This window comes from Streptomyces sp. OR43 (genome assembly GCF_008042275.1).
GTDB lineage: Bacteria > Actinomycetota > Actinomycetes > Streptomycetales > Streptomycetaceae > Streptomyces.
The window spans coordinates 47,294-102,277 of the sequence record NZ_RDBK01000001.1 but is presented as its reverse complement, the minus strand read 5'-3'; the positions used below and the strand labels follow the sequence as shown (position 1 = coordinate 102,277).

Sequence of the window (54,984 nt, the reverse complement as noted above, 5' to 3'; positions counted from 1 at the left end):
ACCCGCTCGCCTCGCTGTTCCAGCCGATCCGGCTCACCGGCGGCCCGGCGCATATCCGCCGCAGAGACTACGTGTACGCCGCGCAGTGGGACGGGCCGTCCCCGTTCGCCCCCGTCTACCAGCGGCTGCGGGACGATCCCGCGTGGACCACCCACGCGCTGGCCGGTGGCCACAACCTCATGCGAGACGCCCCGCAGGACCTGCTGAAGATCCTGCTCGACATTGCTGAAGCAGTTGATCACCAGCCCGTCCCCGCGCCACCTATACGGAGGCCCTGATGGGTGTCGGCTGACTCCAGGCGGCGATCAGTGGGCTTCGCCGAGTCGGCCACCGATCGGGAGACGGGCCGTGTAGCGCAACGCGCGAGGTCCCCGGGCTGTTAATCAAGTTGTCTGACGTCTCAATCACGTCGCTCGGGGGCCTCGTTGGTCATCCACCTGCCGCACCGGCCTGGCTCGGCGCTCGCATGGGGTCGGGGACGAGGACATCGCTGTTGGGTACGCACGTGCTCAGGCGCCAACGGCCTGCGGGCTGGTTTTCGTGTTCGTGGTCGAGACGGTTGGGGTGTCCTTCATGCTCGCCACGGAACGGGCCCCTCCAGGAGAGTCCGGGGGGCCCGTGTACCTGGGTGTCCAGGCCGGCTACTTGAGAGACAACCCCTTCGGGTCGGTCAGGCCGTTGGGCTCGGCACGGAAGGCGGCGGTCCAGGCGGTGGGGCCGCAGCGCTTGCCGTTGGGGTTCTGTTCCTCCAGGGTCGCCTCGGCCGAGTCGGTGACGATCTCCTTGCCGTCGGCGGTGGTGGTGACGGTGAGCCGGACGGGGACCGGCCCGGGCCCGTCCGCGTCGGGGAGCGGGACCGACAAAGAGCTGAACGGCCGGTCCAGGTCTCCGGACCGGCGCTGCTCACAGACCTTGCCCACGCAAAGACGCAGGGTGGCCGCGTCCGCCGCGCCGAAGTCAGCGGCGCGCCAGAGCAAGGAGACCTCGGACTTCGCGTCGAGGAGGGTGCAGGGCTCGTCCTCGCTCAGCGAACAGCCGGTCAGAAGCGACACCGTGAGCAGGGCGGAGAAGGTGATTCTCTTCATCTCGGTACCTCGCCACCAGTCCGGGGAGCGCGCTGTTGGCCGGCCCGATGTCGGTGAAGATCATCTCGCACGGATCGAACAGGCCGCCGCTGTGGTCGCCGCCACCCCCACCTCCCCCCGAGACGATGCCCTTGGCGTAGGCGCGGCCGGAGCTGTCCACAGTGTAGACGGGGCCGCCGGAGTCACCCCCGATCAAGCATGCTCCGGAGGTCTTTCGGGCGACGACCATGTTCCGGGCGGTGGTTCGCTGGTGTACTTGACCGTGGCCTCGCTCCCCAAGCAGACCGTCGATAGTGCCGAGCCCCTTGCTGCCGGCTTCCGGCATGAAGTGAGCAATGTAACCGAGGGTGATCGCCGACGAGGAGTGCCCGAGCCACCGCGCCAGGGCCACGACGGACTCCGGTCCGCACGCGATCCACTCGCCGCCCCGTTACACGTCGACGTCCGGCGACCTCGTCAGGTACGCGTGGTTGTCCTTGATCAGGTGGTCCAGCGCGTCTCTGGCGGCGGCGAGGCCGTCGATGTCCTCGGACAGCCGGGCTCGCTCGCGGTCCATGATCTCCAGCGCCTGGCGCGCCCGGTCCTCGCTCGGCTCGGTCATGCAGGGCACCATCTCGACGATGGTGCCACTGGACATGCCCGCCGCGAGGAACGCCCGCACCAGGTGCACTCGCCGGACGTGCTCGTCCTCGTAGTGACGCTGTCCGCTGGGCGAGCGGGAGCTGACGAGCAGACCCTGCTCCTCGTAGTAGCGCAGTGAGCGGCGGCTGGCTCCCGTGCGGGCGGACAACTCACCGATCCGCATGCTGAACTCCTCCCATGCTCCTGCCTCTCTTGCCCCTGACATCGATGTGAGCATTTAGGTTAACTCCATGCTGAAGCTCATCTTCATGATCAACCGCGTCGAGGGAATGTCGTACGAGCGTTTTGTCGAGCACCATCGGGACCGGCACGCGCCGCTGTTCAGCTCCATCCCGGAGGCGGATCGCTACGTGCGCAAATACGCCGTGTCGCACCCGGTCCCCGCCAAGAACTACCCGCCCCGGGCCTACGACGGCCTGACGGAGATCTGGTTCGAGGGCTGGGACGACCACGACGCCTTCTTCGCCTCCGACAACTACCGGACTCTGGTCAACCCCGACGAAGCACGCTTCATCGATATGTCCTCGGTGGCCGTGATGGTCACCGAGGAAAGGGAGGTCATCTGACGCCCGATTCGGCGGGCGCATACGAACTCACCTCTTGCACGGGCCGTGGCCTATCGCCATGAGGGCAACGAGCACCGCCACCTGTACACGGTGCTGTTCGGTGGCGCGCAGCCCTTCGAGACGGCCGGGGAAGGTCGAACCGCAGGACGCTCCCCGGCGGCCCAGGTCGGTTGGCGGCTGTCGTGATGGGTCCCCACCCACCAACCACCACCGACGCACCCCGGCGCCGAAGTGCGGGGTGGAGAAGCAGAAGCCGAGCGACATCCGGCGTAAGGGAGCGGGGTGAGCCGGGCGGCCGGCCTGGGGACCTCAGGCCGAGCCGGCCCGGCCACACGTGGGCCGGACTGCGGGAGCTCCCGGCGCGCTACGGCTGCCCCCGAAGCACTGCTCTCGTCAGGAGCTGTTCGCGGACGCCTCGTTCGAGAGGGTGACCGCGCCTGGACCGGTGGAAGGCCGCGGCGCCGCCGGGGCTTCCGCCGCCGGCTCGGACCTGGTCAGCCACAGGCCGGCGCACACGGCGGCGGCCAACGTGACGGTGCCGGCAGCGAGGAAGGCGTCGTTGAGACCGGACTCGAAGGAAGCGCCGCCGGATTGCCGGGTGCGGACGACAGCTCCGAGTACCGCTACGCCGAGTACCGCGCCGATCTGGCGGGTGGTGCTGCTGATCCCTGACGCGAGGCCGCCTTCGTGCGGGCTGACCGCTTGGATAGCGGCTCCCGTCAGCGGCGACAGGGTCAGGGCGAAGCCGATGCCGACGACTCCCAGCCGCCACCACACGTTCCCGTAGCCGGTGTCGGCGTGGACCGCGCCGAGTGCCACCAGTCCCAGGCCGGCGAGGGCCAGGCCGGCGGTCACCACGATCCGGAAGCCGTACCGGGCGGCGAGCCGGCCCGCGTACGGACTGAGGATCACCATGCCGAGGGACATCGGCAAGGTCTGGAGCCCCGCGCGCAGGATCGAGGTGCCCTGGACGTACACGAAGAACTGGGAGAAGAAGAACGACGAACCCATGAGCGCGAACCCCACCACGACCATGACGGTGTTGGACACGGTGAACAGGCGCTGCCGGAACAGCCGCAGCGGCAGCATCGGAGCGGAACGGCGCGCTTCGACGGCGACGAACGCGGCGAGGAGAAGCACCCCGGCGGTGAAGCTGCCCAGGATCACGGGCGCCGCCCAGCCGCGGGCACCGCCCTCGATCAGCCCGTACGTCAGGGCCCCCACCCCCAGAACGGACAGTGCCGTCCCCGGCACGTCGATCGCGGGGGCGCTCGGGTTGCGGGTCTCTGCGAGGCTTCGCAGACCGACCAGCACAAGCACCACGCCGACGGGCAGATTGACCAGGAAGATGGCGGGCCACCCGAACACATCCGTCAGCACACCACCGGCCACGGGACCCACGGCCAGACCGAGTCCACTGAACCCGGCCCACAACCCGATCGCCCTGACCCGCTCCTGCGGCCCGGGACAGGCGGCGACGAGCAGAGCCAGCGAGGCAGGGCTCAGCGCCGCGGCCCCGACGCCCTGCAGCACCCGGCCGGCCACCAGCCAGCCGACCGAGGGCGCGAGGCTGCACACCACCGACGCGACGGTGAACACCACCACGCCCGTCAGATACACCCGCTTGCGGCCGAACCGGTCGGCGAACACGCCGCCGGACATCAGCAGCATGGCGACCAGCAGCACATACGCGTCAACGATCCACTGCAGACCGGTCAGTTGTGTGTGCAGCCGGTCCTGCATATCGGGCAGCGCCGCCCCGACGATCGTGTTGTCGAGCAGAACCATGAACTGGCCCAGGCAGGTCACCGTGAGCAGCACGGCCCGGCTCGGACCACTGCCTACGGAAGTGGGCGATGCAGCCAAGAGGATTCCTCTCCATCGTCGATAGCGCCCCTCCACGGCCGACACAGCCGACCCGGACGCACTAACGCAGCCGTCGGCTGCGTTAGGAGACTGTACGGAGAGCCGCCCTTAAACGCAAGCAATAGCTGCGTTAAGGTGAGGCCATGAACGAAGGACAGCCAGCGCGGCGCCCCGGCGGGCGCAGCGCCCGCGTCGGCGCGGAGGTACACCGAGCCGTCACCGAACTGATCACTGAGCGCGGCTACGGCAACTTCACCGTCGGCGAGGTCGCAGCCCGCGCGGGCGTGGCCGACAGCAGCATCTACCGCCGGTGGGGCAGTCTGGAAACCCTGCTCACCGATGTGGCGCTCACCCGCCTCAACACCCGGTCACCCATGCCTGACACGGGGACCCTGGCCGGCGACCTGCGCACCTACGCAGCGCAAGTGGCCCGCGAGATCACCGGGCCCGACGGCCTGTTGCTGGTGCGCCTGGCCGTCGCCCTTTCCAGCAACGGCCAGGAGGGGCTGGAGGCGCGCGACAGCTTCCGTATCGAACGCACCAGGCAACTGCAGTCCATGCTCGCCCGCGCCACCGAACGCGGGGAGCACGCACCCGACGCGCTCGACGTGCTGGACCACCTCATGGCCCCGATGTATATCCGCGTCCTGTTCGGCATGGGCCCGCTCGCCCCGGAGTACGTCGACGGGCTGGTCGACCGATTGCTGTGACCTCACCCCGCCCCCGGGAGCAGCCCTCGCCGCGATGTCGGGGTTCCGTATGGCGTGGTGCCGGAACTGCTGACCACCGGCGGCGCGCCGGCCACTACCGCCGGTACGGGGTCCTGCACGAGCCCGCCGATCTGACCGTCCGGGCAGGCCGGTCGCGGCCGGCCCCGATGCCCTCACTCGAGATCCCAGAGACCTCGAAACCACGCTATCGGTGCAGCGGCTGTCTACCCGGGTCCGTCGCCGCCGCAGGAGATCAGGCGCAACCCGGCAGGGTCGAGATCGCGGTAGACCTCGATGGTGCGGAACCGGTCCTTGGAGTAGACGGCAGCTCCGTCGGCGGTCCCCGTCCGCACAGCTCACGAGCCCGCCTGCACGCTGTCAGACGAGCAGCTGCACAGCACCCGTTCGCATGCGGGGAGTTGACGAACATCAGGAAGCCGACCGGGGCCGATCAGTTCGGGCGGTGGGTGTGGGTTCCGGGTCTGCCGTCAGAAGAAGCCGCGCTGCTCCCGTTCAGTCCGTGTCGGTCGGGCAGTGCGTCTCCAGAGCCTTCATGGCGTGCGACGCGTTGAAAGGCAGGATCGTGACCGCAACGTGGGGCAGCTGCAGTGTGGCCAGGTCCAGCGTCTCCACAAGGACGAACACCTGGTGGCGGTGCGTACGCGGCCGGTCCGCGCCCGTCGGCAGCCGTTCCAGGGCGGCGGCCTCGCGCCGGTATTCGCGGTTGATGCGGATCAGTACCCAGACCCCGAGCGGGAAGACCACGACGACCAGCCAGGCGCCTTCGGTGAATTTGGTGACGGCGAAGATCAGCACGACAGCGGCGGAGACGATCGCCGCGAGTGCGTTGACCGTGATCTTCACTCGGCGCAGAGGCTCGAGTCTGCGCAGATGGTAGGCGGTGAGGCCGGCCCCGGCCATGGTGAAGGCGGTGAACACGCCGATGGCGTAGAGGGCTACGAGCTTGTCCACGTTGGCACCCGTAACGAGCAGCAGGGCGAGCGAGAGTGCGGAGAGGGTGAGGATGCCGTTGGAGAAGGCCAGTCGGTGCCCGCGCCGGGTGAGCACGCGCGGCAGGAATCGGTCCTCTGCGACGAAGCTTGCCAGGAACGGAAACCCGGTGAAGGGGGTGTTGGCACCGGTATAGAGGATGAGTGCGGTCGCGAGCTGGACGAAGACGAGCCCGATCGTCCCCATCGTCCCGCTTCCGAAGGCGAGCCGTGCCTCCTGCGCGATGACGGTGGGGGGTCCCGTCGGTGTACGGGACGGCGTGGGTGAAATGCGCGAGGGTGGAGACGCCCAGGACCAGGAGGGCGAGCACGCAGCTCATGGTGATGAGGGTGTGCCGGGCGTTTCGGCCACCACCGGCACGAGGACCCGGAGCATCTCCTCGGAACCGTAGGCCGACGAGCTGATGCAGTCGGACGCGAGAACACCGAGGGCCGTCCGGTCGCCGAGCTTCTCCTCACTGACACGTTCGGTGGTGAGTGGCTCGCCGAGGAGCCGCCGCTTGACGCGGTACATCGGCCGATCAAGGGTCATGCATCCATCAGAACGGGCTGCTGCTCCGGGGCTGGGCAGACACGACGGGGCACCCACTCACCCGTACACGCCAGGCTCCGTGGAACCGGCCGAGCGGTCAACCCGATAGCGAGAACTCGCCCTGGCCGCCCATCATTTTGACCTCCACCGTATTCGGGATGTCTTTGACCCAGTACGTGCACGTGAACGACTTGCCGTCCTCGGCCACGAGGTAGACAGGGCAGCTCACCCGGTCGGTCTTGGGGCCGATGCGGGCCTGAACTGCCTGCTCCACCGCCACGGGGTCCAGCACCACGGGTTCCGTGGGAAGGTCGGTGTCGGTGTTCATCACCTTGGTCGTCACGATCACCGCGCAGACGGCAACCACCACCGAGGAAGCCGCCATGACGCGCCGCGCAAAGCTCCGTTGATCAGTCATCGGACAGTCCTATCGGGGCTCGATCCGAGCTGACAAGGGCCCTCCGGTATCTATCGGGGAGAAGCTGCCGGTCCTCGCCGACGCCGCCGCCCGCAGTGCGTCGAGCGGCCAGGAACCTGTGGGAGCCGTGCGGGGTGGAGTGGCGCCAGGCCACGGCGCCGCCCGTCTCGGAGGGGTTTCGAGGAGGCGGCAATGCCTTGCCGCCGGGTGAGTGGTGTTGACGGCGGCACTGTGAGTGGGCGGGCACAGGCGGGGAGACATGGGGCCACGCCGCACACTCACCCAAGGAGCCCTGGATGAAGCGCACCGCCTTGGCCACCGCCTGTGCCGCCGCCCTGTTCGCCGCCGCCCTGACCGGGTGCTCCGACAGTACGAGCGACACAGCGGAGGAGGCACACGGCTCCACCCCCAGCGCCTCACCCTCGAAACCGGCCACCGTCGACACGAAGTCCGTGGACAAGCTCGGCGCCATCCTCACCGACGAGAAGGGCCGCACCCTCTATCTCTTCCTCGCCGACAAAAAGAAGAAGTCGAACTGCGCGGGGGACTGCGCCAGGGCCTGGCCTCCGCTGCTCAGTAAGGGGGACGCCAAGGCCGGCAAGGGCGTGGCACAGAAACTGCTCGACGTCACCAAGCGCTCGGGCGGCGACCAGCAGGTCACGTACAACGGCCACCCCTTGTACTACTACGCCGGCGACAAGAAGCCTGGCCAGACGAATGGCCAGGCCCTCGATCAGTTCGGCGCCGCGTGGTACGTCCTGGACGCCAAGGGCAAGCAGGTCGTGAGCTGAGCCGGTCGAGCGGCATGCGTGCGCGGCAAGGCGAAGCCGACCGCGACGCCTTCGCGACCAGTGCCGCGCTCGCCGTGCTGTCTGTCGAGGTAGCTGCCCAGCTCACCACCGCACCCCTCGGCCTCGCCCTGTGGAGGTACGGCCGCGTGCCCGGTGCCCGCTCCGCGCACCGGCCGGCACGCCGGGGTCACCGCGCTCTCGGGTCGGTATATCGCCAGGCTGTACGCACCGCCGCACGGAGATCCACGGACCGGTCGGTGGAGGGCGCTGCCCGGATCCGTGCCCGGGCGGCGGTGTCCCTCACGCCACGGCGGTCCCTTCCCGGACGGCGGGTGCGACGGGGGCCCCGCCCTCGCGGCCGGAGGACAGTGCGGCCTCGACCACCGCGACCGCCGCGTGGATGTCGGCCGCCGTCACCAACGGGGTGCGGCCGTAACGGATGTCGTCGCAGAACTCGGTGAACAGCAGGCGCAGTGCCGTCGTCGCCGCGGGTCCGGCGACCTGGTGGGCGGAGCTGTCGCCGCCCGCCGTGCGCACGGTGACCGCCGGGGCGTCCTCGTCGGCGAGTACGTGGCCGTGTGAGCCGAGCACGCGCAGGCTGGAGGAGACCGGGGCCGGGCCGACGCCGGCGGGTGTGCGGGCGACGGTCACCGTCGCCACGACGCCGTTGCCCAGGCGGAGCGAGAGGACCGCCGCGTCCTCGACGCCGTACGCGCCGTGCGGGCCGTCGAAGAGCGGCGCGTGGGGTGCGGCGCTGCTGAAGGCGACGACCTCCTCCACCTCCAGACCGGTGAGGTAGCGGATCGCCAGGGCCGGGTACCAGCCGAAGTTCATCAGTTCGCCGCCGCCGGACAGGGCGGGGTCGCAGACGAGTTCGGGGCGTTCGACGGTGGCGCCGTCGAGGCCGCCTGCGGCGAGCCATTCGGCGTCGACGGCCAGGGGGAGGCCGATCGCGCCGGAGTCGACCATGCGCCGGGCTCGGGCGATCTGCGGGGAGTGGAGGCGGTGCACGGCGGTGAGCAGCCCGCGGGAGCGGTCGGCGGCCTCCCACAGCCGCTGTGCGTCCCGGGTGGTGGTCGCGGCCGGCTTGTCGACGATGACGTGACGGCCCGCTTCGAGTGCGGTCACGGCGAGGTCGGCGTGGCGCGTGGGCTCGCTGCACACGAGGGCGATGTCGCAGGAGTCGAGGCCCTGTTCGAGGTCGAGCAGCGGGATGCCGGTCGCGGCGGCCAGGGCGGCGCTGTCGTCGCGGAAGGGGCTGTCGGCGGTGTCGGCGCAGCCGATGACCTCGATGCCGGGCAGGGAGCGGAGCAGGGGCACGTAGTCACGGGCGTGCCGGACCCCGGATGCGATGAGGATCCTCATGTCAGCAGACCTCCTTGACGTCGACGGGGCGGGACTCGTCCGCGCTGAGCTGCGCGGCCAGGGCGGCGGCGAGGGCGGCGCGCACCTGGTGCGGTGCGGTCAGCGGGGCCGCGACGCCGTCCAGCACATCGCGCAGGTGCCGGGTCTGCGCCGTCATCGCGCCCTCGATCGAGGCCGGGGCGACGGGCGAGGCGGACCGCGTCCGGGGCTCGTCCTCACTGCTGTGGTGCAGGGTGCCGGTGGTGCCGGCGAGCATGAGGCGGCGCACGAAGGTGCCGCGCTCGACGAGGGCGTAGCACAGCTCGACGGTGGCGAGGGCGCCGCGGGCGAAGCGGACGAGGATCTGGAAGCTGTCGGGGGTGGGCATCCCGGGCGCCCAGGTGCGGCAGGGCCGGGCGAAGACCCGGACCGGTTCGTCGTCCATGAGCCAGGTCAGCAGGTCGAGGGCGTGCACGCCGTTGTGGGCCACGTGGCCGCCGGAGCGGGAGGCGTCCAGCTGCCAGCCCCGCCAGCCGCCCGGCCAGACGTGCCCGGTGTACCAGGTGAGGTGGGCCAGCCGGGGCGTGCCGATCGCGCCCGAGGCGACGGACCGGGCGATCTCCAGGTGGACGGGCTGGAACCGGGCCGTCTGGGCGACGAGCAGCGGCCGGCCCGCGGTCTTCGCCGCGGCGAGGATCCGGTCGGTGTCGGGGACGCTCAGCGCGGCGGGCTTCTCCAGGAGGACCGCCCGGCCGGCCCGGAGGGCGGCCACGGTGAGATCGGCGTGGGACTCCGGGGAGGTGCACACGGCGGTGACGTCGACGGTGTCGGACCAGGCGGTCGCCGGGTCGGTGGACCAGGTGGCCCCTTCGGCGAGGGCGGCCAGGGCGGCGGCCCGTTCCGGATGGCGGTCGACGACGTGGGCGAGGCGCAGTCCCGGGACGCCCGCGATCGCGGTGACGTGATCGCGGGCGATGGCCCCCGCTCCGATAACGGCCACGCGGTGGCCGCCGGCCTGCTGTCCGGGGTCGCGTGCCTTCTGCGCGCCGGGTACCGGTACGGGGTTCATCCGCGACTCCTCACTCAGGGACACCTAGACATCAGACATCTTATGTCCGATGTCTAGGGCGGAGTCTTCGGGGTCCCCTTCACGCGGCAGGCGGCGCCCCCCAGGGGGCCTCCCGCTCCAACTGGGCGGCGAGCGCGAGCAGCACGCCCTCACCACCGAGTGGAGCGGCGAACTGGACGCCCAGCGGCATGCCCTCCCCGTCGTGGCCGAAGGGAACGGACATGGCCGGCATCCCGGTCACGTTGTAGACGCTGGTGAAGGCGGAGTAGACGGACGCGTGCCGGTAGATCGACTCCGGGGCGGTGGTGTCGAGGGTGCCGAGCGGCGGGGTGGGCTGCGCCAGGGTCGGGCTGAGCAGGACGTCGAACCGGTCGAACGCCGCGCCGACCTCCCAGCCGATCTCCTGAACGCGGCGCAGCGCCCGGCTGACGTCGGCGGCGGGCAGGGCGCGGTAGGTGTCGTACACGACCCGGGTGAAGGGCTCGATGTCGTCGTCGGCCAGGGGCCGGCCGAGTTCGGCGAGCCGGGCGTCGACCTGGGCGACCAGGTCGGCCCCCATCAGGGCCCCGGACGTGCGGCCCACGTCGGCGGGACGGTAGCGGGCGGTGGTCTCGACGACGTCGTGGCCGAGCCGTTCGCACAGCAGGGCGGCGGCACGCACCGCCCCCGCACAGTCCGGGTGGACGTCGGGGCCGTCCGGCAGGGCGGTGTACAGGCCGATCCGCAGCCGCCCGGGGCCCCGGCGGGCCAGTTCGGCGAACGGCGCGGCCGGGGCCGGTGCCGCGTAAGCGTCCCCGGGCATGGGGCCGGAGATGACGTCGAGGAGCAGGGCGCTGTCCCGGACGGTCGTGGTGACGGCGTGGTGGCCGGAGACCAGGCCCGACAGAGTGGTGGGACGGGGCGCCGGCGAGACGCGGCCCCGGCTCGGCTTGAGGCCGAACAGGCCGCAGGCCGCGGCCGGGATGCGGATCGAGCCGCCGCCGTCGCTGGCGTGGGCGACCGGCACCAGTCCGGCCGCCACGGCGGCCGCCGAGCCGCCGCTGGAGCCGCCCGTCGAGCGGGTGGTGTTCCAGGGGTTGCGGGTGGGGCCGAAGAGGACCGGTTCCGTCGAGGCGTTGAAGCCCAGTTCGGCGGTGTTGGTGGTGCCGAGGACGACGGCTCCGGCGCGCCGGTAGCGGGCCACCAGTTCGCTGTCGCGCCGGGCGGTGACGTCGGCGAAGAGACGGCTGCCGCCCGTCGCCGGCAGCCCCTCCACCTCGGTGCCGAGGTCCTTGACCAGCACGGGGACACCGTGCAGCGGGCCTTCCGGCAGACCGGCCGCCACCTCGGCCAGCGCGGCGTCGAAGCGGCGGTGGACCACCGCGTTGAGGCGGGGGTTGTGCTCCTCGACGCGGGCGATGGCCTGCTCGGTGACCGTACGGGCGTCGGTGTCGCCGTCCCTGACGGCGGCGGCCGTCGCGACGGCGTCCGGGCCCCTCACGCCACGTACCCGGCGGGCTTGCCCCAGGTCTCGCGGCGGGTGGTGCCCCGGTCGACGAGCACACAGCGGGTGCCGGTGAAGTTGGTCGGCATGCACTTGTTGCAGTGGATGCACAGCGACGGGGTGGTGGCGTCCTCGCGGATCCGGTTCACGAGGTCGGGCTCGCGCAGCAGGGACCTGGCCATGGCCACGTACTCGAATCCCTCACGCATCGCGAGGTCCATGGCCGGCTTGTCCGTGATACCGCCGAGCAGGATCATCGGGAGCTTCACGGCGGCGCGGATCTGACGCGCGTCCTCCAGGAGGTAGGCGTCCCGGTAGGGATAGCTGTGCAGCAGGCGCTTGCCGACCAGTTTCACCCCGAGCTTGATCGGCTGCGGCATGATCGCGGCGAAGTCCTTGAGCGGGGCATCGCCCTTGAACAGGTACATCGGGTTGAGGAGGGAACTGCCCGCCGTCATCTCCAGGGCATCGACGGTGCCGTCCTGTTCGAGCCACTGCGTCACGGGAATGGCCTCGTCGAGCCAGAAACCCCCGGGGACCCCGTCGTCCATGTTCATCTTGGCGATGACGGCGATCCTGCCGCCGACCGCGTCGTGGACGGCCCGCATGATCTCCCGGGCGAACCGGGCCCGGTTCTCCAGGCTGCCGCCGTACCGGTCGGTGCGGTGGTTGACCTTGGGGCTGAGGAAGGAACTGGCCAGGTAGTTGTGGCCCAGGTGGACCTCGACGGCGTCGAACCCCGCCTCGATGGCGCGTCGCGCGGCCTCGGCGTGCGCCTCGGTGATGCGCCGGAGGTCGTCGATGGACGCCTCCTGCGCCCAGCTGAGCGTGGTGGCGTGGAAGTGCCTGGACGGGGAGAGGGCGGGGGCGCCGTTGCCCTTGGGGTTGGCGACGGGCCCGCCGTGGCCGATCTGCGCGGAGATCGCGGCACCCTCGGCGTGCACGGCGTCGGTGAGGACGCGCAGTCCCGGCATCGCCTCGTCGGTCCAGTGGATCTGGTGCCGGTCGGTGCGCCCCTCCTTCGCGACGGCGCAGTAGGCGACGGTCGTCATGCCGACGCCGCCCCGCGCGTAGGCGACGTGGAAGTCCACGAGGTCCTGGGTCACCAGGGACTTGTGGCTGAGTCCCTCGTAGGTCGCCGCCTTGATGACGCGGTTACGGAGCTTGAGCGGGCCCAGCTGGGCGGGGGACAGGACTTCGGGTGTCTCGGTGGGGGTCACGCGTGGTTCCTCTCGGTTATACGTGGTGACAGGCGACCTGGTGGCCGGGACGGATGTCCCTGAGCGGTGGCTCGGCCTCGGAGCACAGGTCGGTGGCCAGCGGACAGCGGGTGCGGAAGCGGCAGCCCGACGGCGGGTCCAGGGGCGACGGGAGTTCGGCGGCCGGACCGTCGGGCGCGGCCTGCTCCTCGACGGCGCCCTGACCGCGCTGGGCCTCGGGGAGCGAGGCGAGGAGAAGCCGTGTGTACGGGTGGACGGCCTCGTCCTGCATGCCGTCGGACGGCAGTACCTCGCAGGTCTTTCCGAGGTACATCACCATCACGCGGTCGCTGATGTTCTTCACCACGGACACGTCGTGGGCGATGAAGACCATGCTCAGTCCGCGCCGCTGCGTCGCCGTCTCCAGCAGGTTGAGGATCTGGGCCTGTACGGAGACGTCGAGGCTGGAGACGGGTTCGTCGCAGATCAGCACCTCGGGGTCCAGGAGCAGGGCGCGGGCGATACAGACCCGCTGGCACTGGCCGCCGGAGAGTTCGTGCGGCCTGCGGTCGCGCACGGTCGCCGGGTCGAGGCCGACGTCGCGCAGGGCCGCGTCGATCCGGGTGTCCTTGTCGCGGGGGTCGTCGCCGCTCTTCCAGATCGACCGGCCCTCCCACACCAGGTCCTTGACCTTGCGGCGGGGGTTCAGGGCGGAGACCGGGTCCTGCATGATGATCTGCATCCGGGCGCGGGCCCGGCGCAGCTCCGCGGGGGCGAGGCCGGTGAGGGTCACCTCGSCGAGGCGTACGGTCCCCGAGTCCGGGGGCGGCAGCTGGATCAGGGAGCGGCCGACGGTGGACTTCCCGCAGCCGGACTCGCCGAGGATGCCCAGGGTTTCGCCCGCCGCGACCTCCAGACCTACACCGGAGACGGCGTGCACCTTGCGGCCCCGGCCGGCCGGGTACTCGACGACGAGGTTCTCCGCGGTGAGCGCGGGCGGGGGTGGGGGCGGGCCCGCGGTGGTGGGTGTGGTCGTCATACGGGGGCCTTCACCGGGCGCGAACTGCGGCCTGCCACACCGGCGCAGGATCCGGTCAACCAGCCGATGATCCGGCACTGGGCCGMGGCCGGCGCGGGCCGGAATCTCAGGGTGCGCCAGCGCTGGGTGGCGACCGTCTCCCCGTGCTCATCGGTGTAGGTCTTCAGAGTGGTGACGAACCGTCCGGTGCCGAGCCCGGTCCGCTTCTCCGCCGAGACCGACTCGACGGTCTCGCGGACGGCGATGTGGTCCCCCGGCGTCAGCTCCCGCAGGAACGTGAACTCGGAGTCGGTGGCCACCACGGAGGTGTAGCCGCCCTCGTCGAGGAGAGCGACGAGCTCGTCGAAGCCGTCCGGATCCCCGGGGCGCGGGGCGGCCGTGGCCGCGTATCCGCGCATCGTCCAGGCCTGGACCATCGACGCGGGTGCGACGACCCCCTCGCGGCCGGTGGCGCGGGCCGCTTCGGCGTCGGTGTACACCGGATTGGTGTCCCCCATCGCCTCGGCCCAGTGCCGGATCATCGGCTGGTTGACCGGATCCTGCGCCGGTGTGGCAGGCCGCAGTTCGCGCCCGGTGAAGGCCCGCAGCCGCTCCTCGTACTCCTGCTGACCGTCGTCCCCGGTCATGCGCCACGCCCCTTGCGCGGCAGCCCGAGTCCCTGGGTCGCGACCATGTCGCGCAGGATCTCGTTGACGCCGCCGCCGAAGGTGTTCACGATGCCCTGCCGGGAGAGCTGCTCGACCTGCCCGGCGAGGGCGGCGCCCGGCGACTCGGGCCGGATGCGGCCGGCGGCGCCGAGGATCTGGGTCAGCCCGCGCTGGACGGCGATATGGGTCTCGGTCCCGTAGGCCTTGGCGGCTCCCGCGTCGGCTCCGGTGAGGGCGTCGCGGGCGACGGCGGACGTCATCTTCCAGTTCATCAGCCGCATCGCCTCCAGCCGGGCATACGTGCGCGCGAACTCCTGCCGCACCCACGGGATGTCGGCCGTGCCGTTCTCCCGGGCCCATGCGAGGACCCGTTCCCACAGCTGGATCATGCGGCCGCCGAGCGCGGCGAGGCCGATGCGTTCGTGGTTCAGCTGGGCGGTGATCAGCCGCCATCCGCCGTCCACGTCGCCGACCACGTCGGTGGCGGGGACGCGCACCCCGCCGTAGTACGTCGCGGTGACGACCATGCCGCCGACGGTCCGGATGGGGCTCCAGGAGAAGCCGGCGTCGGAGGTGGGCACGATCAGGATGGAGATGCCCTTGTGCTTGGGGGCGTCCGGGTCGGTGCGGGCGGCGAGCCACACGTAGTCGGCGGTGTTGGCGCCACTGGTGAAGATCTTGCTGCCGTCGACGACGTACGTGTCGCCGTCCCGGACCGCGCGAGTGGTCAGCGAGGCGAGATCGGTGCCCGCCGCGGGCTCGGTGTAGCCGATCGCGAAGACGATGTCGCCGGAGAGGATGCCGGGCAGGAACCGCTTGCGGTGCTCCTCGGAGCCGTACGCCATCAGGGTCGGGCCGACGGTGTTGACCGTGACGAACGGGAAGGGCAGACCGGCCCGTTGGACCTCGTCGAAGAAGACGTACTGGTCCTCCACCGACCGGCCCTGTCCGCCGTACTCGGTGGGCCAGCCGATGCCGAGCCAGCCGTCGGAACCGAGCCGCTTGACGACCTCCCGGAAGCGGTCGCCGCCCACGCCCTCCTCGCCGACGCGACGGCGTTCGTCCTCGGGCATCAGGCCCGCGAAGTACGCCCGCAGTTCCCGCCGCAGCTCCTGGTGCGCGGCGCTCTCGCGCAGTTGCATGTGTGGTTCTCCTCGCTCGGTGCCGCTGAAGCCTGTCGCCGCGTCAGGGAAGGAATCGGGCACGCCCGTTGGCCAGGAACTCCGCCCGCAGCGCGGCCTTGTCCTCGTCGGTCATCGGCGCGTACGCGGGCCGGCCCCGGCCCGCCCAGCGGTACACCGGGTCATCGGTGCGCCAGCCGTCGAGCTGCATCTCCTTCTTGCGCAGCTTGTTGGAGCCGGTGGTCGGCAGTGCGTGGGAGACACGGACGAAGCGGGGGGCTCCCTTGGTGCCGAGGTCCTCCTGGCGCTCCAGGAAGCCGGGCAGGTCCAGGTCCTCGAAGCGGGCGTCCTCGGCGATCTCGACGGCGGCCATCACCTGGTCGCCGGAGCGCGGGTCGGGCACGCCGAACACTCCGGCGGCCATGACACCGGGGTGCCTGCGCAGGATGCGTTCGGTGAGCAGGGCCGAGATGTTCTCACCGTCGACGCGGATCCAGTCTCCGGAGCGGCCCGCGAAGTAGAAGTAGCCGGCCTCGTCCACGTATCCGAGGTCGCCGGTCCAGTACCAGCCGTGCCGGACGCGTTCGGCGTTCGCGGCCTCGTTGTTGTAGTAGCCCTCGAACCGGGCGGCGCCCTCGGTGTCGACGATCTCCCCGATGGCCTCCTCCGGGTTGCGCACCCGGCCGTAGGCGTCCAGTACGGCGGGCGGGCAGGTGGTCCGGTCCGTGGGGTGCACGATCCGCACGCCGTCCCGGGCCGGCATGCCGAGCGCACCCGTGGGCGCGTCGGGGACCCGCTTGAGCATGCCGGCGCCCTCGCTGGAGCCGTAGCCCTCGACGAGCCGGCAGCCGAAGCGCTCCAGGAAGCGGGCCGCGTCCTCCGGGGAGGCCTCGGTCCCGAAGGCGTGGGTGAGCCGGTTGTCGGCGTCGGCCGGGGTCTCCGGGCGGGCCAGGATGTAGCCGATCGCCTTGCCGACGTAGGTGAAGAAGGTGGCCCCGAAGTGGGTCACGTCGGGGAGGAACCCGGAGGCGGAGAACTTGCGGGTGAGAGCGATCGTGGCGCCCGCACTGAGTGCGGGAGCCCACAGCGCCATCAGCGCGTTGCCGTGGAAGAGCGGCATCGGGCAGTAGCAGGTGTCCTCGCGGGTGATGTCGTACTTGGCGCTGTTGGAGGCGCCGAGCGCGGCGAGCCGGCCCTGTGAGCAGAGCGCCGCCTTGGACGTGCCGGTCGTGCCGGAGGTCAGGAGCAGCAGCATCCGTGTGGCGGCGGTGACCTCGGGGTCCGGGGCGGGCAGGCGGGGGTGCGCGGCGAGGCGCTCGCCGTACTCCGGGGCGTCGACGACGAGGAAGCGGTCCGGGTCGACGCCGATGTCCAGTCCGTCGAGCAGGGCGGCGCCCGCCCGGTCCGTGATGATCACCTGGCAGTCGGTGTGCCGCACCTCCCGTGCCAGTTCGGCGCCGCGGCGGGTGGGGTTGATGCCGACGACGGCCGCGCCCGCGAGGGCCGCGGCGCCCAGCCAGAAGACGTACTCGGGTTCGTTGTCCAGGAGCACGCCGATGTGGAACGGTCCGTCGGTCCGCAGTTTCCGGGCCCAGGCGGCACGGGCGGCGCTCTCCTCGACGACCTCGCCCCAGGTCCAGGACCGTTCACGGGTCAGCAGGCCCGGGTGGTCGTCCCCGGCCCTGGCGAGCAGCAGGTCGGCAATCGTCTCGTGTGGCAACGTCGGTCCCTCTCACCCGGTGGCCGGGTCTGCCGGTGTCGGTACGGGGGCGGGTCGCGCGGCGCGGACCCGCGGTGGGGGCGGCGCGTCCCGTGGTGGCCGCGGCGCGTCTCGTGGTGATCGTGGCGCCCGGCGTGGCGACGCTAGCCGCGGGCGGGACGGCCCGGTCCGGGCCGTCCCGCTGACCGGGAGGGACCTTCCCGTCCGGTCAGTCGAAGTTGGCCTGGCCCCCGTCGAGGGGCACGGTCGCGCCCGTCAGATAGCGGGCGTCCGGGCCGCACAGCATCACCACGGCGCGCCCGATGTCCTGTTCGCAGTCGCCCACGTACCCGAGCGGGATGGACGCGCAGAACTCCGCGGCCTCCTCCGGGTGGGCGGCCTGCCAGCCCGCGTAGGCGGGCGAGACGGCGTGCGGGGCGATCGCGTTGACCCGGATGCCGTCGCGGCCCCATTCGTTGGCGGCGGTCCTGGTCAGCGAGCGCAGCGCGGACTTGGCCGCCGCGTAGGCCCCGTACGTGCTCAGGTCCCAGCGGACCATGGCGGACGTGACGAGGTTGATGACCGAGCCGCCGCCGTCGCGCTTCAGATACGGATGCGCGGCCTTCATGAAGGCGAACGCCGCGAACGGGGCGCTGTTGAAGCCCCGTTGGAACTCCTCGTCGCTGAGCGAGAGGAGGGGTCCGTAGCAGCCGGAGTAGGCGTTGTTGACCAGGATGTCGAGGGAGCCGAAGCGCTCGGCGATGTCCTCCACCACGGACGGGATACGTTCTGTTTCGAGTACGTCGAGGACGAACGGCTCGGCCCTCGCGCCCCGTTCGCGCAGCAGTTCACAGGTCGTGTCCAGCTTCGCCGCGGTCCGCCCGAGGACGGCCACCGAGACTCCTTCGGAGGCGAGGGCCAGGGCGATGCCCTGGCCGACGCCCTGTCCGGCGCCGGTGACGACCGCTACTTTCCCTTCGAGATTTCCCATGACGCGATCCTCCTCAACTCGGCCTGGGCAGCTGCTTGTTGATGAACAGACCTTCGGCGGTGACGCACGTGCGGCCGCCGGCCCGGATCTCACCGACCGTACGGATCCGCGAGCCCTCCACCGAGACCTGGCGCCCGACGACCGTCAGCGGCTCGAACAGCGGGGTGGGCCGCAGATAGCGCAGGGTCAGTTCCGCGGTCATCCCGGACGGGCCGCCCCAGTGGTTGGCCACCCCCAGCGTGTGGTCGAGGAGCAGCGCCGAGATCCCGCCGTGCACATGGCCGGGCGGGCCCTGGTAGGGCAGGTCGAGTGTGACGACGCCTTCGACGGAGCCGTCCTCCTTGCCGTGCAGGTGCAGCGGTGGTGCGAGGGCGTTCTCGGGGCCGGTGACGGGGTCGTGCCGGGTGACGCCCTCGCCTCGCCACATCTCGGCGAGGCGGTCCTCCATGGAGGGCGCCGTCGCGGTGAGCCCGTCGGCCACGGCGTCGAGGCGGGCGGCGATCTCGTTCATGTCGGCGCCGGTGCCGTCGCCCGCGCGCAGCAGGGCGGCGACCACCCGGCGGGCCGCGGCCACCGCCATGTCGACGCCGTCCTTGTGCGGTTCGGCGACCAGACGGGGACCGGTGACCGGTGCGGTGTCCTCGTCGCGGGGGTTGCTCATGCCGTCACGGTCGAGGGACTCGCTCACGCCGTCACCGTCAAGGGACTTGCTCATGCCGTCACCGTCGCCGTGGCGTGGGTGAGCACGGGCGCGGCGTCGCGCTCGGGGCAGCCGGCGTGCAGCACGAGACCCTGCCTGCCGTCACCGTCCGGCTCCTCACGCCATACGGAGGTGGCGAGGGACTCGCCGGGGACAAGGGGGCCGGCGAAGCGCACGGTCAGGGCGGTGAGGCGGGTGACGTCGCCGTCGAGGAGGCCGTCGACGAGCGCCTTGCAGACGAGGCCGTAGGAGGCGAGCCCGTGCAGGATCGGCCGGTCGAAGCCGGCCGCCCGCGCGAAGTCCGGGTCGGCGTGGAGCGGGTTGAGGTCACCGTTGAGCCGGTACCACAGGGCCTGCTGGGGCCTGGTGGTGGCGGTGAGCACGGTGTCGGCGGGGCGGTCCGGCGCCGCCCACTCCTCCGCCGGGCCCGGCTCTCCGCCGAAGCCGCCCTCGCCGCGCGCCCAGATGCGGGTGGTGGACGTCCACAGCGGGTCGCCGTCGGGGCCCGTGGCGGCCGACTCCAGGACGATGAGGGCGGCCTTGCCCTTGTCCCACAGCTCGGCGACGCGCGAGGTGAGCGTGGCGGTGCCCGAGACCGGCAGCGGCCGGTGGACCGTGAGGCCCTGGCCGGCGTGGAGCACGGCCCTCAGGTCGATGTCGATGCCGGGCAGGTGGAAGCCCGGCGGGTCCGCCTCGCCGGCCGAGATGCCGGAGCCGGCCACCATCGCGAAGGTGGGCAGCACGCCGAGACCGTTCTCGTAGGTGAGGTGCAGTTCGGGCCCGGTGGCCGCGTCGGCWCCGGCGCCGAGGCTCAGGTGGTACAGGAGCACATCACGGGTGGTCCAGTGGATCTCGCGGACGGACGGGTCCGCGGTGAGCGCCTTGTCGCGGTCGATGGACATGGTCAGCCCTTCTCGGTGGGTTCGGGGTCACGGGGCAGGCCGAGCATGCGCTCGCCGATGATGTTCAGCTGGATCTCCGTCGTACCGCCGGCGATGGACAGGCAGCGGGCGTTGAGGAACTGCCAGGTGGCGTCGAGGCGTTCGCCCTCGCCGGTGAGCGCCGCGGTGCCCTGCCAGTCCATGCAGGTCTCCCAGACCCGCTGCTGGTGTTCGACGCCGAGCAGCTTGGCGACGGACGCCTCGGCGCCGGGCTGCTGCCCGGAGACGGTGCGCAGGGTGGTGCGCAGGGCGAGGACGCCACCGGTCTGGGCGTCGCAGAGGTGGCCGCCGAGCGTGCTGAGCTGTTCGTCGTCGAGGCCGTCCGATGCGGCGGCGATCTCCAGCAGGGCCTCGGCGCCGGWGCCGACCGAGTCGTGGGAGAGGGCGACGCGTTCGTTGGCGAGCGTGGTCCGGGCGAGCTTCCAGCCGGCGCCCGGGGCGCCGACGAGCAGCTCGTCGGGGATGAACACCCCGTCGAGGAAGACCTCGTTGAACTCTGCGTCGCCGGTGATCTGCCGCAGCGGCCGGATGTCGATCCCGGGGGCCGTCATGTCGAGGAGGAAGTAGGAGATGCCCTTGTGCTTGGGTACGTCGGCGTCGGTACGGGCGAGCAGGACGCCCCAGTCGGCGAGGTGGGCCATGGACGACCACACCTTCTGCCCGGTGACCCGCCAGCCGCCGTCCACCTTCTCGGCGCGGGTGGTGAGTCCGGCGAGGTCGGATCCCGCGCCCGGTTCGCTGAACAGCTGGCACCAGACGATGTCGCCGCGCAGGCTCGGCGCGAGAAAGCGTTCCTGCTGAACCGCGTCGCCGTGGGCGATGATCGTGGGTACCACCCAGCCGCCGATGATCATGTCGACGGGGGCGAGGGCGGCTGCCCGGAGCTCCTCGGCGATGACGAGCTGGTCCACCGGTCCCGCACCCTTGCCCCAGGGGGCCGGCAGGTGGGGCGCGGTGTAGCCGTGGTCGGCGAGGTGGTCGAGGCGGTCCTTGCCGTCCAGGGCCGCGGCGTGCCGCAGTTCGGCGCGGATGTCCTCGCGTACGGCTTCGGCCTCGGCCGGCAGCTCCACGCTCAGGGTGCGGCGGGTGCCGTCCAGGGTGAGGCGGGCGACGCGGCGCCGCCAGGCGGCGGCCGGTCCCAGCGCGATCCGGAGGGTCTGGGCGCGGCGCAGCGCGAGGTGCGCGTCGTGCTCCCAGGTGAAGCCGATGCCGCCGAGCACCTGGATGCAGTCCTTGGCGACGGAGAATCCCGCGTCGACTGCGACCACCGCGGCGACCGCGGCGGCCAGCGAGGCCTCCGCGCGCTCCACGGCATCGTGCGCGCGGGCGGCGTCCCAGGCCGAGGCGCGGGCCTGTTCGGCCTGCGCGAGCATGCGGGCGCAGCGGTGCTTGACGCCCTGGAACTGGCCGATGCGCCGGCCGAACTGCTCCCGTACGCCTGCGTACTGCGCGGCGGTGCTCACGCAGCGGTCGGCGAGGCCGGCGGATTCCGCGGCGAAGAGCGTGGCGGCGAGGTCCCGCGGCACGCGGGGGTCGAGGTCCAGCAGGTCGACGGCGGGGACCGGCACCGACCGTACGGTCACCCGGGACGAGCGGCGGGTGAGGTCGTGACTGCGGACGTCGGTGGTTTCCGCGGCGGCGCGGGGCAGCACCAGCCAGGTGGTGCGGCCCTCGTCGGACGCGGGCAGCACGAACACGTCGGCGAGCTGCCCGCCGATGACGAGCTCCGAGGTCCCGGTGACGGTGACGGTGCCGTCGGCGGCGCGGGTCAGGGCGAGGGTGCCGGGCGCGAGTCCTACCGCGCCGAGGGTGGCGCCGGCGGCGAGCGCGGCGAGGTGCGTCCGGTGTCCGGCGGCGTTCAGGACGGCCGAGGCGAGCGTCGTCGGCAGGAAGGGACCGGGTGCTGTCGCCCGGCCCAGCTCCTCGGTGACGACGGCGAGTTCGACGAGCCCGTATCCGGCGCCGCCGTCCTCCTCCGGCAGATGCAGCCCGAGCAGGCCCTGGTCGGCCAGGCCGCTCCAGTGGGCGGGCAGGGTCTCCTTGTCGGCGTCGGCCGCCGCTCGGAGGGTGTCCTCGGTGATGTGCCGGCCGGCGAAGGCGCGTACGGCGTCGCGCAGGTCGAGGTGCTCCTGGGTGAGTCCGATGGTCATGGCGCGCCCCTCAGATGCGTTCGATGACGGTGGCGGTCGCGTGCGCTCCACCGGCGCACATGGTGATCAGCGCGGTGGACTTCCCGGTCCGCTCCAGTTCGTACAGGGCCTGGGTGATGAGCCGGGCCCCGGTGGAGCCGACGGCGTGACCGAGCGCGATGGCGCCGCCGTTGACGTTGACCTTGTCCATGTCCGCCTTGTGGACCTGGGCCCAGGACAGGACGACGGAGGCGAAGGCCTCGTTGATCTCGACGAGGTCGATGTCGGCGAGGCTCATTCCGGCGGCGCTCAGGACGCGCTCGGTCGCGGCCACGGGTCCGTCGAGGTGGTAGTACGGGTCGGAGCCGACCATGGCCGAGGCCACGATCCGGGCGCGGGGGCGCAGCCCTTCGCGGGCGGCGCGCTCCCTGCTCATGAGCAGGACGGCGGCGGCGCCGTCGCTGATCTGGGAGGAGTTGCCGGCGGTGTGGATGCCGTCGGGGAGTACGGGCCGCAGGGCGGCCAGCGCCTCGGGGGTGGTGTCGCGCAGGCCTTGGTCGCGGCTGACGCGTGCGGTCTCGCCGGTGGGTCCCTCGGCTCCCATGACGGGTGCCTGGATGTCGAGGATCTGCCCGTCGAAGCGGCCCTCGGCCCAGGCACGGGCCGCCTTCTGCTGGGAGGCGAGACCGAGGGCGTCCGCGTCGGCCCGGGTGATGCCACGGTTACGGGCGATGCGCTCGGCGGCGGTGAACTGGTCGGGCATGTCCAGCGTCCAGCTCTCCGGGGCCGGGGAGCCGTTGTCCGGGGTGAGCGCGGCGCCGAGGAAGACCCGGCTCATGGACTCGACACCGCAGCCGATGCCGGCCTCGATGGCGCCGGAGGCGATCAGGCCCGCGACCAGGTGCACCGCCTGCTGGGACGATCCGCAGGCGCAGTCGATCGAGGTGCAGGCGGTGGTGTACGGCAGTCCGGCGTGCAGCCAGGCGTTGCGGGTGACGTTGTTGGACTGCTCACCGGCCTGGGTGACACAGCCGCCGATGACCTGTTCCACGGTCTCGGGGGCGACACCGGCCCGCTCCAGCAGCCCCTTCTGGGCGAGCCCGAGGAGCTCCGCCGGGTGGAGTCCGGACAGGACTCCGCGGCGCCGGCCGACCGGTGTCCGGGCGGCTTCGACGATGACGGCCTCGGTCATGGCTCTCCAAAAGGGGTGAGGGGCCCGGGGGTCCGGGACGCTGGAGACCAAAACTAGAATTCGTTCTCGAAACAGGCAAGGGTCAGTCCCGCTCAGTGGCCTCACGCATCCCGGACGTCAGATGTGGGACCCGCCGTCGGCCCTGAGCTCGGCCCCGGTGAGATAGGCGGCGTCCCGCGAAGCGGCGAAGGCGATCACCCCGGCGATCTGCTCGGGCCGCGCGGCGCCGAACGGTGCGCGGATCCGCGCGTAGTACGAGGTGTCGAGGTCCGGCGGCAGCACGTGCGGCCCGACCAGGGGCGTGGCGACGGTGCCGGGCGACACGGGCACGACCCGGATGCCGCGGTGGGCGACCTCGGCGGCCAGGGACAACGAGAAGCCGAGGACCGCGCCCTTGGAGGCGGCGTACGCGGTCATGTACGGGTTCCCGTGCGCCGCCGCCGACGACGCCACGTTGACGACGACCCCGGAGCCGTCCGGCAGATGACGCAGCGCCTCCCGGCAGAACAGCGCCGTACCCACCGTGTTGACCGCGAAGAGCCGCTCCATGTCGGCCACCGTCAGGCGGTCGATCGGAGTCGTCCGGTGGATCCCCGCCACGTTGACCAGGACGTCGATGCCGCCGAGGTCTTCGGCCGCGGCCCGTACGCTCTCGACGACCGCGTCCTCGTCGGCGACGTCGGCGACCCTGGTCACGATCCTCCCCGGCCCGTTCGCCGCGGCTGCGGTGTCCGCCAGTCCTTCACGCGACAGGTCGACGGCGAACACGGCCGCGCCTTCGGACACCAGGCGCAGCGTGGTCGCCCGCCCGATGCCCGATCCCGCCCCGGTGAGCAGGACCTTCGCGCCGTCGAATCGGTTCATCACGGGCTCCTTGGCTGTGTCGTGCGGTGAAGGGACCGGCGGACCGTACTGGCGGCCCGCAGCACCGCGGAGCCCCCGTCCCACCGACCGGGACCGGACCGCCGGCCGCCTCAGAAGCACCGGTTCCGGTCAGTGGGACTCCTCCGGCCGGGCACCGGCGAGCGGGCCTACCGTCCGGGAACCTGGAAACCATGCGTCCTTAAGGGGATGAGAGAACGTGAGCGCAGTCGAGTCAGGACCCGACGACGTCAGGGCCATCGAAGCCGCAGCGGCTCCCACGCGCTTCGCGCGCGGCTGGCACTGCCTTGGCCTCTCGGAGAAGTACCGGGACGGAAAGCCGCACTCGGTCCGGGCGTTCGGCCAGAAGCTCGTGGTGTTCCAGACGGGCGACGGCACCCTCAGCGTGCTGGACGCCTACTGCCGGCACATGGGCGGTGACCTCTCACAGGGCACCGTCAAGGGCGACGAGGTCGCCTGCCCGTTCCACGACTGGCGCTGGGGCGGTGACGGCCGCTGCAAGCAGATCCCGTACTCCAAGCGGGTTCCGCTGCGGGCCCGCACGGCGTCCTGGCCCACGCTGGACCAGGACGGCATGCTCTTCGTCTGGAACGACCCCGAGGGCAATCCCCCGCCCGCCGACGTGGTCATCCCCCGGATCGAGGGCGCGACCAGCGACGACTGGACCGACTGGCTCTGGTACGAGACCACCATCGACGCCAACTGCCGCGAAGTCGTGGACAACGTGGTGGACATGGCCCACTTCTTCTACGTCCACTACTCCTTCCCGACGTTCTTCAAGAACGTCTTCGAGGGTCACACCGCGACCCAGCACATGCGCGCGACCGGCCGCCCGGACGCCCGCCCCCAGGAGCAGGGCGACAAGCCGAAGACCACCGGCAGCGACTCGCTGGCCGCGTACCACGGGCCGTCCTTCATGATCGACGACCTGACGTACCACTACGAGACCGGTGACCAGCAATCTGTGCTGATCAACTGTCACTACCCGGTCGATGCGAACCGGTTCGTGCTCCAGTACGGCATCATCGTCAAGCGCTCGCCCTCGATGGAGGGCAACGCGGCCGACGAACTCGCATCAGGTATGGCCCAGTTCATCAAGCTCGGATTCGAGCAGGACATCCAGATCTGGCAGAACAAGGCCCGCATCGACAACCCGCTGCTGTGCGAGGAGGACGGGCCCGTCTACCAACTGCGCCGCTGGTACGAGCAGTTCTACGTGGACGTGGCCGACGTCAGGCCGGAGATGACCGACCGGTTCGAGTTCGAGCTGGACACGACGCGGCCCGTCGAGGCGTGGCAGAAGGAGGTCGAGGCCAACCTCGCCCGCAAAGCCGCCGCCGCCGAGGGCCGGCCGGTCTGATGCGGGTCGACAACCGCCTCGCCGACGGCGTGCCGATGCGGCCCCTGGCGTGCGACCGGTGCGCGGCGCAGGTGCTCGTACGCAAGAGCAGCTGGCAGCAGACGAGTGTGCAGTGGAACAGCGGCGCGACGGCCCTCTGCGCGGAGCGCGAGGGGGCCGGACCGGCCTTCGAGGGATGCGGGTCACTGCGTGACACGATCCGCGAGGCCGCGCTGCGGGGCACGATCGAGCTCGTGGACGACGCGAGGCACGGGCAGGCACTCGGCGGCTGAACCGAAAGCGGACCGGAGAAGGCCGGGTACGGCGTACCCGGCCTTCTCCGTGCCCGTGCTCCGTGCTCAGGCGCCGCCACCGGCGGCTGCCACACCCGCCCGCCGCCCGAAGAACGTGCCGTCGCCGAGCGAGGTGCCGCTGACGTATCCCTCGCCGTGGATGCCGGAGGCGGCCCGTCCCGCGGCGTACAGTCCGGGGACCGGATCGCCGGACACGTCGAGCACCTCCCCGTCCACGGTGGTGTGCAGCCCGCCCAGGGTGAACCCCGCGGCGCCCGTCCCGGCGCCCGCGGCCGGCCGCCCGCCCCGGTGGAAACCGGCCCGCGGATCGACCGCCGCGAACGGGCCCTTCAAGGGCCTCAGCCAGCGCGGGTCCTTGTGGAAGTAGGGGTCCCGGCCCTGCGCCGCATGCGTGTTGTACGTGCCGACCGTGGACTCCAGGGCGCCCTGTGGCATCCCGAGTTCGGCCTCCAGCTCCGCCAGGGTCTCCGTGACGAACCGGGGCACCGCACCCCAGCGCTCCGCCTCCGGAATCGACTCGTAACCCTCCTCGTCGATGATCACCCAGTAGGGGGCGGGCTGCGTCAGCACGGCGGCCACGCTGAACAGGCCGGGGTACACGTCCTCGTTGATGAAGCGCTGCCCGTGGGCGTTGACCAGCATGCCCCGGGTGACCATCGCCGGCAGCGCGGTCAGCGCCAGTTCGACCACACCCATCCGCCGGGTGGCGGCACCGAGGGCGGCGGCCATCCGGATGCCGCTGCCGTCGTCGAGACCGTCGCTGACCTTGTCGTGGCCGATGAGGTGCGGGGCGTGGTCGGCGAGCATCTCCTCGTTGTCGGCGAAACCGCCGGTGGTCAGCACGACGCCCTTGCGGGCCCGGAAGGCGAGGTCCCGGCCGTGCCGGCGTGCGGTGACCCCGACGACCCGGCCGCCGGCGTCCACGATCAGTGCCGTGGCCAGGGTGTCGGCCTGTACGGCGGCCCCCGCGTCCTCGGCCGCGGCGACCAGTTTCTCCATCACCAGCCAGCCGCCGAAGGCGTCGGTCGCGCAGCGGTGGCCGCGCGGCGCCGGGCGGGCGATCTCGTTGTACGGCCAGGCGTTCTCGCCCAGCCACATCAGCCCGTCCTTGGTGGTCGGCATCCAGGTCGGCGCGTCCCACAGGGTCGGTTCGAAGGTCAGCCCCCGGTCCACGAACCACTGGAAGTGCGCGGCACTGCCCTCGCAGTACAGGCGCAGCTTCTCCTGGTCGGCGTGCGGCCCGAGCGCGGCGTCCAGGTAGGCGAACATGTCCTCCGCGGTGTCCTCGAAACCGCACGCCTGCTGCACCGGGGTCCCGCCACCCAGGTACAGCTCGCCGCCGGACAGCGCGGAGGACCCGCCGGGGCCCCCGGCCCGTTCCAGTACGAGGACGTCGGCACCCGCCGCCGCGGCCTCGTACGCCGCGGCGGCTCCGGCGCATCCGAAGCCGACGACCAGTACGTCGGTCTCCGCGTCGTAGGAGCCGACGGTTGCGGCGGGCACCGGTGTCACCGGCCGGGTGGCTCTCATGCGGTCGTCCCGGGCGGGGTGAACGCCGCCAGGGGCTCGGAGCCGGACCAGTCGTGGCCCCAGTAGCTGTCGGCGGTGATCTCCTCGGCGGTGTAGTGCGCCTCGTCGACGCGCATCCCGTCGTATCCGTACTCGAGGTCCCAGCCGCCCGGCGCGCGCACGTAGAACGACACCATCTTGTCGTTGGTGTGCCGGCCCAGCGTCGAGGACAGCGAGAAGCCCTGCTTGCCCACGTTGTCGAGGGCGCGGCCGACCGCGTCCAGGCTGTCGACCTCGACCATCAGGTGCACGAGGCCGGGCGCCTCGCCGTGCGGGGCGGGGCAGACGGCGAGGCTGTGGTGGCGTTCGTTGACCCCCATGAAGCGCACCCGGCGCGGTGACCCGCCGCCGAGCCGCATCGAACCGCGGGGCAGGAAGCCGAGCACCTCGGTGTAGAAGGCGATCGTCTCGTCGGGGCTGGTGGTGGGCAGGACGATGTGTCCCATGCCCTGACCGCCGGTGACGAACCGCTGGCCGAGCTTGGTCACCACGGGGCTGTGGTCGAGGATCGGCGCGAAGAACACCTCGACGGGCACACCGGCCGGGTCCTCGAAGCTGATGCCCTGCTCGACGCCCCGGTCGTCGGCCTCCTCACGGCTGAGCGGCTTCACTCCCGTACCGGACGCCTCGACGGCGCGGCCGACGGCGGCGAGCGCGAACTGGTCCCGTACCTCCCAGCCGACCGACAGCACCCGGTCGGTGTCGCCGGGCAGGACGACGAGCCGGGAGCGGCGCTCGTCCATGCGCAGGTACAGGCCATCGGGGTCCGGCCCGGATCCTTCGGCGAAGCCGAGGGCGTCCACGGCGAGTTCGCGCCAGCGCCCGATGTCGGTGGACTGGACCCGGAGATAGCCGAGTCCGCGGATCTGTGTCATGGGTGTTCCTCTCTGAACCGGTCTGCGGTCGGTCGAAGACGTCAGATCATCGAGCGCATCGGGCCCTGCGGCGGCTCGACGCCGATCTCGGTGAGCGCCGAGGCGTGGAAGACGGATCCCGGCACATGGATGGCGTGCGTGAGACCCACGTGCGCGTCGCGCCAGAAGCGCTGGATCGGGTTGTCCAGCCGCATGGCGTTGCCGCCGGAGCGGGCGACGATCTCGTCGACGGCGCGGACGGCCCGCCAGGCGGCGGCCGCCTGGGTGCGCCGGCCGACGGCCCGGCGCTCGAAGCTGATCTCCTGCCCGGCCTCGACCGCGTCGTGGAGCCGGCAGATGTTGTCCAGCAGCGCCGAACGGGCCGCCGCGATCTCGGCCGCCGCCTCGCTGATGGCGTACAGGACGTACGGGTCGTCCTTCACGGCCTGGCCGGTGATCTGCACTCTGCCCCGCTGGTAGTCGAGGTGGTGGGCGAGAGCGCCCTCGCAGATGCCGATCACGGCGGCGGTGATGCCGAGCGGGAAGGCGGCCGAGAACGGCAGCCGGTAGGCGGGGTTGGTCAGCCCCGACTCGGCGGCCAGCGAGCCGTCCACGACCTTGTTGTACTCGATGACGCGGTAGTCGGGGACGAAGGCGTCCTTGACGATGACGTCCTTGCTGCCGGTGCCCCGCAGCCCGACGACGTCCCAGGAGTCCTCGACGATCTCGTAGTCGACGCGGGGCAGGATGACGTGCACGGACCGCGGGGGGTTGATCCGGTTGCCGTCGGCGTCGGCGAGGAAGCCGCCGAGGAAGATCCAGCGGCAGTGGTCGGTGCCGGAGGAGAACTGCCAGCGGCCGTTGAAGACGTAGCCGCCGTCGACGGGCCGCAGCAGGCCCATCGGCGCGTACGGGGAGGCGATCCAGGTGTCGGGGTCCTCGCCCCAGATCTCCTCCTGGACCCGGGGGTCGGCCATCGCCATCTCCCACGGGTGGACACCCACGACACCGGTGACCCAGCCCGTCGCCCCGTCCAGCGCGGCGATCCTCATGACCGTCTCGGCGAACTCGCGCGGATGCAGTTCGAGGCCGCCGTACGTCTTCGGCTGGAGCATGCGCATGGCCCCGACGTCGCGCAGGATCTTCGCGGCCTGGTCGTCGAGCCGGCCGAGCGCCTCGTTGGCGGGTCCGAGCGCGCGGATCTCGTCGGCGCGTGCCTCGACAGCTTCGAGTACGGGATTGGACATGGCTGTTCTCACTTCCCCGAGGAGTGCTGTGCGGTCGCGGAGCGGTTCTTCGCCGCGAGGGCGACCGCGATCTCGATGAGCTGGTCCTCCTGGCCCCCGACGAGCTTGCGGCGGCCCGCCTCCATGAGGATCTCGGCGCCGGAGACCTGGTAAGTGGCTGCCTGGCGGGCGGCGTGCTTCAGGAAGCTGGAGTAGACCCCCGCGTAGCCCATCGTCAGCGACAGCCGGTCGAGCAGGCATTCGCCGTCCATGACGGGCCGGACGACGTCCTCGGCCGCGTCGATGATCTTGAGTACGTCGATGCCGGTACGGATGCCCAGCTTCTCGGCGACGGCCGCGAACCCCTCGACGGGGGTGTTGCCTGCGCCCGCGCCGAAGCGGCGGGTGGATCCGTCGATCTGCTTGGCCCCGGCGCGGACGGCGAGAACCGAGTTGGCGACGCCGAGGCCGAGGTTCTCGTGGCCGTGGAAACCGACCTGGGCGTCGTCGCCGAGCTCGGCGACCAGGGCGGCGATCCGGTCGCTGGTCTGCTCCATGATGAGGGCGCCGGCGGAGTCGACGACGTACACGCACTGACAGCCCGCGTCCGCCATGATGCGGGCCTGCCGGGCCAGCACCTCCGGCGGCTGACTGTGCGACATCATGAGGAACCCGACGGTCTCCAGGCCCAGTTCGCGCGCGAGACCGAAGTGCTGGACGGAGATGTCGGCCTCGGTGCAGTGGGTGGCGATCCGGCAGATCGCGGCGCCGTTGTCCGCGGCCTCGCGGATGTCGTCCTGGAGGCCGAGGCCGGGCAGCATCAGGAAGGCGATCTTCGCCCGGCGGGCGGTCTTCACCGCGGCCTTGATGAGCTCCTGCTCCGGGGTGTGGCTGAAGCCGTAGTTGAAGGAGGACCCGCCGAGGCCGTCGCCGTGCGTGACCTCGATGACGGGCACGCCCGCGTCGTCGAGCGCGCCGACGATGGAGGTGACGTGGCCGACGGTGAACTGGTGCTGCTTGGCGTGCGATCCGTCCCTGAGGGACGAGTCGGTGACCCGGATGTCCAGGTCGGAGCTGTAGGGCATGGCTCGTGTACTCCTCGGTGAGCGGCGGTCAGGAGCCGGCGCGGCGGGCGGTGATCCGCTGGGCGAAGCCCTCGCCGACCCTGGTGGCGGCGGCGGTCATGATGTCGAGGTTTCCGGAGTACGGCGGCAGGAAGTCGCCCGCGCCCTCCACCTCGATGAAGACCGCGACGCGGGCGAGCCCGCCGCTGACCGCGGTCGGACCGTCGAACTGCGGCTCGGCCCGCAGCCGGTAGCCGGGGACGTACCCGGCCACCTTGGCGACGGTCTCCCGGATCGACGCGGTGACGGCGTCCCGGTCGGCGTCGGCGGCGATCGCGCAGAAGACGGTGTCCTGCATCAGCATCGGCGGGTCGGCCGGGTTGAGGATGATGATGGCCTTGCCCTTGGCGGCGCCGCCGATCGTCTCGATGCCCCGGCTGGTGGTGAGGGTGAACTCGTCGATGTTGGCGCGGGTTCCGGGCCCGGCGGACGGCGAGGCGACGCTCGCGACGATCTCCGCGTAGGCCACCTCGGTGACCCGGGAGACGGCGTGCACGATCGGGATGGTGGCCTGGCCGCCGCAGGTGATGAGGGAGACGTTCGGTGCGTCGAGGTGGTCGCCGAGGTTGACAGCCGGTACGACCGCCGGGCCGATCGCGGCGGGCGTCAGGTCGATGGCCTGGATGCCGAGTCCGGCGTACTTGGGGGCGTTGGCCCGGTGGACGTACGCGGACGTGGCCTCGAAGACCAGGTCCGGCCGGTCCTCTCCGGCCAGCAGCGCGTCGACGCCGTCGGCGCTCGCGTGCAGGCCGTGGTCGGCGGCGCGCTTGAGGCCGGGGCTCTGCTCGTCGATGCCGATCATCCAGCGCGGCTCGATGTCGGGCGAGCGCAGGAGTTTGTACATCAGGTCGGTGCCGATATTGCCGGATCCGACGATCGCGGCGGTCGCCTTGGTCACGGTTCGAACCTCATCCGGGTCGAGTGGGAACGGAGAACAGGTGCGGAAGGAGCGGCTCAGCCGTCGTAGGTGGCCTTCAGCCGGTCGCTGAGCGGGCGCGCCTGGCAGGCGAGGATCAGACCGTCGGCGAGGTCGGCGGCGTCCAGGACCTCGTTGCTTTCCATGGCCACCTCGCCCTCGGTGAGCACGCACGCGCAGGCGCTGCAACTGCCCTCCCGGCAGGAGTAGGGCGCGTCGAGTCCGGCGGCGAGCAGGACGTCGAGCAGAGGGGTGTTCCGGGGCCAGTCGACGGTGTGGCTCACCCCGTCCAGCTCCACCTCGGCCGTGCTGACGGGCCCGGCGGTGACCGGCTCCGGTACGGGGTCGCGTTCCGCGAACGGGTCGCCGGTCAGTGAGGTGAAGCGCTCCACGGTGATCCGGTCGGCCGGCAGGCCCAGGTCGGCGAGCGCACCGGACGCCAGGTCCATGAAAGGGCCGGGCCCGCACACGAAGGCGGGGCGCCCGGCGTACGGGCGGGCCAGCGCGCGCAGGCCGGATCCGGTGGGCCGGCCCTGGACGGACTCGAGCCAGTGCAGAACGGTGAGCCGGTCGCCGTACTCCCTTGCCAGGTCGGCCAGTTCGTCGCGGAAGATGACGGACTGCTCGTCGCGGTTGGCGTAGAGGAGGGTGACCGCGCCGGTTCCCGCGTGCAGCGCGGAGGCGAGGATCGACATCACGGGGGTGATGCCGCTGCCCGCGGCCAGGAGCAGGAAGTCGCCGTCGAGCGAGTCCGGGGTGAAGGTGCCCGCGGGCCGCAGCACCTCCAGGGTGTCGCCTTCGGTGACGTGGTCGCAGATCCAGTGCGAGGCGTACCCGCCCGCCGTGCGCTTGACGGTCACCTTCAGATGCTCGTCGCGCACCGGGGAACTGCACAGCGAATAGCAGCGGGCCGCTCCGCCCGGCCGCTCCGAGGGCACCCGGACGGTGAGGAACTGGCCGGGCCGGTACGTGAACCGGGCCCGCTCCCCGTCCGCCGGCTCCAGGACCAGCGAGTGCGCGTCGGCCGTCTCCCGGATCACCTTGACCACGCGCACGGTCAGCGGCGCCGGGCTCATGGGGCGCCTCCGGCGGCCCCGGCCCCCGTGCGGGTGACGGCGGCCGCGTGCCGGGCCGCGAGGTAGCCGAACACGATGGCGGGGCCGATGGTGGCGCCGGGTCCGGCGTACTCGTTGCCCATGACGGCCGCGGAGGTGTTGCCCGTGGCGTACAGGCCGGCGACGGCCGAGCCGTCCTCGCGCAGCACCCGGCTGTTCTCGTCGCAGACGAGGCCGCCCTTGGTACCGAGGTCGCCGACCTCGATGCGGATCGCGTAGTAGGGGGCCTTGACGATCTCGTCGAGGTTGGGATTCTTCATCGTCGGGTCGCCGTAGTAGCGGTCGTAGGCGCTGTCGCCGCGGCCGAAGTCGGTGTCCTTTCCGGTACGGGCGAAGCCGTTGAACCGTTCGACGGTCTCGGTGAGGGCGTCAGCCGGGACGTCGATGCTCCGGGCGAGGCCGGCGATGGTGTCCGAGCGGTGCACGGTGCCGTTCTCGTAGAAAGCCTTGGGGAAGGGCATGCCGGGGAGGATCTGCGCGAACGGGTACCGGGCGCGGGCCTTGGCGTCCATGACGAACCAGGCGGTGGTGTGCCCGCCTTGGAGCTGGTCGTGGACGAAGTTGACGTACGGGGACGACTCGTTGGTGAACCGTCTTCCGTCGGAGGAGACGATGACCGACGGCGGGATGCAGCGCTCGGAGACCAGCGGAATCGTCGCTCCGGAGGGGTGGTGCACGGAAGGCATCCACCAGGCGTCGTCCATGAAGTCGAGCGCGGCGCCGAGTGCCTGGCCGGCGAGGATGCCGTCGCCGACGTTCTCGACGGCTCCGGCGCTGTGGTTGTCACGGCCGCCCTCGGGCAGGTACTTCTCGCGCATCTCCCGGTTGTGGTCGAACCCGCCGGTGGCGAGGAGCACGCCGCGCCGGGCGCCGACGCGTACGGCCTTGCCGTCACGGGTGACGACGACGCCGGTGACCCTGCCGTGCGCGTCGGTGACGAGTTCGGTCATCGGGCTGCGCAGCCACACCGGTACGCCGGCTTCCTTGAGCGCCATCCGCATCCGCGCCACGAGCGCCCGGCCACCGGTCGCCATGTGGCGCCGGCGGACCATGTTGGACGAGACGCGCCAGGCGGCGATCACGGAGGCCCAGCGTCCGCGCCAGGTCCGCTTGACCATGGCGAGGTCGCGGTAGTCCTTGGCGGTGATCCAGAGTCCGAGCGGGCCCTTGAGGCTGTTGGGCCGCTGGTGCTTCTCGTCCTCGCCGAGATTACGGGTGTCGAAGGGCAGCGCCTCGACGGACCGGCCGCGCGGGCGGCCCCCGTCGTACTCGGGGTGGTAGTCGGCGTAGCCCTTGACCCAGAAGAACCGCATCCAGCGGCTCTTCTCCAGCAGCTCCATCGCGGCGGGCCCCTGGTCGACGAAGGCGTCGAGGCGGGCGGCGGGGACCCGGTCCTCGGTGAGCAGGTCGAGGTAGCGGCGCACGGACGCGCGGCTGTCGTCGTGTCCCCTGGCCTTCAGAGTGGGGTTGTTGGGGATCCAGATGCCGCCTCCTGAGATGCCGGTCGTTCCTCCGTACATCGCCCCCTTCTCGACGACGACGGTGCTCAGTCCGCTGTCGGCGGCGGTCAGGGCGGCGGCCATGCCGCCTCCGCCGCTGCCGACGACGACGAAATCGAACTCCTCGTCCCAGGCGCCCCGGGCCGCGGCGCTCATGCCGCGTCCTCGCGGGTAAGGAAGGCGAGGACCGCGCTCTCCCAGGCGGCCTTCTGTTCGATCATCACCCAGTGCCCGCAGTCCGGGAACACGTGCAGTTCCGCGTCGGGGATGGTGCGCATCGGCACGATCGACATATCGACGGGGCTGACCCGGTCGTCGCGTCCCCAGGTGAGCAGGGTCTTCGCGCGGAGCCGGTGGAGCATGGCCCAGTAGGGCGCCTCGTCGGACGCGGCGGCCGCGGCGGACCGTGCCGCGAACGCCTCGCTGCCGTACATCAGGCGGGCACTGGCGAGCGTGTCCGGGTCGGTGGCCTGCGCCCACCGCTCCTCGATGAGCTCCTCGGTCACCAGGGAACGGTCGTACACCATCGAGTTCAGCCAGCGGACCAGGCCCTCGCGGGACGGCGCGTCGGTGAACTCGGAGAGCAGCTTGATGCCTTCGCCGGGCCCGGGGCTGAACAGGTTCCGGCCGATTCCGCCGATCGTCACGAGGCGGCGCACCCGGTCGGGGTGGGCGAGCGCGAACTGCGTGCCGATGATGCCGCCCATCGAGTTGCCGATGATGTCGGCCTGCCGGAGCCCGAGTCCGTCGAGGAACCGGGTCACGGACGAGGCGGCCGTCGCCATGGGGTGGCCGTCGGCCGGGTCGCTGACCCCGAAGCCGGGGAACTCCAGGACCAGGCAGCGGAAGTGCTCGGCGAACACCCCGAGGTTGTGCCGGTAGTTGCGCCAGCCGGTGACCCCCGGGCCGGATCCGTGCAACAACAGCAGGGGCGGGCCGTCCCCGGCCTCGTGGTAGCGCAACACGCCTTGATCGGTGGCGAGTTCACGCAGTGTGGAGTCATGGCTCAGCGCCGTCATCATCCCTGCCTCGGTTGACCTCTGTGTCCGGTGGACCCGGTGTGCCGGCCGGGAGGGTGGTCCCTCCGGGCGGCCATGGGTGCCGTGTGATCGGTTCCTGGACGGTAGCCACGGCCCGCCGGGCCACGCGGCGGGCGTCTCGGTGAGCGGGATGCGTGCGGCCGCCGGGGTGAGGGCGGCGTGCGGCGGCCCTGGGCCCGGGGCCGTTCCACTCATCGGGAACCGCCCCCCGGCGCTTCGGCCGCTGTCCTACTTTCGGCCCCCTGCCCGGTCCCGGGCACACCGCCGCACCGTCCCCGTCGAGGTGAACCCGATGACCGCAGAGCCCCTGTCCGCGCCCGAGGCATGCGAGGAGACCGAGCCGACCCCAGCCCGGATGCGGCGCATCATGGGCACCTTCGCCTCCGGGGTCACGGTGGTGACGGGGACCGGCCGGGACGGGGTTCCCGCCGGCTTCGCGTGCCAGTCCTTCGCGTCGGTGTCGCTGGAGCCCGCCCTGGTCCTGTTCTGCGCGGACCACCGGGGGCGGGCCTGGCCGAGGATCCGGGAGGCCGGCCGGTTCACGGTGAACATCCTCACCGAGGAGCAGACCGATCTGTGCGGCCGGTTCGGTTCGAGCAAGGGACGCAAGTTCGAAGGGCTGGACTGGGAGCTCTCCCGCTGGGGCACGCCGTCCCTGCCCGGCGTCCTGACCCGGGTGCACGCCGAGGTGTACGACGTGCACGGCGCGGGTGACCACGATGTGGTGGTGGGCCGGGTCCTGGCCCTGGAGACCGTGTCCGAGCGGCAGCCGATGCTCTTCTTCCGCGGCGGCTTCGGCGTCGGAAGCCCTGCGGCGCCGCCGGTCCCGTGGGGCTGGGGCGACCACTGGGGTTGAGAGGTGCCGGGCCCCGGTCGCACACCTCGTATACGACCGGGGCCGTTCGCCTGCGTCGTACCCCTCGTGTACGACCGGGGCCCGTCGCCTGCGCGCCGTCCACTACGACCGGGGGGCTTCGCCTGCGCGCCGTCCACTACGACCGGGGCCATTCACCTGCGCGCCGCCTACTGCCAGTCTCCGTACTGTCCCGCCGCAAGCAGCCGGTCCATGGCCTGCGGGGACCACGTCTCCTCCGGCACGGCCGCGGTCCGGCGCGCCGCCCTGACCGGCGCCTCCGGCTCGGGGAACAGCTCGTGCGACACCTGCCGCGCCGCGTCCACGACCAGGGGTGCCACCTTCTCCAGCGGGGACCAGGCATCCCCCACCAGCGAGATCGCGGCGACCGGCCCTTCGGGCCCGCGGACGGCGGCGGCGACACAGGCGATGTCCGGGAAGCACTCGCCGCGTTCGAAGGCGAGGCCGTGACGGCGCCGGATGCGGTTGAGTTCCTGGTGCAGGGTGCCGATGTCGGCGATGGTGCGGTGCGTCAGACGGCCGATGGACTCGGCGGCCCTGGCCTCGACGTCCTCCGGTTCGAGCCAGGCGAGCATGGCCTTGCCGAGTGCGGTCGAGTGGGCGGGCGCCCGGCCGCCCACGCGCGAGGGCACGGCAGCGGCGAAGCGGCCGCCCACCTTGTCGAGGTAGTGCACCTCCGCCCCGTCCAGGACGGCCAGGTGGACCACCAGGCCTGTCTTGATCTGCAGGTCGTGCAGCCGGGCGGCCGCGGCCTCCCGGATCCTGCCGTGCGCGCCGTCCCCGCCGCCGAGGCCGAGGGCGCGGCGTCCGAGTCCGTAGCCGAGAGCCGTGTGCTCGAGCCAGCGCAGCCGTACCAGCTGGTCGAGGATCCGGTGTGCCGTCGACCTGGGCAGCTGCGTGGAGCGAGCCACTTCCTCCAGCGAGAGCCGGGCCGCCCTGCCCTCGAAGACGTCCATGATCAGCGTCATGCGCTCGACCATCGACGGTGGCAGCTCGCGACGAACCGGTGTCTGCACATGGGGAGCGTCTTGGACAGCCGTCATGGGTGCCTCCAGCCACAGACTGAAATGAATTCTTGTTTTCCGGAATGTAACAGCGCCCCCCGAGCCCAGTGAAGAGATGCGCACCGTCTCTTTTGCCCGACCTCACCCCGGCGGCCGACGAGCCGCCCCGGAGACGGGCACCCCGCAGAATTTTGCCCAGGGCGCAAAATTGCATAGCATGCACCTTCATGAGTGCCGACGACGACGCCTGCCTCGGGCTGCGCGAACGCAAGAAGCGCGCGACACGGGACGCCCTGGCCGACATGGCCCTGCGCATGGCTGCGGCCCGCGGGATCGAGCAGGTGACCGTGGAAGCGGTCACCGATGCGGTCGGCGTCTCTGTACGCACGTTCTTCAACTACTTCCCGTGCCTGGAGGACGCGATCACCCGCCCGGGTCACGAAGGTGCCGAGCGGACCCGTCAGGCCGTACTGAACGCGCCGGAGCACCTCACCGCGCTCGAAGCCCTCGGCGAGGCGCTCGCCCAGGAGCTCGCCCAGGTCGAGGAGGACCACGAACGCTGGGAACTTCAGATGGCGGTGCTCAGGACGAGCCCCTCCCTGCTCCCGGGATTCCTGGCCGCCCAGGGCGCCGACGAGCGCGCCCTGGTCACCGTCCTGGCCGAGCGTCTGGGCCAGGACCCCGAGACCGATCTGCAGCCCCGCCTGCTCGCACATGTGGCCATCGCCGCCGTGCGCGCCACGGTCGAGGTGTGGGTGGCCTCCGGCCGCACGCGCACGTTCCAGAGCCTGTACCGCGAGGCGTTCGCCTCGCTGGCGACCGGTCTGAAGACCTGAAGACACCACGTCCCGAAGGGGCGAAGGCCGTCACCCGTCACCGCAGATCCACGCCCCGCAGATGCACGCTCCACCCAACCAGTCACCACAGAACCATTCACCACAGAACCAGTCACCAGAAAATGAGGAACGTCAGCCGATGACCGCTGCCGTCACACCCGAAGCCGGTACAGCCGGTGCGCCCGATGGGGCCGCGCCCGGCATGACGCGCCGCCAGATACTTCAGGCCATGTCCGGCCTGATGGCGGGCATGTTCGTGGCCATCCTGGCCTCCACCGTGGTCTCCAACGCCCTGCCCAGGATCATCTCCGACCTGAACGGCAGCCAGTCCGCCTACACCTGGGTCGTCACGGCCGAGCTCCTCGCCATGACGGCGACCGTCCCGATCTGGGGCAAGCTGTCCGACCTCTACGACAAGAAGCTGCTCATCCAGCTCTCCCTGTCGATGTTCGTCGTCGGCTCACTCGTCGCCGGCTTCTCGCACAGCGTCGGGCTGCTCATCGTGAGCCGCGTCGTGCAGGGCATCGGCGCGGGCGGTCTCACCGCACTCGCCCAGGTCGTGATGGCCGCGATCATCCCGCCGCGTGAACTCGGCCGCTACTCCGGCATCTTCGGCGCCGTGTTCGCCGTCGGCACCGTCGCGGGACCGCTCATCGGGGGTGTGCTCGTGGACACCTCCTGGCTGGGCTGGCGCTGGTGCTTCTTCATCGGGGTGCCGTTCGCGCTGCTGGCCATCGTGCTGCTCCAGCTGACCCTGAAACTTCCCACGGTCCGCCGGGAAGTGAAGATCGACTATCTCGGTGCCGTGCTCATCATGAGCGGTGTCAGCGCCCTCCTGCTGTGGGTGACCCTCGCGGGCAACCAGTTCGACTGGGCGTCGTGGCAGACCGCCGCACTCGTCACCGGCGGAGTGGTCCTGCTGGCCACCGCGGTCCTGGTCGAGTCCAGGGTCCAGGAGCCGATCATCCCGCTGACCATCTTCCGCAACCGCACCGTGGCACTGACGACGGTGGCGAGCCTCCTCGTCGGCGTCGCCATGTTCGGCGGCACGGTGTTCCTCTCGCAGTACTTCCAGATCTCGCTCGGCAAGACGCCGACCGTCGCGGGCCTGATGAGTCTGCCGATGATCCTCGGTCTGATGGTCTCCACGACCGTCGCCGGGCAGATCATCTCCTCCCGGGGCAAGTGGAAGGGCTTCCTGATCGCGGGCGGCATCATCATGACGGCGGGCATGGGCCTGCTGTCCACGATCGGTGCGGACTCCTCGTTCGGGGTGCTCAGCCTCTACATGGTCGTGCTCGGCGTCGGCGTCGGCATGCTGATGCAGAACCTGGTGCTGGCCGCCCAGAACGACGTACCCGCCTCGGAACTCGGTGCGGCCACCTCGGTGCTCTCGTTCTTCCGCAGCCTCGGCGGCGCGATCGGTACGAGCGCGCTGGGCGCGGTACTCGGCCACCGGGTGACCCAGGAGATGGAGAAGGGCTTCGGCGGGGCCGCGGACAACGGCGGTGCCGGACACGGCGTGCCCGACCTCAGCACGCTCCCCGAACCGGCCCGCCAGGTGGTCGAGCACGCGTACGGCGTCGCGACCGCCGACGTGTTCCTGATCGGCGCCCCCTTCGCGCTCCTCGCGCTGGTCGCCGTGCTGTTCATCAAGGAGAAGCCGCTCAAGACGCAGAGCGGCATGGAACGGCTCGCGGAGGAGAGCGCCGCGGCGCCGACGCACTGATCACCGGTCACCGGGTCGCCGAGCCCCGCACCGCACGCGCCAGTCGCGTGTCGGTGCGGGGCTCCGTCGCGACAGGGCCGGATTCCGCCGGCCTCCCGCACCCCCGGAGCGGAACCTCGCACCATATACGGGCGGACCGGGATGGATCGAGCATATTTCCACCTGTCATGGTGTCGCCATGAATCCCCCCTTCGACACACCCTTTGGCGCGCCCGCGACCGCCGCGGAACACTTCCCGCTCCAGTTCGCCCGCACCCGGCGCTTCTCGCTCGGCGTGCCCCGGCAGTTCACCGTCTCCCCCGACGGCGAACGCGTGCTGTTCCTCCGCGGCACCTCGGGCACCGACCCCGTGAGCAGGCTCTGGCTGTACGAGGACGGTGCGGAGCGGCTCCTGGCCGATCCGCTCGGGCCCGGCTTCGCGGACGACGCCCCGGGCGAGGCGCCGCCCGAGGAACGGGACCGGCGGGAAAGGGCCCGTGAGACCTCCTCGGGCGTGGTGTCCTACGCCACCGACGCCTCCGCACGGCTGGTGGCCTTCGCTCTCCAGGGAGTCCTCTGGGTGCTGCGTACCGAGGGCGGCGCCCCGCTCCGCATCCCGACGGCGGGACCGGTCGTCGATCCGCGCCCCTCCCCCGACGGCTCCCTGATCGCGTACGTGTCCCGGGGAGCGCTGCGGACCGTACGGGCGGACGGGACCAGCGACCGCCCGCTGGCCGGACCGGACGGCGAGCACGTGACGTACGGGCTGTCCGACTACGTCGCGCAGGAGTCGATCGGGCGTTCGCGCGGCTACTGGTGGTCGCCTCGCGGTGACGCGCTCCTGGTCGCCCGGGTGGACACGGCGCAGGTCCGCAAGCGCTACCTCGCCGATCCGTCGGACCCGGAGCGGCCTCCCCGTGTGGTGGCCTATCCGGCCGCGGGCACCGCGAACGCCGAGGTCTCGCTGCACCTGATCCGCGTGTCCGGCGAGCGCACCGAGGTCCGCCTGCCCCGGGAGGCCGGCGAGGGACACCCCGAGGCCGTGTGGACGGACCGGGCGTTCGAGTACGTCGTGGCGGCGGACTGGGACGACCACGGCCCGCTCGTCACCGTACAGACACGGGACCAGCGGTCGGTCCACGTCCTGGAGGTGGACGAGACCTCCGGCGCGGCGCGCACCTCGCACCGGACCCACGACCCCGCCTGGGTGGCCCTGCGCCCGGGCACACCGTTGCGTCTGGCGTCCGGAGCGCTCGTCGTTCCCGCGCTGCCGGGCGGCGACACCCAGGGCCTGGACATCGGCGGTGTCACGACACCGCCGGGCCTTGAGGTCCGCGAGATGCTCGGCACGGCGAACGGGCGGGTGTTCTTCACGGCGGGCGAGGAACCGACCGAGATCCATGTCTGGTCGTACGCCTGCGACGATCCGGACGAAGGTCTCGTACGGGTCAGCGGCGCACCCGGCGTGCACACGGCGGCCGTCGGAGGCCCGACGGTGGTCCTGGACAGCAGGACGCCGGACGGCCATACGGTGACGGTGCTGCGCGCCGGCGTGCCGACGGGCGCCGTCGAGGTCCTGGCCGAGGAACCCCTCGTCTCCCCGCGGCCGCTGGCCCTGCGCCTGGGCGGGCGGGAACTGCGCAGCAGGCTCTACCTGCCCTCCTGGCACCGGCCGGGCGACGGTCCGCTGCCGGTGCTGCTCAGTCCCTACGCGGGACACGGCATGCAGGCCGTCCTGGAGGTACGGGCCTGGTGGGTCGCAGTCGCCCAGTGGTTCGCGGAGCAGGGGTTCGCCGTGCTGGTCACCGACGGACGGGGCACCCCCGGGCGTGGCGAGGCATGGGAGAAGTCGGTGCACGGCGACCGCCTCACGGCCGTCCTGGAGGACCAGATCGACGCCCTGCACGCGGCGGCTGCCCGGTACCCGGACCTCGACCTGAACCGGGTGGCGATGCGCGGCTGGTCGTTCAGCGGATACCTGGCGGCGGCGGCCGTGCTGCGGCACCCGGAGGTCTTCCACGCGGCCGTGGCGGGTGCGGCACCTGCCGACCGGCGGCTCTACGACACCCATTGGGAGGAACGCTTCCTGGGCCACCCGGACGTGCTGCCGGAGAACTACACCCGTAATTCGCTCCTGGACGAGGCGGCGGCACTGACGCGGCCGCTCATGCTCGTGCACGGTCTTGCCGATGACAATGTGGCCGTGGCGCACACGCTGCGGCTCTCCGCAGCACTGCTCGCGGCGGGCAGGCCGCACACGGTTCTGCCGCTGCCGGGCGCCGGCCATCTGGTCGGCCGGGGGCAGACCGCGAGCAACCTGTTGCTGCTGGAGCGGGACTTCCTGAGGAAGTCCCTGGACCTTTGAACACGGATCACCGGCTGCCCGTACCCCTGGACGAAGCGTCGGATCCATGAACACCGCAGAGAGGGAGCGCCCGTATGAGCGCATCGCAGGACCACGAGGCCCGTATCGGGCGCCGGACCGTCGTCACAGCGGCCGGCGCCGTCTCGGTGGCCGCCGTGCTGACCGCGTGCGGCAGCTCGAAGGAGTCATCCGGTTCCGATGCCGTCAAGCAGACCAACGGCAGCGGGGCCGCGAGCGGGGGCGCCGTTCTCGCGAAGACCACCGACATCCCGGAGGGCGGCGGCACGATCTTCAAGGACGAGGGGGTCGTGGTCACCCAGCCCGCGGCCGGTGAGTTCAAGGCGTTCTCCTCGAAGTGCACCCACGCGGGATGCACCGTGTCGACCGTGTCCGACGGCACCATCAACTGCCCGTGCCACGGCAGCAAGTTCGACGTGGCGACGGGCGACGTGAAGGCGGGCCCCGCCACCACACCGCTGCCCGCCACCGAGATCACGGTCGAGGGCGACTCGATCAGCCTGGCGTCCGCCTAGGGTCGAGAGGCCCTGGGGTCTCCTCCTCTCCTTTCCCTGGTACGGCCGCTCAGCCAGCAGCCGAGGAGGTCGTCGGTCGTGGTCACGGTGGCGACCAGGGCGAGGGTGTTGCGGATCATCGCGGGGGTGTAGTCGGCGGGCACCCCCGCGATGGCGTCGGACGGCACCACCGCGGTGTAGCCGAGGTTCACCGCGTCGAAGACCGCGTTGGGAATGGCCACGTTCGCCGATACGCCGGTGACGACCAGGGTCCGGCAGCCGAGGTTGCGGAGCAGGGCGTCCACGTCGGTGCCCGCTATCGGCGACAGCCCGTGCAGCCGGCGGACGACGAGGTCCTGGTCCGCCACCTCGATCGGCTCGGCGATCCGTACCGCCGTGCTGCCGGAGTGCTGCTGTACGGGGAGGCGGCCCGCGGCACGGAAGAGGCGGGCGTTGCTGTTGGCGCCCCGGCCGTCCGGCCGGCGTTCTGCAACCGCGTGCAGGACCTGGACGCCCGCCTCATGGGCGGCGGACACCAGCCGGGCGACGTTGTGCAGGGCCCCGGACGACCTGGCCTCCTTGGCCAGTTCGGGCAGCGCGCTGCCGGGACCCACCACACCCTGCTGGCACTCCACGGTCAGCAGCACGGTGGTCGCGGGACCGGTCTGTTCGGCTAGCTGTTCCCTGCTCGGCACGGCTGCCCCTCTCGACGACGGAACGGGCGCGCGAGGCTAACCTCCATTGCGCGATGAAGGAAGAGGCCCCATGATTCCTGACACACAGTCAGCCAATAGGAGGGGGCTTCCCATGGCCGTCAGTCAGCGGCGGGGCCGCCGGATCATGATGACGGACGAGGAGCGCGACACCTACCTCGCCGGCCAGCGAACCTGCCGGGTCGCCACCGTCGCCGCGGACGGCCGGCCGCACGTCGGCGCGCTCTGGTTCTGCTGGGACGGCACGTCACTCTGGCTCTACTCCATCACCCGGAGCCTGCGCTGGTCCCAGCTGAGCCACGACCCGAGGCTCTCCGTCGTCGTCGACGACGGAGTGGAGTACGGAGAACTGCGCGGCATCGAGCTCTCGGGTCAGGCCGTCTTCGTCGGCGAGGCGCCTCGTACCGGCGAGGACTGCCCTGAACTCGTCGTACCCGAGCGGCTGTTCGCGGCGAAGTACTTCGGCATGGAGACGATGCCGCACGACGGCCGGCACGCCTGGATGCGACTCACGCCCGACACCGTCACCTCCTGGGACTTCGGCAAGCTGGCCGGCCTGTGAGCACAGGACTCAGCCGTCCCCCAGCGGATCGTCCAGCTCCCGCCCCGCCTCGCGCAGCGCCGCGACCGCCGCTCTGATCGACGGGCGCCGGTCCGCGTCCGCCCGCCACACCGCGTGGACATGCCGTCGCATCTTCTGCCGCACCGGAACCAGCCGCACTCCGTCGGGCACCGGCCCGCGGCCCAGCCGGGGCGCCACACAGACGCCCATTCCCGCCGCGATCAGGGCCAGTTGGGTGTGGTGCTCGCCGGCGAGGTGGGCGATGCGCGGCTCGATCCCCTTGGAGCGGAGGGTGAACATCAGCCAGTCGTAACAGAATTCGCCCTCGGGCCATGACACCCAGTCGTCGTCGGCGAAGTCCTCCAGGTCGACCTCACCGCGCTCCGCGAGCGGGTGACAGGCCGGCATGGCGATGTCCGGTGCGTCGTCGAGCAGATGCTCGCGGGCGAGGCCGCCCGGAACCGGCAGCCGCTTGTTACTCCAGTCCAGCACCACGGCGAGATCGATGTCGCCCCTGAGTACGGCGCGGATACCGTCCTCGGGTTCCAGCTCCCGCGTACGGGCCCGGAGTTCGGGATGGCCGGCGCGCAGGGCGAGGAGCGTCGCCGGGAAGAGTCCGCGGGCGGCGGTGGGGAAGGCGCCCAGCCGGATCTCGCCCACCACCTCGCCCCGCTGGGCCTCGATGTCGGACTGGGCGAGTTCGACCTGCGAGAGGATCCGGGCCGCGTGGTCGGCGAGCAGTCGTCCCGCGTCGGTCAGCCGGATCCCGCGCCCGTTCCTGGCCAGCAGCTGCTGCCCCACCTCCCGCTCCAGCTTCGCCATCTGCTGGGAGACGGCGGACGTGGTCACATGCAGTCCCTCGGCGGCACCGCTCACCGAACCGAGCCGGGCCAGGGCATCCAGGGTGCGCAGGCGCTCCAAGTTCAACATGTAAGCGATGCTACGCGGACACCCACACAAAGTCTCACTTGTGCTACGAGATTGCTTTCGTCATCGTTGACCTCATGAGCGCACCACCCGCGCCGGGGACCCCGGCCACCGCGACCCCGGAAATCAAGCAGCCCGCACCGGCGTCACCCCTCGCCGGCCCCGCCGGCCCCAGCGGCCGGTCCGCGCTGGACTGGCGACTGCGCTTCGGGGCACTCTCGCTCATCTGGGGCTTCAGCTTCCTCCTGATCAAGGTCGGGACCCATGGCTACGCACCGTTCCAGGTCACGCTCGGCCGGCTCCTGTCGGGGACGGCGGTCCTGGCCGTGGCCATGGCGGTGAAGCAGGAGCGGCTGCCGCGCACCGCCCGCACCTGGGGCCACCTGGCCGTTGCCGCCTTCCTCCTCAACGCGCTGCCGTTCTCCCTGTTCGCCTACGCGGAACTGACCATCCCCTCGACCCTGGCCGGCATCTGCAACGCGACCTCCCCGCTGTGGGGCATGGCGCTCTCCCTCGTCGCACTGTCCGAGGACCGCCCGACCCGACGCCGCGTCGCAGGTCTCGGGCTCGGCTTTCTCGGCGTGCTGACCGTGCTGGGCGCGTGGCAGGGCTTCTCCGGTCTGGACTTCAGCGGTACGGCGATGGCGCTCCTGGCCTCACTCAGCTATCCCGTCGGCTGGATCTACGTCCGCCGGACGCTGGCGGGCAGCGGTTCGTCCGCTCTTTCCCTCACCGGCAGCCAGCTCTTCCTCGGCACGGTCCAGCTCGCGCTGGTGACTCCGCTGTTCACCACGGCACCGGACGGCTTCCCGCTGTGGCCCACCCTGTCCGTGGTCGCCCTCGGGGCGCTGGGAACGGGACTCGCCGTACTGCTCCAGTACGGCCTGGTGACCGAGGTCGGCCCGACGACCGCACAGATGGTCACCTACTTCATCCCGGTGATCGCCACCGCTGCCGGGGTCGCCGTGCTCGGCGAGCAGCTCAGCTGGAACACCCCGGTCGGCGCCCTCGTCGTCCTGGCGGGTGCGGCGCTGACCCAGAGCAGGCCGCGCGCCGCCGAAGCGACGGCTCGCACGCCGCGACACCGGAACCGGTCGTAGCGCGCCCGCGCCACCGAAGCGACGGCTCGGGCGCCGCGAGGCCGGAAACGGGCGTAGCGCGCCCGCGCCACCGAAGTAACGGCTCAGGCGCCGCCACACCGGAACCGGTCGTAGCGCGCCCGCGCCACCGAAGCGACGGCTCGGGCGCCGCCACACCGGAACCGGTCGTAGCGCGCCCACGCCACCGAAGCGACGGCTCGGGCGCCGCGAGGCCGGAAACGGGCGTAGCTCATCCGTAGCTCAGTGGGGCGGCGGGCCCGGCCGCCGCGGCCACCGCGTCCGCGAGCGGTGCGATGTCGGCGTCGGTGAGCGGCGACACGGTGAGCCGGATCCCGGGGGACGCCGTCATCCGGAAGCGGGCGCCGGGCGCCACCGCCCAGCCCGCGTGCAGCAGCCGCGCCACGGCGCCCGTCTCGTCGCTGACAGGGACCCACACGTTCATCCCGCTGCGTCCGTGCGCCTCGATGCCCCGGTCCTCCAGGGCCCGGACGAGTGCGTCCCGGCGACGGGCGTACGACCGGGCCACCTCCCGGGTGTCGACCGCGTCCGTGGTCCACAGGTGCACCACCGCCCGCTGCAGCAGCCGGCTGACCCAGCCGGGCCCCAGCCGCTGACGGCCCGAGACCCGGTCGGCGGTGACCGCGTCCCCGGTGAGCACGGCGACCCGCAGGTCCGGTCCGTAGGCCTTGGCGACGGAACGCACGAACGCCCAGCGGTCGGTGACACCGGCCAGGGGGTGCAGCGGCAGGTCGACGATGGCGTGCCCGTGGTCGTCCTCGATCAGGAGCACTCCGCGGTGTCCGGCGAGGACCGCCCGCAGTTCGGCCGCGCGCCCGGCGCCGATCGCCGCTCCGGTCGGATTCTGCGCCCGGTCGGTGATGACGACCGCCCGCGCACCCGCCCCGAGCGCCGCGTCGAGGGCCTCCGGCAACGGACCGTCGTCGTCGACCGTGACCGGGACCGGGCGCATGCCCAGCGCCGGAACGAGATCCAGCAGGCTGCCCCAGCCGGGGTCCTCGACCGCAACCACGTCACCGGGTCTGAGGTGTGCGACCAGCACCCTTTCGATCGCGTCCAGCGAGCCGGAGGTGGCGACCACGGGCCCGGCCGGAACGCCGTCCGCGTCGAACCGGGCGCGCGCCAGGGCGGCGAACTCCGGGTCCACGGGCGCCTGCGCGTACAGGCCCGGCGCCCGCGCGTAGGCCTCGGTGACGGAGGCGAAAGCCTCCCCCAGCGCGGGCAGCAGCGCCGGATCGGGGTTGCCCTGCCCCAGGTCCCGCACGCCCGGCGGCGCCTCCACCCGCACCGACCCCCGCGCGGTGCTCGCCGGCCGCGGCCGGACCCTGCTGCCCCGGCGGCCGGCGGTCTCGATCACACCACGCTCCCGCAGGGTGCGGTAGGCGGCCGCCACCGTATTGGGGTTCACCCCCAGCCGACTCGCCAACTCCCGCATGGGAGGCAGCACTTGTCCGGGTGTCAGCTCACCCGAACCGACCGCCCGCTCCACGCTGGCAGCAATTTCCGATGCACGCCGCCCACTGATCCGATACTCTCCTAGCACAAAAGACAGTATGCACTAGTGCAATGGAGTACGCAATGCCGGAGACCGCACCCCAGCAGACCACGGCCCCGGGCCCCGCGACCGCTTACGAGGCGACCGGACGCACGGTCCCGACCCGTTCCCGGGAGCGGGCCTCCTACGACCGGGAACTGGTCCACTCGATACTCGACGAGGCGTACGTCTGCCACCTCGGCTTCGTACGGGACGGCGCACCCGTCGTCCTTCCCACGCTGTTCGGCCGGGTCGGCGAGCGCCTCTACGTGCACGGTTCGACCGGCTCCCGCCCGCTGCGGGCGGCGGACGGGAGCGACGAGGGACTGGCCGTGTGTCTGACGGTGACGCATGTCGACGGGCTGGTACTGGCCCGTTCCGCCTTCCACCACTCCCTCAACTACCGTTCGGTGGTCGTCCACGGCATGGCCCACACGGTGTCCGACCCCGAGGAACGGCGCGTCGCCCTCGACGCGATCGTCGAGCAGGTCGTGCCCGGGCGGTCCAGGGACTCCCGGCCCGCCGACGGGAAGGAGCTGGCGGCCACCGCCGTGATCCGGCTGGACCTGCGGGAGGTCTCCGCCAAGATCCGGACCGGCGGCCCCAACGACGACGCACGCGATCTCGCGCTCCCCCACTGGGCCGGCGTCGTCCCGCTCGCGCCCGGCTACGCCGCACCGGTTCCCGCCGACGACCTCGATCCCTCGATCGCCGTCCCTGCGTATCTGAGCACCCTCTGACGGAGCCGCCCGGGGCGGCGTGGCGGCCCTACGGCAGCACACCGTCCCGCCGCCCCACGCCCACGCGGCACGGCTGGGCCGTACGGCATCACACCGTCCCGCCCGCCCCGGTGGTTCACGCGGGGACGGCCGCCTCCCGGCGGGCGTTCGCCGCGCCGCGCGTCTCGGCGACGGCCAGCCCGACCACGGCCGCGAGCAGCAGCAGCGTCCCGGCGACCGTGGCCGGCGTGAGCCGCTCGTGGAGCACGACGACCGCGATGACCGCCGCGCTGACCGGTTCGAGCAGCATGATCACCGACACGGTGGCGGCCCGCACCACCGCGGCGCCCGCGAAGTACAGCGCGTAGGCGAGGGCGGTCGGGATGGCCGCGATGTACACGAGCAGGGCGACCACCTGCGCCAGGTGCTCGGTGTGCGGGACGAGGCCCTCGCCGGCCGCCATCGGCAGCAGGGCGACCGCGGCGATTCCGAACGCCCAGGCGCTGGTGGCGAGCGCGTCGCCGCCGCCACCGTCCCGCCCGAGCCAACGGGTGAGCAGGGTGATGGCGGCGTAGCCCGCTGCGGAGAGCACGGCCAGCCCGATCCCGGCAGGCCGCACCGTGCCCGCGTCGCCGCCGAGCACCAGGACGGCGAGACCGGTCAGCGCTCCGGCGACCGCGGCGATGCCGCCGAGCCCCAGCCGCTCGCCCATCGTGAGCCGGGCGCCGACCGCGATGAGGACGGGGCCCGCGCCGAGCGTGACCACGGTGCCGACCGCGAGGCCGGTGGCCTGGACGGCGGCGAAGTACGCGGTCTGGAACACGGTGAGGCCGATACCGGTACCGACGGTGCGCAGCAGTCGCCGACGCCCGGACTCGGCAACGGCCACCGCCCGGCCGGGCCGCAGCGCGAGCGCGGCGAGCAGGAGCAGGAGGCCGCCCGCACAGCGCCAGAACGACAGGGCGAGAGGGCCGAGATCGCTGGCCCCGAAGAGCAGCGAGGCGGCGGCACCGGCCGTGCCCCAGGCCACTCCGGCGATGATCAGATAGCACAGGCTCCGCCCGACGGGCAGGCCGGAAACAGGGTTCGACACGTGACTTCTCCAGGGAAGAACGGGGAGGTGGTCGCTCGGCTCCGCACTCGGGCAGCGACGAACCGCTCGGGGACTGCCCGAGCCCGGTCTTCGTCAGGAGTGGCTGCCCGCGCTAGGCGGCGGGCGGCGGAAGTACGGTCAAACGCATGATCGCCACCTTAGGAGGCGGCGCGTCCGGCGGGCAACTCCCCCTCGGCCACCGCCCGCTCCCCGCCCGGCCCCGAGGCGACGGGCCCCGAGGGTGCTTTGGGCGTGGACGACTGGGCGATGAGGGCGCCGGTCAGGACGAGCGCACCGCCGATGAGCTGCGGCGCGGCCAGGTGTTCGCCGAGCAGCACCCAGGCCAGCACGGTGGCGATGACGGCCTCCAGGCAGGCGACGACACCCGCCACCGCCGGTGACAGCAGCCGCACCGAGATCACACCGGTCACATACGCGATGACGGTGGCCAGCAGCACGATCCACACGAGGAGCAGCCAGGCGGGCACATCCGTACCGTTCATCGCGGTGTCGCCGCCGAGCACGGACCAGTCCATGCCCCACGGGCGCGCCACAACGGTGAGGACAGCGGCTCCGATCAGCAGTCCGTAGGCGATGACACCGACCGGATGCGGCGGCTCGGCGCCGTCCGCCGCGTCCGCGCTCCCCTGGTCGGACAGGACGAAGTAGCCGACCTGGCAGCAGGCCGCACCGAGCGCGAGCAGCAGCCCGAAGGCGTCGAAGCCCAGCCCGGACCACACCTCGACCACACAGGCCAGACCGCCGACCGCGAGGACGACGCCGACGGCGGCCGCCCGGGTCACCGGGCGGCGCTGGACGAAGCGCACCCAGCCGAGGACCAGCGCCGGGGCCAGGTACTCGACGAGCAGGGCGACGCCCACCGGGATCCGGGAGATCGCGGCGAAATAGCAGGCCTGGACGCCCGCGACGGCGAGGAGCCCGAATCCCAGCAGCAGCACGGGGCGGCTGCGGACCAGATCCCGGTGGCGCCAGGCCACGGGCAGCATGACGAGCGCGGCGCCCGCCACCCTGAGCCACACCACGTGAAGCGGGTCGAGACCCGCCTCGATGAGCGGCTTGGCCGCCACTCCGGAACCGCCGAACGCGAAGGCCGAGGCGAGGGCGAGTCCCAGGCCGGCGCTTCTTCCCTGAGACGCGTGCATCAGCACATCATGACAGCCGCCGTCAGGAGCGTCACCCCCGTGACACCTGACTTCGGTAACACTCCGAGGTCAATGGCGCCCCTGACGCGACGGGCCGGCCGCACACGGCCGTACACCCTCACGACGCCGGGGCCTTCCCACGCCCGTCCGGACACCCTCACGCCGGGACCGGCCCTCCCCCACGCCGGCCGGACGCCGCCACGATGCCGCCCGGTCACGCTCTGCCGGACGCCTCCACGATGCCGCCCGGTCACGCTCTGCCGGACGCCTCCACGATGCGGTCCGCGAGCAGCGCCGGGTCGACGCCCGCCCGCGCCAGCACCTCGACGGCCCGGCACTCCCGGTCCGCGGCCAGTGCGGCGAGCAGGTCGAGTCCGCCGGCCCGCTCGCGCCCGTCCGCCTGCGCCCGGCGGGCGGCGTCCGCCATGGCGGACGCCGCCGAGGGCGACCACCCTTCGGCACCCGCGTCCGTCACCACCGGGACCGCGCCCGAGTCCTCCACCGCACCCTGCCAGCGGAGCCCGTATCCGATGCTGCGCTGGACGAGGTAGCCGAGCACCCTGGCCAGCTGAGGACCGCCGTCGAAGGCCGTGCGGACGGCGGGGTCCGACTCGATGAGGGAATGCAGCAGATGAGCCGTGTCGATCTGCCGGTCACCGTCGCGCAGGGCGCGCCTGCGCGCGCTCGTCACCACGGCGGCCAGCTCGTCGCTGAGTCCGGCGTCGTACTCAGCACGGTGGTTCGGTGCGGGCTGCTGAGGGATCCGCGGGGTCGGGTTCTGCACGCTTCCACCCCATCAGCCCGTATCGGCCGCGGCGTCCCCGGAGAGTCCCATTGCCGCATCCCACCCGAGTTGGGCACAGAGGAGCGAGGCCTCCTCCTTGCGGATGAGATCGCGCCGTTCCGGGAGCGGATTCCCGCAAACGGCGCGCGCCGCCTTGCCTCACGCTCCCGGAGCAACCGGAAGCCTCCCCGTACACGTCTCTCACGCCGGAACACGATGACGGTCGCGAGAGGGGGGTGCCGAGATGAGCTGGCTCGTCTCGCTGCCGGCACTCGACGGGCGCGACTACGTCTACCGGGTGCACGCGCCGTCCGACGCCCTGCGCGCGGATCTCTTCTGGGCGGCGTTCCACTGCCACGACGACGGACCGCATCCACGCGCCTGCGACCGGTTCGACGCGGCCCTGATCTGGCGGACCGAAGCCCCTCCAGCAGATCTGACGCTTCATCAGTATTGAATGTTTTCGCCGCTGCGGCTACGTTCCGCGACACCGTAACCCGTCGAGAAGGGGTGGTCGCATGGCCGAAGTCAGTGCAGAAACGCGTATCGCAGCACCGGCCGGCAAGGTCTGGGCCCAGCTGACCGACTTCAGCACGTACGGGGACTGGAACGCCACCCACACCAGCTTCCCCAAGGGCGGCCCGGCCGACCTCGCACTGGCGGGCACGTACGAGGAGAACATGAAGCTGATGGGATTCCCCGCCGAGGTGACCTGGACGGTGGCGGAGCTGGAGGACGGCCGACTGCTGACCACCACGGGGAAGGGGCCGATGGGCGTCAATCTCAGGATGAGCTACGTACTCACGCCGGACGGGGACGCGACCACGATCCGGATCGACGGCGAGTTCACCGGCGCGGCGGTCTCCCTGATGGCCGGCAAGCTGAAGGACTCGGCCACCGCGGCCCTCGTCGAGTCCCTGCGCAAACTGGACGGACTGATCGTCGCCTGACCCCGCACGGCACGGCCGCCACCTCATCCGTACGCACGGAAGGGCCCCGCGGCAGCACCACGGGGCCCTTCGGCACTTCTCTTCCCACCTCACTCACCGTCCGGCTCAGTGCTCGTCGGCGAGGATGAGGTAGAGCTTCTTCCGGGCGTCGTTGATCACCGCCAGCGCCTTCTCGCGCTGATCGGGCGAGCCGGTCTTCCAGACCTGGCCGAACGCCTCCATCATGCCGAAACCGGCCTGCCGCACCTCGTTGAGGCTGTCCCAGTCGACGCCGCGACCGGCTTCCTCCCAGGGCGCGTCGGCCCCCGACTCCGCCTCGGTACGACCGGCGTCGGTGAGGGTGAACAACTTCTTGCCGCCCTCGCTCGCGCTGACGATCAGCCCCTCGTCCTCCAGCAGCTGCAGAGTCGGGTACACCGAGCCCGGACTGGGCCGCCAGGCCCCGCCGCTGCGCTCGCCGATCTCCTGGATCATCTCGTAGCCGTGCATCGGCCGGTCCTTCAGCAGCGCAAGGATCGACGCACGCACGTCACCGCGGCGCGCCCTCCCCCGGCCGCCACCGCGGCCTCGTCCTCCGCCGAACGGACCGCCACCGAAGGGGCCGCCGCCGAACGGCGGGCCGAACGGCCCGAAGGCGGCGCGGCGCCCCTCGAAGTCGCCCCGCTCGTACTCACCGGGACCGAAGGGGCCGCGCCCCTGTCCGTGCCCACGACCGTGTCCGTGCTCATGTCCATGTGAACGCATGACCATTCTCCTTCTCTCATTGATCTTTACCTATCGCTGTACTGTCGCGATGCCTCAACGATATATCGGAACCGGTCGCTTGACAAACCCCTGTGCCGAACTCGCTCCGGTCGTTCCCGGTCGCGGGCCGCCACGACAGCCGCGCGCCCGGCTGCGGCTACGCTCGCCGGCATGACGAACCGTGTTCCGTTCAACGAGGCGCTGCTCTCGACCGTGGGCACTCCCCAGCAGACCGAGCTCCTGGACAGCAGTCCGCGGTCACGCGTGTGGCGGGTGCGGCTGACCGGCGGCCGGCTGGTGATCGTCAAGCAGATCACCGACGTCGGGGACGCACGGGCCGACGCGGACACGCGCTTCGCGCGGGAGGCCGCCGGGCTGCGCCTGGCGGGACGGGCCTCCGGGCAGCCCGCCGTGGCCCCCGCGGTGCTCGCCGCGGACCCGCCCTCGCGCGTGCTGGTCCTCGAGCACCTGGAGGACCTCGGCAGGACGGACGACTGGATGCCGGGATACGCCGAGTCGCTCGCCCGGCTGCACGCCCTGACCGGGCCCGCCGACGCGGGCGCGCTCCCGGCCTCGTCGGGGCCCACGGCCACCGACGCGGAGTCCTTCCTCGCCCTGGCCAGGGCGCTCGACGTGCCCGTACCGGCCACGGTTCCCGATGAACTCGGCGGTCTCCTGGAGCGGTTGGACCCCACCCCGCACCACGCCCTGCTGCACGGCGACCCCTGTCCCGGCAACGACCTGCGCACCGCCGACGGTGTCCGCTTCGTCGACTTCGAGCGCGCCTCGCTCGGCAACGGCCTGACCGAACTCGCCTACTTCCGCATCGGCTTTCCCACCTGCTGGTGCGCCATGTCGGTCGCGGCGGCCCCGCTCACGGAGGTCGAGGACGTCTACCGGACCACCTGGCGCGACCTCACCGGGAAGGACGTGCCGGGCGACCTCGCCGACGCGTGCGCGGGCTGGCTGATCCAAGGCGACGCGCTCGTCGAGCGCGCCCACCGCGGAACGGCCGACCAGTTCGCCCGGGTACCCACCGAGGACTTCGAGTGGGGCTACGTCTCCGCCCGTGAGCGGCTCGTCCACCGCCTCGGCGTGGTCGCCGGCCTGGCCCGCGACCACGATCACCTGCATGCCCTCGGCCGCCTCAGCTCCACCCTGGCCGGCCGCCTGCTCGAACGCTGGCCGACGCTGCGCCCGCTGCCCGCACAGGACTCCCGCCCTTGGTACTGAGGGCTGCCCTGCCCCCCGCGGGAAGGTCCTGACAGAGAGCGTCCACCGCCGGGGCGGGCCATTCCGAGCCGCCGACCCGGAATTGGCCTTGGCCGGGGGCTTCGCCCCGCCCCTACGGTCGGGCCATGAGGATTCGTATCGTCGACGCGTTCACCGACCGCCCCTTCTCCGGCAACCCCGCAGGTGTCCTGCTCCTGGGCCCGGAGGGCTTCCCCGATGACAGCCGCCTCCAGCAGATCGCCACGGAGCTGAACCTCTCCGAGACCGCGTTCGCCCATCCGCTGCCGCCGGGCAAAGGCGCCGACTGGGCGCTGCGCTGGTTCACCCCCTCCACCGAGGTCGACATGTGCGGCCACGCCACCCTCGCCACGGCCCACGTCCTGCACACCACGTCGACCGCGAGCGGCACGGTGCGCTTCGCCGCCCGGTGCGGTGTCCTCACGTCGACCACGGACCCGGACGGCTCCATCGGGCTCGATTTCCCGACCGCCCGTCTGACCCCCGAAGCCGCGCCGGCCGGACTGGCCGCCGCCCTCGGCGCGGAGCCCGTATCCGTGCACGACACGGGCCCGCACATCGGCGATCTCCTCGTGGAACTGGCCGACGAGACGGCCGTACGGGGCCTCTCACCGGATTTCTCGGCGCTGGCCGCCCACTCGCGGCGCGGTGTCATCGCGACGGCCGCCGCCGCCTCGCCGGACCGCGGCTACGACTTCGTGTCCCGCGGCTTCTTCCCCGCCGTGGGCATCGACGAGGACCCGGTGACGGGCAGCGCCCACACCGCCCTCGCGCCGTTCTGGTCGGCCCGGCTCGGCCGCGACGAGCTGACCGGCCTCCAGGCGTCCGCCCGCCCCGGTCTGGTCTACACGTCGCTGCGCGGGGACCGCACCCTGCTGACAGGCCGTGCCGTGACGGTCGTGGACGGCGAGCTGCTCGTCACCGGGTCCTCGTCGATGCCCACGGCGGGGAAGAAGCCGCGGGACACGAAGTCGTAGCCGCGGTCCGGCGAGGCGGCGGCGGCCGTCGCGATGACACCGCGCCGCGAGTGGGCGGCCAGCGCCGAGAAATCCGGTGAGAGGCCCCGTACGGCCGT

54 protein-coding genes and 2 pseudogenes (1 of these 56 running past the window's edge) are annotated in these 54,984 nt (G+C 71.9%); 18 read left to right on the top strand and 38 right to left on the bottom strand.

Annotated elements, in window-relative coordinates; all coding sequences use genetic code 11:
- A protein-coding gene (locus EAO72_RS00470; RefSeq protein WP_148015170.1) for an alpha/beta fold hydrolase crosses the window boundary here: on the top strand, positions 1 to 278 show its 3' portion. Its footprint begins 436 nt before the window's first position; the window shows 278 of its 714 coding nt (coding positions 437-714); the start codon falls outside the window, past its left edge; the stop codon is at positions 276 to 278.
- A gap of 363 nt (positions 279 to 641) precedes the next feature.
- On the opposite strand, the gene EAO72_RS00460 is transcribed toward EAO72_RS00470, so the two are convergent.
- Positions 642 to 1,085, bottom strand: coding sequence for a hypothetical protein (locus tag EAO72_RS00460; protein ID WP_148015169.1), 444 nt, complete (start codon positions 1,083 to 1,085; stop codon positions 642 to 644).
- A 430-nt stretch (positions 1,086 to 1,515) separates the two neighbouring features.
- On the bottom strand, positions 1,516 to 1,890 hold the full coding sequence (locus EAO72_RS00455; protein ID WP_148015168.1) for a MerR family transcriptional regulator: 375 nt from the start codon (positions 1,888 to 1,890) through the stop codon (positions 1,516 to 1,518).
- A 67-nt stretch (positions 1,891 to 1,957) separates the two neighbouring features.
- On the opposite strand from EAO72_RS00455, the gene EAO72_RS00450 reads away from it, so the two are divergent.
- Positions 1,958 to 2,293 (top strand): EthD domain-containing protein, encoded by a 336-nt coding sequence (locus EAO72_RS00450; RefSeq protein ID WP_148015167.1) that lies wholly within the window; start codon positions 1,958 to 1,960, stop codon positions 2,291 to 2,293.
- 393 nt (positions 2,294 to 2,686) lie between these two features.
- Here EAO72_RS00450 and EAO72_RS00440 read toward each other — a convergent pair whose 3' ends face one another.
- Positions 2,687 to 4,159 (bottom strand): MFS transporter, encoded by a 1,473-nt coding sequence (locus tag EAO72_RS00440; RefSeq protein WP_148015166.1) that lies wholly within the window; start codon positions 4,157 to 4,159, stop codon positions 2,687 to 2,689.
- A 143-nt stretch (positions 4,160 to 4,302) separates the two neighbouring features.
- On the opposite strand from EAO72_RS00440, the gene EAO72_RS00435 reads away from it, so the two are divergent.
- The gene (locus EAO72_RS00435; RefSeq protein WP_148015165.1) at positions 4,303 to 4,869 is read left to right on the top strand and encodes a TetR/AcrR family transcriptional regulator; all 567 of its coding nucleotides are present in this window, start codon (positions 4,303 to 4,305) and stop codon (positions 4,867 to 4,869) included.
- Between the two features lie 224 nt (positions 4,870 to 5,093).
- Here EAO72_RS00435 and EAO72_RS00430 read toward each other — a convergent pair whose 3' ends face one another.
- The 4 genes and pseudogenes from EAO72_RS00430 to EAO72_RS00420 all read right to left on the bottom strand — a co-directional run bounded on the left by EAO72_RS00430 (position 5,094) and on the right by EAO72_RS00420 (position 6,829).
- Positions 5,094 to 5,222 (bottom strand): class F sortase, encoded by a 129-nt coding sequence (locus EAO72_RS00430; RefSeq protein ID WP_315986276.1) that lies wholly within the window; start codon positions 5,220 to 5,222, stop codon positions 5,094 to 5,096.
- A 250-nt stretch (positions 5,223 to 5,472) separates the two neighbouring features.
- Positions 5,473 to 6,229: pseudogene (locus EAO72_RS43730) on the bottom strand (APC family permease); the annotation flags it as partial.
- Complete coding sequence (locus EAO72_RS43940; RefSeq protein WP_261991251.1) at positions 6,196 to 6,411, bottom strand: hypothetical protein; 216 nt, start codon at positions 6,409 to 6,411, stop codon at positions 6,196 to 6,198. The gene EAO72_RS43940 and the pseudogene EAO72_RS43730, both read right to left, overlap by 34 nt.
- Before the next feature lie 97 nt (positions 6,412 to 6,508).
- Positions 6,509 to 6,829 carry a DUF4333 domain-containing protein gene (locus tag EAO72_RS00420; protein ID WP_148015164.1) on the bottom strand — a complete coding sequence of 107 codons (321 nt, stop codon included), beginning with the start codon at positions 6,827 to 6,829 and terminating at the stop codon, positions 6,509 to 6,511.
- Between the two features lie 296 nt (positions 6,830 to 7,125).
- Here EAO72_RS00420 and EAO72_RS00415 point away from each other — a divergent pair, with 296 nt between their 5' ends.
- Positions 7,126 to 7,620, top strand: a complete 495-nt coding sequence (locus tag EAO72_RS00415) for a COG4315 family predicted lipoprotein (protein ID WP_148015163.1) — start codon at positions 7,126 to 7,128, stop codon at positions 7,618 to 7,620.
- 300 nt (positions 7,621 to 7,920) lie between these two features.
- On the opposite strand, the gene EAO72_RS00410 is transcribed toward EAO72_RS00415, so the two are convergent.
- The 14 genes from EAO72_RS00410 to EAO72_RS00345 all read right to left on the bottom strand — a co-directional run bounded on the left by EAO72_RS00410 (position 7,921) and on the right by EAO72_RS00345 (position 24,038).
- Positions 7,921 to 8,985 carry a Gfo/Idh/MocA family protein gene (locus tag EAO72_RS00410; RefSeq protein ID WP_148015162.1) on the bottom strand — a complete coding sequence of 355 codons (1,065 nt, stop codon included), beginning with the start codon at positions 8,983 to 8,985 and terminating at the stop codon, positions 7,921 to 7,923.
- Between the two features lies 1 nt (position 8,986).
- Positions 8,987 to 10,033 carry a Gfo/Idh/MocA family protein gene (locus tag EAO72_RS00405; protein ID WP_148015161.1) on the bottom strand — a complete coding sequence of 349 codons (1,047 nt, stop codon included), beginning with the start codon at positions 10,031 to 10,033 and terminating at the stop codon, positions 8,987 to 8,989.
- A gap of 79 nt (positions 10,034 to 10,112) precedes the next feature.
- Positions 10,113 to 11,513 (bottom strand): amidase, encoded by a 1,401-nt coding sequence (locus tag EAO72_RS00400; protein ID WP_148015160.1) that lies wholly within the window; start codon positions 11,511 to 11,513, stop codon positions 10,113 to 10,115.
- Positions 11,510 to 12,736, bottom strand: a complete 1,227-nt coding sequence (locus EAO72_RS00395) for an NADH:flavin oxidoreductase (protein ID WP_148015159.1) — start codon at positions 12,734 to 12,736, stop codon at positions 11,510 to 11,512. The genes EAO72_RS00400 and EAO72_RS00395 overlap by 4 nt, the downstream gene beginning before the upstream one ends.
- Before the next feature lie 16 nt (positions 12,737 to 12,752).
- Positions 12,753 to 13,754 carry an oligopeptide/dipeptide ABC transporter ATP-binding protein gene (locus EAO72_RS00390; RefSeq protein ID WP_148015158.1) on the bottom strand — a complete coding sequence of 334 codons (1,002 nt, stop codon included), beginning with the start codon at positions 13,752 to 13,754 and terminating at the stop codon, positions 12,753 to 12,755.
- The gene (locus EAO72_RS00385) at positions 13,751 to 14,380 is read right to left on the bottom strand and encodes a MaoC family dehydratase N-terminal domain-containing protein (protein WP_261991250.1); all 630 of its coding nucleotides are present in this window, start codon (positions 14,378 to 14,380) and stop codon (positions 13,751 to 13,753) included. The genes EAO72_RS00390 and EAO72_RS00385 overlap by 4 nt, the downstream gene beginning before the upstream one ends.
- Positions 14,377 to 15,543, bottom strand: a complete 1,167-nt coding sequence (locus EAO72_RS00380) for an acyl-CoA dehydrogenase family protein (RefSeq protein WP_148015157.1) — start codon at positions 15,541 to 15,543, stop codon at positions 14,377 to 14,379. Before EAO72_RS00380 ends, EAO72_RS00385 begins: the two co-directional genes overlap by 4 nt.
- Before the next feature lie 43 nt (positions 15,544 to 15,586).
- Positions 15,587 to 17,242, bottom strand: coding sequence for a steroid-22-oyl-CoA synthetase (gene casI / locus EAO72_RS00375; protein ID WP_148015156.1), 1,656 nt, complete (start codon positions 17,240 to 17,242; stop codon positions 15,587 to 15,589).
- A gap of 208 nt (positions 17,243 to 17,450) precedes the next feature.
- Positions 17,451 to 18,212: an SDR family NAD(P)-dependent oxidoreductase gene (locus EAO72_RS00370; RefSeq protein WP_148015155.1), complete on the bottom strand. Its 762-nt coding sequence runs from the start codon at positions 18,210 to 18,212 to the stop codon at positions 17,451 to 17,453.
- A 13-nt stretch (positions 18,213 to 18,225) separates the two neighbouring features.
- The gene (locus EAO72_RS00365) at positions 18,226 to 18,927 is read right to left on the bottom strand and encodes a PaaI family thioesterase (protein WP_261991249.1); all 702 of its coding nucleotides are present in this window, start codon (positions 18,925 to 18,927) and stop codon (positions 18,226 to 18,228) included.
- Positions 18,924 to 19,814, bottom strand: coding sequence for a MaoC/PaaZ C-terminal domain-containing protein (locus EAO72_RS00360; protein ID WP_148015154.1), 891 nt, complete (start codon positions 19,812 to 19,814; stop codon positions 18,924 to 18,926). The genes EAO72_RS00365 and EAO72_RS00360 overlap by 4 nt, the downstream gene beginning before the upstream one ends.
- Before the next feature lie 2 nt (positions 19,815 to 19,816).
- Entirely contained in the window at positions 19,817 to 22,003 is a 2,187-nt protein-coding gene (locus EAO72_RS00355; RefSeq protein WP_148015153.1) for an acyl-CoA dehydrogenase, read from the bottom strand.
- A gap of 10 nt (positions 22,004 to 22,013) precedes the next feature.
- Complete coding sequence (locus EAO72_RS00350) at positions 22,014 to 23,174, bottom strand: steroid 3-ketoacyl-CoA thiolase (protein ID WP_148015152.1); 1,161 nt, start codon at positions 23,172 to 23,174, stop codon at positions 22,014 to 22,016.
- Between the two features lie 117 nt (positions 23,175 to 23,291).
- A complete protein-coding gene (locus EAO72_RS00345) occupies positions 23,292 to 24,038 on the bottom strand; it encodes an SDR family NAD(P)-dependent oxidoreductase (RefSeq protein ID WP_148015151.1) in 747 nt (248 codons plus the stop codon).
- Positions 24,039 to 24,255: 217 nt separating this feature from the next.
- On the opposite strand from EAO72_RS00345, the gene EAO72_RS00340 reads away from it, so the two are divergent.
- Positions 24,256 to 25,416, top strand: a complete 1,161-nt coding sequence (locus EAO72_RS00340; RefSeq protein ID WP_148015150.1) for a Rieske 2Fe-2S domain-containing protein — start codon at positions 24,256 to 24,258, stop codon at positions 25,414 to 25,416.
- Positions 25,416 to 25,688: a ferredoxin gene (locus EAO72_RS00335; RefSeq protein ID WP_261991248.1), complete on the top strand. Its 273-nt coding sequence runs from the start codon at positions 25,416 to 25,418 to the stop codon at positions 25,686 to 25,688. The genes EAO72_RS00340 and EAO72_RS00335 overlap by 1 nt, the downstream gene beginning before the upstream one ends.
- 66 nt (positions 25,689 to 25,754) lie before the next feature.
- Here the strand turns inward: EAO72_RS00335 and EAO72_RS00330 are convergent, their stop codons facing one another.
- From EAO72_RS00330 to EAO72_RS00295, 8 genes are all read right to left on the bottom strand, one after another.
- Entirely contained in the window at positions 25,755 to 27,239 is a 1,485-nt protein-coding gene (locus EAO72_RS00330) for an FAD-dependent oxidoreductase (RefSeq protein ID WP_148015149.1), read from the bottom strand.
- Positions 27,236 to 28,153 carry a VOC family protein gene (locus EAO72_RS00325; RefSeq protein WP_148015148.1) on the bottom strand — a complete coding sequence of 306 codons (918 nt, stop codon included), beginning with the start codon at positions 28,151 to 28,153 and terminating at the stop codon, positions 27,236 to 27,238. The genes EAO72_RS00330 and EAO72_RS00325 overlap by 4 nt, the downstream gene beginning before the upstream one ends.
- Before the next feature lie 41 nt (positions 28,154 to 28,194).
- A complete protein-coding gene (locus tag EAO72_RS00320; RefSeq protein WP_148015147.1) occupies positions 28,195 to 29,379 on the bottom strand; it encodes an acyl-CoA dehydrogenase family protein in 1,185 nt (394 codons plus the stop codon).
- Positions 29,380 to 29,387: 8 nt separating this feature from the next.
- Complete coding sequence (gene dmpG / locus EAO72_RS00315; RefSeq protein WP_148015146.1) at positions 29,388 to 30,443, bottom strand: 4-hydroxy-2-oxovalerate aldolase; 1,056 nt, start codon at positions 30,441 to 30,443, stop codon at positions 29,388 to 29,390.
- 28 nt (positions 30,444 to 30,471) lie between these two features.
- Positions 30,472 to 31,326, bottom strand: a complete 855-nt coding sequence (locus EAO72_RS00310; RefSeq protein ID WP_410089956.1) for an acetaldehyde dehydrogenase (acetylating) — start codon at positions 31,324 to 31,326, stop codon at positions 30,472 to 30,474.
- 110 nt (positions 31,327 to 31,436) lie between these two features.
- Complete coding sequence (locus EAO72_RS00305; RefSeq protein WP_148015144.1) at positions 31,437 to 32,474, bottom strand: ferredoxin--NADP reductase; 1,038 nt, start codon at positions 32,472 to 32,474, stop codon at positions 31,437 to 31,439.
- The gene (locus EAO72_RS00300) at positions 32,471 to 34,168 is read right to left on the bottom strand and encodes an FAD-binding protein (RefSeq protein WP_148015143.1); all 1,698 of its coding nucleotides are present in this window, start codon (positions 34,166 to 34,168) and stop codon (positions 32,471 to 32,473) included. The genes EAO72_RS00305 and EAO72_RS00300 overlap by 4 nt, the downstream gene beginning before the upstream one ends.
- Positions 34,165 to 35,034, bottom strand: coding sequence for an alpha/beta fold hydrolase (locus tag EAO72_RS00295; RefSeq protein ID WP_148015142.1), 870 nt, complete (start codon positions 35,032 to 35,034; stop codon positions 34,165 to 34,167). The genes EAO72_RS00300 and EAO72_RS00295 overlap by 4 nt, the downstream gene beginning before the upstream one ends.
- A gap of 310 nt (positions 35,035 to 35,344) precedes the next feature.
- Between EAO72_RS00295 and EAO72_RS00290 the strand changes: the two genes are divergently transcribed.
- Positions 35,345 to 35,908 (top strand): flavin reductase family protein, encoded by a 564-nt coding sequence (locus EAO72_RS00290; RefSeq protein WP_148015141.1) that lies wholly within the window; start codon positions 35,345 to 35,347, stop codon positions 35,906 to 35,908.
- 167 nt (positions 35,909 to 36,075) lie between these two features.
- Here EAO72_RS00290 and EAO72_RS00285 read toward each other — a convergent pair whose 3' ends face one another.
- A complete protein-coding gene (locus EAO72_RS00285) occupies positions 36,076 to 36,906 on the bottom strand; it encodes an IclR family transcriptional regulator (RefSeq protein ID WP_222724063.1) in 831 nt (276 codons plus the stop codon).
- Positions 36,907 to 37,157: 251 nt separating this feature from the next.
- Here EAO72_RS00285 and EAO72_RS00280 point away from each other — a divergent pair, with 251 nt between their 5' ends.
- The 4 genes from EAO72_RS00280 (at position 37,158) to EAO72_RS00265 (ending at position 42,372) form a co-directional block, all read left to right on the top strand.
- Entirely contained in the window at positions 37,158 to 37,766 is a 609-nt protein-coding gene (locus EAO72_RS00280) for an acyl-CoA-like ligand-binding transcription factor (RefSeq protein WP_148015139.1), read from the top strand.
- A 202-nt stretch (positions 37,767 to 37,968) separates the two neighbouring features.
- Complete coding sequence (locus EAO72_RS00275) at positions 37,969 to 39,495, top strand: MDR family MFS transporter (protein WP_459112813.1); 1,527 nt, start codon at positions 37,969 to 37,971, stop codon at positions 39,493 to 39,495.
- A gap of 178 nt (positions 39,496 to 39,673) precedes the next feature.
- A complete protein-coding gene (locus tag EAO72_RS00270; RefSeq protein ID WP_148015137.1) occupies positions 39,674 to 41,839 on the top strand; it encodes a S9 family peptidase in 2,166 nt (721 codons plus the stop codon).
- Between the two features lie 74 nt (positions 41,840 to 41,913).
- Positions 41,914 to 42,372 (top strand): Rieske (2Fe-2S) protein, encoded by a 459-nt coding sequence (locus EAO72_RS00265; RefSeq protein WP_148015136.1) that lies wholly within the window; start codon positions 41,914 to 41,916, stop codon positions 42,370 to 42,372.
- Here the strand turns inward: EAO72_RS00265 and EAO72_RS00260 are convergent.
- Entirely contained in the window at positions 42,369 to 43,046 is a 678-nt protein-coding gene (locus EAO72_RS00260) for a cysteine hydrolase family protein (RefSeq protein ID WP_148015135.1), read from the bottom strand. The genes EAO72_RS00265 and EAO72_RS00260 overlap by 4 nt on opposite strands.
- A gap of 112 nt (positions 43,047 to 43,158) precedes the next feature.
- Between EAO72_RS00260 and EAO72_RS00255 the strand changes: the two genes are divergently transcribed.
- Positions 43,159 to 43,626 carry a pyridoxamine 5'-phosphate oxidase family protein gene (locus EAO72_RS00255; RefSeq protein WP_148015134.1) on the top strand — a complete coding sequence of 156 codons (468 nt, stop codon included), beginning with the start codon at positions 43,159 to 43,161 and terminating at the stop codon, positions 43,624 to 43,626.
- A 9-nt stretch (positions 43,627 to 43,635) separates the two neighbouring features.
- Here the strand turns inward: EAO72_RS00255 and EAO72_RS00250 are convergent, their stop codons facing one another.
- On the bottom strand, positions 43,636 to 44,556 hold the full coding sequence (locus tag EAO72_RS00250) for a LysR family transcriptional regulator (RefSeq protein WP_148015133.1): 921 nt from the start codon (positions 44,554 to 44,556) through the stop codon (positions 43,636 to 43,638).
- Positions 44,557 to 44,630: 74 nt separating this feature from the next.
- Between EAO72_RS00250 and EAO72_RS00245 the strand changes: the two genes are divergently transcribed.
- Positions 44,631 to 45,653 carry a DMT family transporter gene (locus tag EAO72_RS00245; RefSeq protein ID WP_187284882.1) on the top strand — a complete coding sequence of 341 codons (1,023 nt, stop codon included), beginning with the start codon at positions 44,631 to 44,633 and terminating at the stop codon, positions 45,651 to 45,653.
- Between the two features lie 229 nt (positions 45,654 to 45,882).
- Here EAO72_RS00245 and EAO72_RS00240 read toward each other — a convergent pair whose 3' ends face one another.
- Positions 45,883 to 47,214, bottom strand: a complete 1,332-nt coding sequence (locus tag EAO72_RS00240; RefSeq protein WP_148015131.1) for an aminotransferase class I/II-fold pyridoxal phosphate-dependent enzyme — start codon at positions 47,212 to 47,214, stop codon at positions 45,883 to 45,885.
- 35 nt (positions 47,215 to 47,249) lie between these two features.
- Between EAO72_RS00240 and EAO72_RS00235 the strand changes: the two genes are divergently transcribed.
- Complete coding sequence (locus EAO72_RS00235) at positions 47,250 to 47,945, top strand: pyridoxamine 5'-phosphate oxidase family protein (RefSeq protein ID WP_148015130.1); 696 nt, start codon at positions 47,250 to 47,252, stop codon at positions 47,943 to 47,945.
- A gap of 115 nt (positions 47,946 to 48,060) precedes the next feature.
- On the opposite strand, the gene EAO72_RS00230 is transcribed toward EAO72_RS00235, so the two are convergent.
- The 3 genes from EAO72_RS00230 to EAO72_RS00220 all read right to left on the bottom strand — a co-directional run bounded on the left by EAO72_RS00230 (position 48,061) and on the right by EAO72_RS00220 (position 50,964).
- The gene (locus EAO72_RS00230) at positions 48,061 to 49,017 is read right to left on the bottom strand and encodes a DMT family transporter (protein WP_148015129.1); all 957 of its coding nucleotides are present in this window, start codon (positions 49,015 to 49,017) and stop codon (positions 48,061 to 48,063) included.
- A gap of 158 nt (positions 49,018 to 49,175) precedes the next feature.
- Positions 49,176 to 50,180: an EamA family transporter gene (locus EAO72_RS00225; RefSeq protein ID WP_148015128.1), complete on the bottom strand. Its 1,005-nt coding sequence runs from the start codon at positions 50,178 to 50,180 to the stop codon at positions 49,176 to 49,178.
- Between the two features lie 250 nt (positions 50,181 to 50,430).
- Complete coding sequence (locus EAO72_RS00220; RefSeq protein ID WP_187284881.1) at positions 50,431 to 50,964, bottom strand: Clp protease N-terminal domain-containing protein; 534 nt, start codon at positions 50,962 to 50,964, stop codon at positions 50,431 to 50,433.
- Positions 50,965 to 51,208: 244 nt separating this feature from the next.
- Between EAO72_RS00220 and EAO72_RS00215 the strand changes: the two genes are divergently transcribed.
- Entirely contained in the window at positions 51,209 to 51,421 is a 213-nt protein-coding gene (locus EAO72_RS00215) for a hypothetical protein (protein WP_148015127.1), read from the top strand.
- Between the two features lie 61 nt (positions 51,422 to 51,482).
- The gene (locus EAO72_RS00210; protein WP_148015126.1) at positions 51,483 to 51,914 is read left to right on the top strand and encodes a type II toxin-antitoxin system Rv0910 family toxin; all 432 of its coding nucleotides are present in this window, start codon (positions 51,483 to 51,485) and stop codon (positions 51,912 to 51,914) included.
- 105 nt (positions 51,915 to 52,019) lie between these two features.
- On the opposite strand, the gene EAO72_RS00205 is transcribed toward EAO72_RS00210, so the two are convergent.
- Positions 52,020 to 52,658, bottom strand: coding sequence for a PadR family transcriptional regulator (locus tag EAO72_RS00205; protein ID WP_148015125.1), 639 nt, complete (start codon positions 52,656 to 52,658; stop codon positions 52,020 to 52,022).
- 171 nt (positions 52,659 to 52,829) lie between these two features.
- On the opposite strand from EAO72_RS00205, the gene EAO72_RS00200 reads away from it, so the two are divergent.
- Positions 52,830 to 53,891 carry a phosphotransferase gene (locus EAO72_RS00200; RefSeq protein ID WP_148015124.1) on the top strand — a complete coding sequence of 354 codons (1,062 nt, stop codon included), beginning with the start codon at positions 52,830 to 52,832 and terminating at the stop codon, positions 53,889 to 53,891.
- A 125-nt stretch (positions 53,892 to 54,016) separates the two neighbouring features.
- The gene (locus tag EAO72_RS00195) at positions 54,017 to 54,886 is read left to right on the top strand and encodes a PhzF family phenazine biosynthesis protein (RefSeq protein ID WP_148015123.1); all 870 of its coding nucleotides are present in this window, start codon (positions 54,017 to 54,019) and stop codon (positions 54,884 to 54,886) included.
- On the opposite strand, the pseudogene EAO72_RS43935 reads toward EAO72_RS00195, so the two are convergent.
- A pseudogene (locus EAO72_RS43935) lies at positions 54,877 to 54,948 on the bottom strand (hypothetical protein); the annotation flags it as partial. The gene EAO72_RS00195 and the pseudogene EAO72_RS43935 overlap by 10 nt on opposite strands.
- Between the last annotated feature and the right edge of the window lie 36 nt (positions 54,949 to 54,984).

Coding starts and splice junctions, on each gene's coding strand:
- EAO72_RS00460 (WP_148015169.1), bottom strand. CDS start 1,085: ATGAAGAGAATCACCTTCTCCGCCCTGCTCACGGTGTCGCTTCTGACC.
- EAO72_RS00455 (WP_148015168.1), bottom strand. CDS start 1,890: ATGCGGATCGGTGAGTTGTCCGCCCGCACGGGAGCCAGCCGCCGCTCA.
- EAO72_RS00450 (WP_148015167.1), top strand. CDS start 1,958: ATGCTGAAGCTCATCTTCATGATCAACCGCGTCGAGGGAATGTCGTAC.
- EAO72_RS00435 (WP_148015165.1), top strand. CDS start 4,303: ATGAACGAAGGACAGCCAGCGCGGCGCCCCGGCGGGCGCAGCGCCCGC.
- EAO72_RS43940 (WP_261991251.1), bottom strand. CDS start 6,411: ATGACCCTTGATCGGCCGATGTACCGCGTCAAGCGGCGGCTCCTCGGC.
- EAO72_RS00420 (WP_148015164.1), bottom strand. CDS start 6,829: ATGACTGATCAACGGAGCTTTGCGCGGCGCGTCATGGCGGCTTCCTCG.
- EAO72_RS00415 (WP_148015163.1), top strand. CDS start 7,126: ATGAAGCGCACCGCCTTGGCCACCGCCTGTGCCGCCGCCCTGTTCGCC.
- EAO72_RS00410 (WP_148015162.1), bottom strand. CDS start 8,985: ATGAGGATCCTCATCGCATCCGGGGTCCGGCACGCCCGTGACTACGTG.
- EAO72_RS00405 (WP_148015161.1), bottom strand. CDS start 10,033: ATGAACCCCGTACCGGTACCCGGCGCGCAGAAGGCACGCGACCCCGGA.
- EAO72_RS00380 (WP_148015157.1), bottom strand. CDS start 15,543: ATGCAACTGCGCGAGAGCGCCGCGCACCAGGAGCTGCGGCGGGAACTG.
- EAO72_RS00370 (WP_148015155.1), bottom strand. CDS start 18,212: ATGGGAAATCTCGAAGGGAAAGTAGCGGTCGTCACCGGCGCCGGACAG.
- EAO72_RS00365 (WP_261991249.1), bottom strand. CDS start 18,927: ATGAGCAAGTCCCTTGACGGTGACGGCGTGAGCGAGTCCCTCGACCGT.
- EAO72_RS00350 (WP_148015152.1), bottom strand. CDS start 23,174: ATGACCGAGGCCGTCATCGTCGAAGCCGCCCGGACACCGGTCGGCCGG.
- EAO72_RS00345 (WP_148015151.1), bottom strand. CDS start 24,038: ATGAACCGATTCGACGGCGCGAAGGTCCTGCTCACCGGGGCGGGATCG.
- EAO72_RS00335 (WP_261991248.1), top strand. CDS start 25,416: ATGCGGGTCGACAACCGCCTCGCCGACGGCGTGCCGATGCGGCCCCTG.
- EAO72_RS00330 (WP_148015149.1), bottom strand. CDS start 27,239: ATGAGAGCCACCCGGCCGGTGACACCGGTGCCCGCCGCAACCGTCGGC.
- EAO72_RS00325 (WP_148015148.1), bottom strand. CDS start 28,153: ATGACACAGATCCGCGGACTCGGCTATCTCCGGGTCCAGTCCACCGAC.
- EAO72_RS00320 (WP_148015147.1), bottom strand. CDS start 29,379: ATGTCCAATCCCGTACTCGAAGCTGTCGAGGCACGCGCCGACGAGATC.
- dmpG (WP_148015146.1), bottom strand. CDS start 30,443: ATGCCCTACAGCTCCGACCTGGACATCCGGGTCACCGACTCGTCCCTC.
- EAO72_RS00310 (WP_410089956.1), bottom strand. CDS start 31,326: ATGTACAAACTCCTGCGCTCGCCCGACATCGAGCCGCGCTGGATGATC.
- EAO72_RS00305 (WP_148015144.1), bottom strand. CDS start 32,474: ATGAGCCCGGCGCCGCTGACCGTGCGCGTGGTCAAGGTGATCCGGGAG.
- EAO72_RS00300 (WP_148015143.1), bottom strand. CDS start 34,168: ATGAGCGCCGCGGCCCGGGGCGCCTGGGACGAGGAGTTCGATTTCGTC.
- EAO72_RS00295 (WP_148015142.1), bottom strand. CDS start 35,034: ATGATGACGGCGCTGAGCCATGACTCCACACTGCGTGAACTCGCCACC.
- EAO72_RS00290 (WP_148015141.1), top strand. CDS start 35,345: ATGACCGCAGAGCCCCTGTCCGCGCCCGAGGCATGCGAGGAGACCGAG.
- EAO72_RS00285 (WP_222724063.1), bottom strand. CDS start 36,906: ATGGTCGAGCGCATGACGCTGATCATGGACGTCTTCGAGGGCAGGGCG.
- EAO72_RS00280 (WP_148015139.1), top strand. CDS start 37,158: ATGAGTGCCGACGACGACGCCTGCCTCGGGCTGCGCGAACGCAAGAAG.
- EAO72_RS00275 (WP_459112813.1), top strand. CDS start 37,969: ATGACGCGCCGCCAGATACTTCAGGCCATGTCCGGCCTGATGGCGGGC.
- EAO72_RS00270 (WP_148015137.1), top strand. CDS start 39,674: ATGAATCCCCCCTTCGACACACCCTTTGGCGCGCCCGCGACCGCCGCG.
- EAO72_RS00265 (WP_148015136.1), top strand. CDS start 41,914: ATGAGCGCATCGCAGGACCACGAGGCCCGTATCGGGCGCCGGACCGTC.
- EAO72_RS00255 (WP_148015134.1), top strand. CDS start 43,159: ATGGCCGTCAGTCAGCGGCGGGGCCGCCGGATCATGATGACGGACGAG.
- EAO72_RS00250 (WP_148015133.1), bottom strand. CDS start 44,556: ATGTTGAACTTGGAGCGCCTGCGCACCCTGGATGCCCTGGCCCGGCTC.
- EAO72_RS00245 (WP_187284882.1), top strand. CDS start 44,631: ATGAGCGCACCACCCGCGCCGGGGACCCCGGCCACCGCGACCCCGGAA.
- EAO72_RS00235 (WP_148015130.1), top strand. CDS start 47,250: ATGCCGGAGACCGCACCCCAGCAGACCACGGCCCCGGGCCCCGCGACC.
- EAO72_RS00225 (WP_148015128.1), bottom strand. CDS start 50,180: ATGCACGCGTCTCAGGGAAGAAGCGCCGGCCTGGGACTCGCCCTCGCC.
- EAO72_RS00215 (WP_148015127.1), top strand. CDS start 51,209: ATGAGCTGGCTCGTCTCGCTGCCGGCACTCGACGGGCGCGACTACGTC.
- EAO72_RS00210 (WP_148015126.1), top strand. CDS start 51,483: ATGGCCGAAGTCAGTGCAGAAACGCGTATCGCAGCACCGGCCGGCAAG.
- EAO72_RS00205 (WP_148015125.1), bottom strand. CDS start 52,658: ATGCGTTCACATGGACATGAGCACGGACACGGTCGTGGGCACGGACAG.
- EAO72_RS00200 (WP_148015124.1), top strand. CDS start 52,830: ATGACGAACCGTGTTCCGTTCAACGAGGCGCTGCTCTCGACCGTGGGC.
- EAO72_RS00195 (WP_148015123.1), top strand. CDS start 54,017: ATGAGGATTCGTATCGTCGACGCGTTCACCGACCGCCCCTTCTCCGGC.